At 33.8% G+C, this 40,978-nt stretch carries 30 protein-coding genes and 4 tRNA genes; 11 read left to right on the forward strand and 23 right to left on the reverse strand.

What is annotated here, in order from left to right; all coding sequences use genetic code 11:
• The first annotated feature begins 51 nt into the window (after nucleotides 1-51).
• The 6 genes from ACXAHM_RS11570 (at nucleotide 52) to ACXAHM_RS11595 (ending at nucleotide 13,996) form a co-directional block, all read left to right on the forward strand.
• Nucleotides 52-7,668 carry a S8 family serine peptidase gene (locus tag ACXAHM_RS11570; protein WP_474960599.1) on the forward strand — a complete coding sequence of 2,539 codons (7,617 nt, stop codon included), beginning with the start codon at nucleotides 52-54 and terminating at the stop codon, nucleotides 7,666-7,668.
• Between the two features lie 203 nt (nucleotides 7,669-7,871).
• Complete coding sequence (locus ACXAHM_RS11575) at nucleotides 7,872-10,679, forward strand: TonB-dependent receptor domain-containing protein (protein WP_474960600.1); 2,808 nt, start codon at nucleotides 7,872-7,874, stop codon at nucleotides 10,677-10,679.
• 28 nt (nucleotides 10,680-10,707) lie between these two features.
• Nucleotides 10,708-11,319 (forward strand): hypothetical protein, encoded by a 612-nt coding sequence (locus ACXAHM_RS11580; RefSeq protein ID WP_474960601.1) that lies wholly within the window; start codon nucleotides 10,708-10,710, stop codon nucleotides 11,317-11,319.
• Between the two features lie 112 nt (nucleotides 11,320-11,431).
• Complete coding sequence (locus tag ACXAHM_RS11585; RefSeq protein ID WP_474960602.1) at nucleotides 11,432-12,064, forward strand: DUF975 family protein; 633 nt, start codon at nucleotides 11,432-11,434, stop codon at nucleotides 12,062-12,064.
• Nucleotides 12,065-12,122: 58 nt separating this feature from the next.
• Nucleotides 12,123-12,956 (forward strand): hypothetical protein, encoded by an 834-nt coding sequence (locus ACXAHM_RS11590; protein ID WP_474960603.1) that lies wholly within the window; start codon nucleotides 12,123-12,125, stop codon nucleotides 12,954-12,956.
• Nucleotides 12,957-13,027: 71 nt separating this feature from the next.
• Nucleotides 13,028-13,996, forward strand: a complete 969-nt coding sequence (locus ACXAHM_RS11595; protein WP_474960604.1) for a DNA cytosine methyltransferase — start codon at nucleotides 13,028-13,030, stop codon at nucleotides 13,994-13,996.
• On the opposite strand, the gene ACXAHM_RS11600 is transcribed toward ACXAHM_RS11595, so the two are convergent.
• The 5 genes from ACXAHM_RS11600 to queA form a co-directional block, all read right to left on the reverse strand.
• Nucleotides 13,993-14,304: a hypothetical protein gene (locus ACXAHM_RS11600; protein ID WP_474960605.1), complete on the reverse strand. Its 312-nt coding sequence runs from the start codon at nucleotides 14,302-14,304 to the stop codon at nucleotides 13,993-13,995. The two genes, ACXAHM_RS11595 and ACXAHM_RS11600, sit on opposite strands and share 4 nt — an antisense overlap.
• Nucleotides 14,305-14,523: 219 nt before the next feature.
• Nucleotides 14,524-15,798, reverse strand: coding sequence for a dihydroorotase (locus ACXAHM_RS11605; protein ID WP_474960606.1), 1,275 nt, complete (start codon nucleotides 15,796-15,798; stop codon nucleotides 14,524-14,526).
• 236 nt (nucleotides 15,799-16,034) lie between these two features.
• Nucleotides 16,035-16,445, reverse strand: a complete 411-nt coding sequence (locus ACXAHM_RS11610) for an ATP-binding protein (protein WP_474960607.1) — start codon at nucleotides 16,443-16,445, stop codon at nucleotides 16,035-16,037.
• Nucleotides 16,438-16,794, reverse strand: a complete 357-nt coding sequence (locus tag ACXAHM_RS11615) for an STAS domain-containing protein (RefSeq protein ID WP_474960608.1) — start codon at nucleotides 16,792-16,794, stop codon at nucleotides 16,438-16,440. The genes ACXAHM_RS11610 and ACXAHM_RS11615 overlap by 8 nt, the downstream gene beginning before the upstream one ends.
• Nucleotides 16,795-16,937: 143 nt before the next feature.
• The gene (gene queA, locus ACXAHM_RS11620) at nucleotides 16,938-17,984 is read right to left on the reverse strand and encodes a tRNA preQ1(34) S-adenosylmethionine ribosyltransferase-isomerase QueA (protein ID WP_474960609.1); all 1,047 of its coding nucleotides are present in this window, start codon (nucleotides 17,982-17,984) and stop codon (nucleotides 16,938-16,940) included.
• Nucleotides 17,985-18,169: 185 nt separating this feature from the next.
• Between queA and ACXAHM_RS11625 the strand changes: the two genes are divergently transcribed.
• From ACXAHM_RS11625 to ACXAHM_RS11640, 4 genes are all read left to right on the forward strand, one after another.
• Entirely contained in the window at nucleotides 18,170-19,420 is a 1,251-nt protein-coding gene (locus ACXAHM_RS11625) for an ABC transporter permease (protein WP_474960610.1), read from the forward strand.
• A gap of 15 nt (nucleotides 19,421-19,435) precedes the next feature.
• A complete protein-coding gene (locus ACXAHM_RS11630) occupies nucleotides 19,436-20,845 on the forward strand; it encodes an ATP-dependent DNA helicase (protein WP_474960611.1) in 1,410 nt (469 codons plus the stop codon).
• 159 nt (nucleotides 20,846-21,004) lie between these two features.
• The gene (locus tag ACXAHM_RS11635; protein WP_474960612.1) at nucleotides 21,005-21,940 is read left to right on the forward strand and encodes a response regulator; all 936 of its coding nucleotides are present in this window, start codon (nucleotides 21,005-21,007) and stop codon (nucleotides 21,938-21,940) included.
• A gap of 24 nt (nucleotides 21,941-21,964) precedes the next feature.
• Complete coding sequence (locus ACXAHM_RS11640; protein WP_474960613.1) at nucleotides 21,965-25,315, forward strand: hybrid sensor histidine kinase/response regulator; 3,351 nt, start codon at nucleotides 21,965-21,967, stop codon at nucleotides 25,313-25,315.
• Between the two features lie 56 nt (nucleotides 25,316-25,371).
• On the opposite strand, the gene ACXAHM_RS11645 is transcribed toward ACXAHM_RS11640, so the two are convergent.
• The 6 genes from ACXAHM_RS11645 to ACXAHM_RS11670 form a co-directional block, all read right to left on the reverse strand.
• Nucleotides 25,372-26,013: a hypothetical protein gene (locus tag ACXAHM_RS11645; protein ID WP_474960614.1), complete on the reverse strand. Its 642-nt coding sequence runs from the start codon at nucleotides 26,011-26,013 to the stop codon at nucleotides 25,372-25,374.
• Nucleotides 25,995-26,483, reverse strand: coding sequence for an RNA polymerase sigma factor (locus tag ACXAHM_RS11650; protein ID WP_474960615.1), 489 nt, complete (start codon nucleotides 26,481-26,483; stop codon nucleotides 25,995-25,997). Before ACXAHM_RS11650 ends, ACXAHM_RS11645 begins: the two co-directional genes overlap by 19 nt.
• Nucleotides 26,474-26,884 (reverse strand): hypothetical protein, encoded by a 411-nt coding sequence (locus tag ACXAHM_RS11655; RefSeq protein WP_474960616.1) that lies wholly within the window; start codon nucleotides 26,882-26,884, stop codon nucleotides 26,474-26,476. Before ACXAHM_RS11655 ends, ACXAHM_RS11650 begins: the two co-directional genes overlap by 10 nt.
• 139 nt (nucleotides 26,885-27,023) lie before the next feature.
• Nucleotides 27,024-27,212, reverse strand: a complete 189-nt coding sequence (locus ACXAHM_RS11660) for a hypothetical protein (RefSeq protein ID WP_474960617.1) — start codon at nucleotides 27,210-27,212, stop codon at nucleotides 27,024-27,026.
• Between the two features lie 117 nt (nucleotides 27,213-27,329).
• Nucleotides 27,330-27,728: a cyclase family protein gene (locus tag ACXAHM_RS11665; RefSeq protein WP_474960618.1), complete on the reverse strand. Its 399-nt coding sequence runs from the start codon at nucleotides 27,726-27,728 to the stop codon at nucleotides 27,330-27,332.
• A gap of 173 nt (nucleotides 27,729-27,901) precedes the next feature.
• Entirely contained in the window at nucleotides 27,902-29,707 is a 1,806-nt protein-coding gene (locus tag ACXAHM_RS11670) for an acyl-CoA dehydrogenase family protein (protein WP_474960619.1), read from the reverse strand.
• A 418-nt stretch (nucleotides 29,708-30,125) separates the two neighbouring features.
• On the opposite strand from ACXAHM_RS11670, the gene ACXAHM_RS11675 reads away from it, so the two are divergent.
• A complete protein-coding gene (locus ACXAHM_RS11675; protein ID WP_474960620.1) occupies nucleotides 30,126-31,730 on the forward strand; it encodes a fumarate hydratase in 1,605 nt (534 codons plus the stop codon).
• A 223-nt stretch (nucleotides 31,731-31,953) separates the two neighbouring features.
• Here ACXAHM_RS11675 and ACXAHM_RS11680 read toward each other — a convergent pair whose 3' ends face one another.
• From ACXAHM_RS11680 to ACXAHM_RS11735, 12 genes are all read right to left on the reverse strand, one after another.
• Nucleotides 31,954-33,195 carry a carboxypeptidase-like regulatory domain-containing protein gene (locus ACXAHM_RS11680; protein ID WP_474960621.1) on the reverse strand — a complete coding sequence of 414 codons (1,242 nt, stop codon included), beginning with the start codon at nucleotides 33,193-33,195 and terminating at the stop codon, nucleotides 31,954-31,956.
• Nucleotides 33,196-33,284: 89 nt separating this feature from the next.
• A complete protein-coding gene (locus tag ACXAHM_RS11685; RefSeq protein ID WP_474960622.1) occupies nucleotides 33,285-33,971 on the reverse strand; it encodes a TIGR00266 family protein in 687 nt (228 codons plus the stop codon).
• Complete coding sequence (locus ACXAHM_RS11690; RefSeq protein WP_474960623.1) at nucleotides 33,971-34,675, reverse strand: TIGR00266 family protein; 705 nt, start codon at nucleotides 34,673-34,675, stop codon at nucleotides 33,971-33,973. The genes ACXAHM_RS11685 and ACXAHM_RS11690 overlap by 1 nt, the downstream gene beginning before the upstream one ends.
• Before the next feature lie 2 nt (nucleotides 34,676-34,677).
• Nucleotides 34,678-35,340, reverse strand: a complete 663-nt coding sequence (locus ACXAHM_RS11695; RefSeq protein ID WP_474960624.1) for a TIGR00266 family protein — start codon at nucleotides 35,338-35,340, stop codon at nucleotides 34,678-34,680.
• A 2-nt stretch (nucleotides 35,341-35,342) separates the two neighbouring features.
• Entirely contained in the window at nucleotides 35,343-36,488 is a 1,146-nt protein-coding gene (locus tag ACXAHM_RS11700; protein WP_474960625.1) for a M48 family metallopeptidase, read from the reverse strand.
• Between the two features lie 333 nt (nucleotides 36,489-36,821).
• Nucleotides 36,822-37,394: a nicotinate (nicotinamide) nucleotide adenylyltransferase gene (gene nadD, locus ACXAHM_RS11705; RefSeq protein WP_474960626.1), complete on the reverse strand. Its 573-nt coding sequence runs from the start codon at nucleotides 37,392-37,394 to the stop codon at nucleotides 36,822-36,824.
• Nucleotides 37,395-37,413: 19 nt separating this feature from the next.
• On the reverse strand, nucleotides 37,414-38,088 hold the full coding sequence (gene mnmC2 / locus ACXAHM_RS11710; protein ID WP_474960627.1) for a tRNA (5-methylaminomethyl-2-thiouridine)(34)-methyltransferase MnmC2: 675 nt from the start codon (nucleotides 38,086-38,088) through the stop codon (nucleotides 37,414-37,416).
• A gap of 103 nt (nucleotides 38,089-38,191) precedes the next feature.
• Entirely contained in the window at nucleotides 38,192-40,288 is a 2,097-nt protein-coding gene (locus ACXAHM_RS11715) for a peptidylprolyl isomerase (RefSeq protein ID WP_474960628.1), read from the reverse strand.
• 257 nt (nucleotides 40,289-40,545) lie between these two features.
• Nucleotides 40,546-40,618: transfer RNA gene (locus ACXAHM_RS11720), tRNA-Gly, on the reverse strand.
• 8 nt (nucleotides 40,619-40,626) lie between these two features.
• Nucleotides 40,627-40,710, reverse strand: a tRNA-Leu gene (locus ACXAHM_RS11725).
• 102 nt (nucleotides 40,711-40,812) lie between these two features.
• A tRNA-Gly gene (locus tag ACXAHM_RS11730) sits at nucleotides 40,813-40,885 on the reverse strand.
• Between the two features lie 7 nt (nucleotides 40,886-40,892).
• Nucleotides 40,893-40,976, reverse strand: a tRNA-Leu gene (locus tag ACXAHM_RS11735).
• Nucleotides 40,977-40,978 lie beyond the last annotated feature (2 nt).

Raw genomic sequence — 40,978 nt, forward strand, 5'->3', positions numbered from 1 at the left:
GCTTCTCCGAAAATTAGCTTCTACCAGTTCAATTTTTAAATAAACTTATTGATGAAAAAACTACATCTATGGGTTGTGTTATTTTTGGTATTTTTTAGTCATTTGACTGTACCAAAAATAAGTCATGCACAACAACTACCTCCTACATCTACTTTCAATGCTAAAGGGCAAGCAATTGGTAAAGTGAGGGTAAAATTTACCAAAGAAATGACTTCAACTTTGAGTTTAAGTCCAATGGGAACTTTCAGCACAGCCAAAATCGGAATAGCCGCTTTTGATGCTACTTCTCAACATTTTAATGCTCAAAATCTCAAACGATTATTTCCATTTGATCCCAGATTTGAACACAAATTGAGAAAACATGGACTTCATTTATGGTATGAAGTAGAATTTGATTCGAATTATGAACCTGAAAAAGTAATCCAAGCTTATGCTCAATTAGGCGAGGTTGAACTATCTGAACCAATTCTTGAAAAAAGTATTATTGGTGGAAAAGGAAAGGTGAAAATGCTTGACTTAGAGGATATCAAGGCATTGAATCAAGAAACTGCACCTACAAATGATCCATTACTAGGAAATCAATGGCATTATGAAAATGATGGCACAAATGGTTTCCTAAGTGAAGCAAGTATTCATCTTTATGAGGCTTGGAAAACTTCAAAAGGTGCAAGTAACATTATTGTTTCTGTACACGATGAAGGTATTGATATTACTCACGAAGATTTAAGAGATAATATGTGGGTTAATGAATCAGAATTAAATGGTACTGAAGGTGTCGATAATGATGGAAATGGTTATATCGGTGACGTTTACGGTTTCAATTTTAGTAACAACTCTGGTAATATTTCACCTGATGAACATGGTACTCATGTTGCTGGAACAATAGCTGCTGTCAACAACAATGGGATTGGAGTTGCTGGTGTTGCTGGTGGATCTGGAAATAATGATGGTGTAAAAATCATGTCATGTCAGATATTAGGAGGTGCTTATAATGGTACTGCACAATCGTTTGTTTATGCAGCAAATAATGGTGCTGTAATTTCTCAAAATAGCTGGGGATGGACCGCTCCAAATATATATGAACAAGCTGTTTTAGATGCAATTGATTACTTTATTGCTGAAGCAGGCGATTATGAAGGTAGCCCAATGAAAGGTGGTATTGTCATTTTCGCTTCTGGTAATTCTAGCAGTGACTCTCCATATTATCCAGGTTATTATGAAAATGTTGTTGCTGTTTCCTCTAATAATGCTCAATTAGGAAAAGCTTGGTATTCAAACTTTGGTGATTGGGTAGATATTACTGCACCTGGAGGTGACGTTTCCGTTTCTTCTTCATACGGAGTATTATCTACTTTACCGAATAACACGTACGGTTATCTTCAAGGCACATCGATGGCTTGTCCACATGTATCAGGAGTTGCTGCTTTAGTAATTGCTACAATGGGAGGAGAAGGATATACACCTGATGTTTTGAGAAATCAATTATTATTCTCTACCAATAACATCGATAACTCTTTAGGCGCTTTTAGTGGAAAAATGGGTAGTGGACTAATTGATGCAAGTTTAGCTGTCATCGAAAATCAAGGTGTTGCCCCTGCCATAGTTGATAACATTTCCAATACAGGAATCACTGATGCTTTTATTCGATTGGAATGGGCAAGCGTGATTGACGAGGATGATGGACAAGCTTCAAAATATGCACTTTATGTTTCTGAAGGTGATCAAGTAGACTTTTCTCAAGATCCAATTTTTGTTTCTTCTTCTGCAGGAGTAGGTGAAACAGTAAAATTTACTTTAGATAATCTAAAAGCTTCGACGAACTATGTTCTTTCAATTATTGCTTCTGATAGGTGGGGTAATAGTTCTGAAGCCTCTGAAGTATATGCATTTGCAACAAACAATGGACCTGAAATCATTTACCCAAAACCTGCAAATTCTTGGAGTTATGTAATCGATGAGACGTTAGATATTTCATTGGGTGAAACTTCAGTTGAGACAACACTAGAAATTGGAAATAATAATGAAGCGTTATTGGATTGGGATTTAGAAGTATTACAAAAGCGATTTTCTGTTAGAACTTGGTCATCAATCAATGTTGGAAATATTCAAAATATTGGAAAACATCTTATTGGAGCACCAATTACAACCAATGATGTAATTAAAGCAGAAACTCCAGAAGAGTTAGAGCCATTCGAAAATCAGTTACTTTCTTATAGTGTTTCTGAATATGCTTCAAATGTTATTGGAGAAACAGATCTTAAACTTTCCAATTCAACTGCAGTAGCTCATGTTGTAGAAGATGTGAATGGTTTTCATTTTACTAAAGCAGCGGTTTGGTTAAATGAATTAACAGTAGGAAAAGCAACTATTGAAGTTTATCAAGGAAGTAACTTATCAACAGCAGAAAAAGTACTTTCAAAAGAAATTGAAGATACTTCTAGTGGTATCAAAACAATCAATTTTACAGAAGATGAAGTGAGATTTTTCCCTACCGGTTCTGTATTATGGGTTGTTACACATGTCCCAGCAGGAAATTTATACCCAATAGGGATCAATAGAGCAACAGAAAACCCTAACAAAGGCTATCAATGGATGAGTTTTGATCATGGTAAATCATGGGAGTTTTTAGAAGTTGCACTAGGTGATGCTACTAAAGCATTTTGTGTTGATATTATTGGGGATGAAGAACACCAAGGAGATCATATAACAATTACTCCAACTGAAGGTGAAATCAATGGTATTAACACAACTACTTTAGCGTTTTCTGCAGATGTCTCTCAAATTAAAAATGGATATGTTCGATCGAATATTGTCGTTCACTCTAATGATCCTTTAACTCCTGAAGCAAGAATTCCTGTGGAAATCAATGTAATAGGTCATCAACCTAATGTTGTTGTTCCAGGTATTGTTGATTTTGGAAGTGTTCAAATTGGAAGAGAAAAAGCAATTGAAATTAGCATTGACAATTATGGATATGGTGTATTCAAAGGAGGTTTAAATTTCACTATGAATGGGACTGAATTTGCTATTGAAAATAAACCATACCGTGTAGACCCAAGGTCTTCCGAAACCGCTACGATTGTCTACAAACCAACTGTTGGAGGAAATATTAATGATATTCTAACAATTACTGACAGAAATGGAGTTGAAGTTCAAGTACATTTATTTGGTAATGGTGAAGAACCTGCAAAAATTGCTGTGTCACCAGCTGAACAAACACATGCTATAACCTTAGGTGAAAAAACAACAGGAAGTGTGACTATCACTAATGAAGGTAACTATCCATTAGAATATGTAATCCCTAAATATAGCGAAAGCATTCCTGAGGGTTCTCATAAATATGGTTACTCTTGGTCTATTGGTGTAGATGAAACAGCATGGGAAGAAATTGATGGAATGGAAGATGTACAGGACTTTACTGAACAGTTCAAAGCCAATCCTTTCTTAGATTTTGTAGAAGTTGATTTGGGCTTCAATTTCCCATTCTATGATACTTTAGTGAATAAAATGTATGTTTCTCATATTGGTTTAATTGCTTTAGATACAAAAGACCCTGTAAATGGATCATTTGGTCAGTTATTAGGAAGAAGTTTTACTTCAAATGGATATATCGCCTTTTTATACGAGTATTTTGATTTCGGTATTGATTCAAAAATCCTTTACAAAACATTTAATGACCATGTAGTTGTTGAATATGTAAAAATGAAATCAAAAGTAGAAAATGGAAGAAGTGGTGATCCTATGACTTTCCAAGTCGCTTTGTACTATGATGGAAATATTGAAATGAGATATTTAGATTTATCTCGTTCTAATAGAGATTCAACAAATCCATTTATAGGGTTAGAAAGTCCAGATAAACAAGATGGTTTTTATATCTATGAATTTAGAGTAATGCCAGAAAAATTATTTGTAAATGACTATCAAAATGTTGTAATCAAAGTAAATTATCCTGGTTCAAATATCATTTCTAACTTATCATCAACAGAAGGTGTAGTTGGTATAGGTCAGTCTCAAGAAATTTCATTTGATATAGCAACAGAAGGACTTGTTGAAGGACAAAATACGCAACATATTGCCATCATAAACAATGATCCTTTACAACCAAGTATTCCATTTACTGTAAATGCTAATATTATTGATGGAGGTGAATCAATCGTTACGACTTCTGATAAAGATATCCATTTGGGTAGAGTAGTAAGGACTGATGTTGGGAAGCATAAAATTGCTTTTATCAATGAAGGTTCTGCTATTGTAAATATTGTTTCTTGTGACATTGCAGGAGGTGTTGATTCACCATTTTCGGTTGATAAATCAACGTTTACATTAAACCCCAGACTTGGAAATTTTGTCACACTTTCATTCCATGCTGAAACAATAGGTAAATACAATGAAACGATCACTTTTACAGATGATATGGGTATTGAATATGTATTTACAGTATCTGCTGAAGTTGCTCCAATGCCAAATATTACCGTAGATAATACGCCAAAGGTATTCAACCTAAATGTTGGTGATCAAGCATCATTCTCATTACCTATCAGCAATGTAGCAGGAGATACAGCATTAAGAGTCGCTCCACAAATGAGTAATTGGTTAAGTATTGATGAAGAGATGAGTCCATTGAGTACTATCCCTGACTTTACTTATGCTTGGAAAGACAATTATAATGTTTTAGAAGGTGCTGCCGATCCTAATGCTCCATCTTACAATTGGATTGATATTACAAAGACAGGGACATTCTTGAATGTTCGTGACACCGAATTATACTGGTATGAATTAGATCTTCCATTTGAGTTTGATTATTGGAATCTTCCTTACAGCAAACTTTGGGTCGGTTATACAGGTATTATTACTTTCACAGAGCCTGATGCATTTGCGACACCTTTCAGTTTAGAAATTCCTAATGCAGAAGAAAAACCACACAACTTTGTTGCACCTCTTTGGGGTCTAGTTGGTGAAGATATTTATGATGAAGACCCTCGCAAAGGTATCTGGTATTATGAGGATGAAGATAAGTTTGTCATTACTTACGAAAGATGGATCCACAATTGGGGTTCTCAAGGTGGTTATGTATCTGCACAAACAATTTTCCAAAAAGATGGAAGCATTAAAATGCAGTATAAAACAGAAAACCAAGCAGGTGTTGATCATTTTAGTAAGTGGTTCTCTCTAGGGTTAGAAAATATTGATGGTACTCAAGGTGTAAATAATAACTTCTATAGAAAATACATCACAGATGGTTTAGCAGTTGAATATTCTCCATCGAAAGCATATACAGTAGCAATTGATGATATGAAAGAATTTACTGTAACTGTAGATGCAACTCACTTAGTAGAGGGAACTTACAATCATGACTTAGTATTAAGAAATCACATGCCGGGTATGGAAGATGTAACAATTCCTATTACTGTAAATGTTACTGGTAAATCCGACATAGCATGGAGTACTGATGTTATTGATTTCGGTAATATTATTTATGACCCAATGATGGGTGATTTAGTAGCAGAAGTAACTATAAACAATAATGGTACTGCTCCATATGCATTACAAGAAGATAAATTACAATATAGTGATGGTTTTGGTGACCCAAGAAGTGGAATGGGACCTTTCTTCTGGTGTTTATTAGAAGAAGATTCTGATTTTGGATTTCCTGCCCAACATAACTGGAATGCTCCAAGTCTAATATTTTCTAAATGGTGGGGAACTGAAGATTATCAATACTTACCTGTTCAAGTAGATATAAACGGAGATATTCCTGTACGTTTAGCGGTTTCTCCATCAGGAGTTGGAGTAATAGAAAAAACAGTAACTATCATTGATAATGATGGAAGTGAGCACATTCTTACTTTCAAAGCAAATATCATTGATCCTCCTGTATTTAAAAGTGATAATCAATCAGAATATCATGTCGTAGCCAATACACTTGATTACACTGAAACGCATACTTTCACGATTGATAATATTGAAGGTGCTTCAGACCTTGATTACTCTATCAATTTAAATTTTGAGAGAAATATTGAAAACGTCAGTACTTCTCAAACTCCTTTCTCTATGGGTGTTCCTGCTGGTTTAGGTTCGGTACCTGTTCCATTTGGAATACAATCGAATACTATCAAAGAGGAAGATTATCATGCTACCATCAGTTATGATACTGAAACAGAAGCAGCAAGATCAATTGGATATGGAGGTCCTTCTTTAACAACAATGACAGCTTTTAAAGCTCCTGAAGGTGGGTTTGAATTATCAAATGTAGCAACATGGTTATCTCCTCAAGGAAATATTAGTAATGGAGAAATTAAAATTCAGATTCTTTCTGGAACAATTGAAAATCCTTTTATTCTAGGTAGTCAAACGGTTCAAGTTGATTTTGATGCATTGACAGCTACAGGTCAGATGGTATTATTCGATCTTGATGAATCAATTACTTTCTTTGATCAAGAAAATATATTCATTCAGATTACATACCCTGATGGTTTATCTTATCCTCAAGGCGTAGTCAACTTTGATGATCGAATCGCAAATGCTTTCTTTATTCCAAATGGAAATGCTTGGTATGATATTACTCAAGAAGGTAACTTCGCTAAAACTGGATTTATGGTAAGAGCTCTTGCTAAAGATCCAATCAGTGGTAAATGGTTATCAATCAATACACAAGGTGGAACTTTAGCAGCTGGAGAAGCTAAAATTGTTGAAGCTATTTTTGATGCTAGTCATACAAGAGGTGATCATACTGTAACAGCTCACATGACCATCTCTTCTAATGATCCTAATCAGGAAGAAAATGTAAACATTGATCTTTCTATGGCGATCAACCAAGCTCCAATTTTCAATAATTTTGTTAGTGAAATTTCAGTCAATGAAGCAGACATTGTTACACTAGAAATGGAAATTACAGACCCTGAAAATCATGCATTGAATGTAGAATTGTCAGGTATTGAAGCGATCGGTTCTGGAGTTTATGAAAGTGGTAAATTGTCTATTTCTTTAGCTCCAGCTTATGAAACTTCAGGTGAATATACATTAAATATTGTAGCTACTGATGAACATGGTTTAACGACTTCAAAGGATGTTTCTGTTAAGGTAAATCATACAAACAGAGCTCCTGAAGGTACTGTCGAAATGGATACATTAGAAATTATGCTTGGTGATGTAGCTTACATTGATCCAACTACTATTTTCTCTGATCCTGATAATGATGAACTTGTCTACTCAGTTGCTGCTTCTGATAATGGAGTAATTCTAGCAGGTGTTGCTAATGATCAATATGCCGTTTCTTCATTAACAGAAGGTATTTCCGAAATAGCATTAATGGCTACTGACCCATCAGAAGCATCTACTATTGTGGTATTACCAGTGAAAGTTTCTGTTGAAAATGATGATACAGTCACAGCGATTGATAATACTCAAAATATTTCTTCTTTATCAAATTACCCTAACCCTGTGGAGGATAAGACGTCAATTTCTTTTGAGTTAAATACTTCTGGACATGTTTCCATTAAAATATATGCTATTAATGGAATAATGTTAGATGAAATTGAAGCAGGATTAATGAGTGCAGGAAAATTTGATATAAAATATAATGCGTCCACATTACAAAGTGGAGTGTATGTATATGTTTTACATTTGAATGGAAAACCTCAGCAATTTAATCGATTAATTAAAAAGTAAATCTTCAATATACAGTATGTAAAGGTGGTAGTTCTAATTTAGGACTATCACCTTTTTTCTTTAAAATTCCCTTTGTTGAAAAAAAAGCTCCGTTCGTTGAATTAATCTTTAAATATTAAAGTATCCTTCTTTCTTTGTATTTGTAAAGCAACTATTTCTGTTTTTATACATTAATAGACACACTTATTCTTCCATCCATTGAAATGAAACCTCTATTTACTTTATTATTTATTTTAATATCAATTTCTGCATTCTCTCAGTCCATTATCATACAAGGAAATGTCAAAGGGAAAGAAACAAACGAACCTTTGGTAAATGCCTTGATTACAGTATCTAACACTGAACACAAGTACCAAGTACTTTCTAATCTTGATGGAAAATATAAAATCACCCTAAAAGAAGTAGGAACGTATAAAGTAGAGGTTATGTATCTCGGTTATCATAATTATTCTGCCAATATAGATATCTCTGAGAAAGGCAATAATGCTTTAAATTTCACTTTAGAGTCCATGTTTACTGAACTCGCTGAGGTGGAAGTGAAAGGTGATGTTCCAATTGTCATTAAAGAGGATACAATACAATTTTCTTCAAGTGAATATAAAACACATGAAGATGCTACAGCAGAAGAATTAGTCACAAAGATTCCTGGTGTTGACAAAGACAATAATGGTAATATCACTGCTGAAGGAGAGGAAGTCAAAAAGATTTTAGTAGACGGAAAAGAGTTTTTTGGGGATGATCCTAAAAGTGCTTTAAATAATCTTCCTGCTGATATGATTGATTATGTTCAAATCATTGATCAGAAAAGTGATCAAGCTGAATTAACTGGATTTGATGATGGTCAAAGAAGTAAAGCCATCAATTTTGTTACAAAAAAAGATGCTAAATATGCTTATTTTGGAAAAGCAGAAGCTGGTTATGGCACTGACAACCGATACAGTGCAGGAGGTAATATCAATATTTTTAAAGGAGACCAACGTATTTCATTTACTGGCTTAAGCAATAATGTCAATCAACAAGGCTTTATGTCGGATAATCTTTCTTCCGGACCAAGTAGAAGAGGTAGAGGCGGAAGAAGAGGAGGTCGTGGCGGTGGACCCACTAACAATATGACAGCACAATCCAATGGAATCAACACTTCTCATTTGTTAGGAACAAATTATATTGATAAATGGGGTGAAAAAGTTGATGTTTCGGGCAGTTATACCTACAAAATCGTCAACAATGAAACAGATGAAGCTTCTACTACAGAATATTTTGTTTCAGAAAGTACAAATCAAATTGTTGACGAGATTCTTGATCTTGGTTCTCATAAGGAAAATCATAATTTTAATTTCAGATTAGATTATGAAGTTAGCCCTAAAACTTCTATTCGAATTCGTCCTTCCATTAAATTTGAGAATGGGAATAGCGAAAACGAAAGTTATTCATCTACGGGTCTTCAAGATGGAACACAATTGAATAATTCTTCCATGAGCGAATTCAATACAAATAGTTCAGCTGATATCAACAATAGTTTCTTATTACGTCATAAATTAAATGACAAAGGAAGAACATTCACATTGGATTGGAGAGTATATTATCATAATGATGATACTAATCAAGACGTTTTTAATTCTATCAATTACTTTGAAACAGGTCGAACAGAAAATGACTCAACAGCACAAAGAATCATTGGAGATACTGAAAAATTTAGAACCTCTGCGAATTTGATTTTCACTGAAAAATTAGCCAAAAACCTTCAGTTAAAATTAAATTATTTTCAAAGCTGGGAACAACAAGATATTGATCGAAAAACTTATGACATTTTAAGTGATTTTAATGAAAATGATCTCATAGAAGATTTATCCAATACCTTTACTTCTCAGCAAAATATCTACAGACCTGAAGCTGGTCTATTATTCAAAAAAGACAAAATCAATATTAATGCTTCTCTTCAATATCAATATTCAACATTACACAATGAAAGTGTTTATCCTCAAGCAGAAGTAACAGATACAGATTTCGGAAATTGGCTTCCATCATTTTCATTGAACTATATGATTTCTAGAACACAGCGTTTACGATTTTCTTACCAGAAAAATATCTCATTACCTTCCGTAAGTAATCTTCAATCTGTAGTTGATTATAGTGATCCATTAAATGTATCATCAGGAAACCCGTACTTGGAAGGAGAAGAAAGTCATGTACTTCGATTTAATTATAAGAACTTCAATTTTGCGAGAAAACAGCTCTTTTTCATCAATGTTTCAGCACAACAAACAGATAATAAAATCACACAATACTCTTATATCGCAGAGAAAGATACAGTTATTAATAATGTGCCTTTAAAACAAGGTTCATCTTATACATACCCTATCAATTTGGATGGCTATCAGAATGCAAGAGCTATCATGGTTTTCTCTAAACCGATCAATCCTATCAAAACAAACATTACCTCTATTACCATGGGGAATTATACAAGAAATGTTGGTATCACAAATAATATCACTTCTTATACTTTTGATAGTTCATTGGGACAAGGCATTAAGTTGGCTAGCAATATCAGTAGAAGAGTCGATTTCAATATTTCTAGTATGTGGACTTATCACTGGATAAATAATGATCAGAATGAATCATTGAATGGTAATTATCTCCATAATAATATTCGTGCAGGAATCAATGTTGAACCTGTTAATCGTCTTATTTTGAGTACTTCATTTACCGGAAATATTTATACTGGTGATGATGATCTTATTCAAGATAATATCTACAAATGGAATGCGGCGATCGCTTACAAATTATTCAAAAAACGCCAAGGAGAGTTTCGCTTTTCTGTTTCAGATATCCTAAATCAAAATAGTAGTATCAAAAGAACAGTAACCGAGAGTTACATTCAAACTAGTACTTATAACGTCTTGCCGCGTTACTTTATGGTCTCATTTATTTATCGTCCAAAAGGTAAAACGAATCAAAAAGGAAGAGAAGGTAGAGGGCCAGGAATGGGGAGAGGTGGTTTTAAACCATTTTAATAGAACTAAAATTTTAAATAATAACAATATGAAAAAAAGTATTTCAACCTTACTAATTGTTTTATTGAGTATCACAGTATATGCTCAAAGAGATTTTTCAAATTTTACTCCTAAGAAGTTGCCAGATGTTGTAGCTGAAGACTTAAAGTTAGAAGGAGACACACAAAAGAAATTGAATAAAAGCTTTGTTCGCTTACAAGAAGATATCATTAATACGATGGTTTCTGCAAGAGAAAGTGGTAACGTTGATCGAAATGCCATCAAAAATGAAATGGAATCGCTACGTACAGAACATCTTGAACAAGCAAAAACGATGTTAGATGATGAAACCTATCAAAAATATGCTGAGTTTGTAATGATGGATAGAAGAAAACGTCAAGCTTATGTGATGGAGCTTAAATTGAAATTAACACCTGATCAGAAGGAAAAATATGATGCCATTTTAGCTTCATCAGATGCGACAATTGAAAAGTTAAGAGAGCAACATAAAGGTGATCGTGAGGCAATGAGAGAAGCAATTATGCCTATTAAAAAACAAGAAATGATGATGCTTTCTCAAGTACTGACGGAACAACAAATGGAAATATTAAAATCTTCTAGACAAGGAAAAGGAGGAAAGAAAAGAAGAAATGAACAATAATTTACATCCATAAAATTCATTTATATATTTCATGAACTGATAGTGGTCATACTGCTATCAGTTTTTTTATATATTGTGATAAATATGATTACTCAAAAAATTACAAATAGATATGATTGAAAATAAACAACTCATGTACGATGCTAGAGCACGCCTTGATGGAAGATGGGGTGATGCTATTATTGTACTTTTAATACCTACTCTAATTTCTCTTTTCTTTGGTACAGGGTCCTACTTGTTTCCTGAATATTCAATGGGTACATCCATAGTTTCTTTCATTATTTCAGGTCCTTTAGCCTACGGTGTTGCTCTTTATACTTTAAATTTTTCAAGAGGTGAAAAAGCTTCTATCAATGATATAGTAAATGCACTCAAAGATGGTCAGACATTAATGAGATCCATATTATTATCCTTATTGAGTGCTCTGTATGTTATTCTGTGGTCGTTATTATTGATTATTCCAGGGATAATTGCAGGTTTATCTTATTCAATGGCCTTTTTCATAATTGTAGAAGATGATGAAATTGGAATTGATGATGCCATTACCTTAAGTAAAGAAATGATGAAAGGTTACAAATGGAAGTTATTTTGTTTGTTTTGTCGTTTTATAGGATGGTATATCGTTTGTCTACTTACAGCAGGCATTGGCTTTTTAATTTTGAATCCATACATTCGAATTTCAATGGCCAACTTCTATGATGATGTCAAAAGAGACTTTGAATTGAGAGGAGATTATATTTTATAAAAAATGATAGGCTAATGTATTTTAAAGATAGATTAGCCTTTTTTAATTCAATAGGCAAATGAAAGCAATTGCATATCTCTTCTTATTTTTTCTTTCCTTTTCGGCATTTTCTCAAAATAGTCTATATCTAAATAAAGAGAATAAAGCTGTTCTTTTTCTATTTCCTGGCTTTGGTGAAACTTTAGAAAGAATGGAAAACAATTTTCAAATTTCCGAAAAAGCCAATGCAAAATCTATATCAATTGTTTATCTCAATTTCAATCATCATTTATTCTTAACCGATTCTGAAAAAGAAAAATTAGGGAAGGAAATTAAAATAATCATTGATAATCATTTCAAAGACATTCCAATTTACTTAGGAGGTTTTTCAAGTGGAGGAAATATGGCGATGATAATGGGAGATTATCTATTCACTCAAAAAAAGCAAAAAGTACAAGGATGTTTTGTCATAGATTCTCCTCTCGATCTAACTCATTTACATCAAACAAGTCAAAAAAATATAGCTCGTAATGTTTCTGCTGTTTCTGTCAATGAAGCAAAATATATTAGTTCAATCCTGACAGATGATATCCTTCATCAATACAACAACTTTAATATTGAAGAAGGAAAAATCAACCTTTCTCATGATTTTATTCGTCAAAATAGATTTCTATTCTTTAGTGAATATGCACCTGACTGGTGGAAAAAAAATCGTGGAAATGAATGGAATGAAACCAATTATTATGCTTTAGAAAAACTTTACCAACTATTGAAAAGCATAACTTCTATTGAATTTATTTCAACTAAAAATAAAGGGAAAAGAAGTGATGGGACAAGACATCCACACTCATGGAGTATTGTCGACCAATCTTTATTAATGGATTGGATTTTAAAAGAAGAATTGCCTCATTAGAAAAATTCAACTTTTATAAATCACTCTTATCTATTAATATCGCACCTCAAAGGTATTTCTTATTTTAAAAAATGAAATTAGAGGGTTTAAAGTTCATAGATTTATTTTCAGGCATTGGTGGGTTTCACCAAGCATTATCAAGCTTTGGTGCACAATGCGTTTTTGCCTCAGAATGGGATAAGTTTGCCGCCCAAACTTATGAGGAAAACTATGGATTAAAACCTGAAGGAGATATCACACAAATTCAAGAATCTTCTATTCCAACTCACGACATTTTGTGTGCCGGGTTTCCTTGCCAAGCTTTTTCAGTTTCTGGAAAACAAAAAGGTTTTGAAGATGCTCGTGGTACTTTGTTTTTTGATATTGCTAGAATTGTAAAATACCATCAACCTCGATTTTTATTCCTAGAAAATGTAAAAAACTTTGAGAAGCATGATGGCGGAAATACCATTAATGTTGTTTTAAAAACGCTAGATGAACTAGGATACAATGTTAAGTATAAAGTATTAAATGCGTCAGACTTTGGTCTTCCTCAAAATAGAAAAAGAATTTATTTTGTTTGTTTAAGGAAAGATCTAAATATTGAAAGCTTTCAATTCCCAACTCCAGAAAAAGTTTTTGTTTCATTATTAAATTTCTTGGAGAAAAAACCTGATGCAAAGATTGTAGAGCGACCAGATATTGATTTTTATAAAAAGTATGTTCCTAAAAAAGACCTCGATGGTAATGTTATTTTACCTAATCGTCCAATACAAATTGGTCGTGTTAATAAAGGAGGGCAAGGCGAACGTATTTATGATCCTATTGGGCATGCTATCACACTTTCTGCTTACGGTGGTGGAGTCGGAGACAAAACAGGTTTATATAAAGTGGGTAAAAAAGTAAGAAAACTATCTCCTAGAGAATGTGCTAGAATCCAAGGTTTTGATGATGATTTCAAGATTATTTCAGCTAGAAATCAAGCCTATAAACAGTTTGGTAATAGTGTCGCAATAAATGTGTTGAAAGGAATCTTATCTCAACTTGAAAATACTATTTAGCTTTTACCTTTAAGATGCTTAAAAAACTCATCTGACATATTTTTACTGATCTCATCATACTCTGCAATTGTCAGCGGTTCTATACTTTTTATTAATCTTATAGTACTCGAACTTCTAAAGTAACGTATATCGATCAAGGTATCTTCAAATTGAAAAGTAGAGTAATTCCAATCATACAAATCATACTGTTGATCTATTATAGCACCGTAATGAGCAATGCTATCCACCACTTTAAAATACTTGGCATGTGCATCATTATACGTTTTGAAGTGAGCTTCTTCTAGGTAAAACTCTTTCCCTTGAATCATTAAGTGTTTTTGCCAAGATAATTTTCCGTATTCTATCCATCTTTTTTCTCTTTTGAGAAAGAAAAATACTATCAGAGTAAAACTTATCAATATTAGTAATAATACTTGCCACATATAATTGATAGACCTAGAGATTAAACTTTAAGATAATAAAAAACACCATCAAAAATATCTAATATGATACTTCTAATGGTGTTTATATATTTCTTGACTAAAAAACTAAGCCTTCACCAATTGCCCTTTATTGACAATCGCAATTGCTTTACCTTTTAATTCCTTTCCTATAAATGGAGAATTATTTGATTTCGATTGAATATCACTTTCTGAGAATGTCCAAGTTGCTTCAGGATCAAATACTGTAAGTACTGCTTTTTCACCTTCTTTTATACTTCCTTGCTCTACCTTTAAAATTTGGCGAGGGCTAGTCGTTAATTTTTCGATGATTGTATCCACTTCTATTTCTTTTGGTAAATTAGAGATGATAGAAGCAAAAGCTGTTTCTAAACCTATGATACCATTATCTGCTAAATCAAACTCTAAACGTTTAGATTCAGTATCTTGAGGAGTGTGAGAAGAAACAATCGCATCAATAGTTCCGTCTTTAATACCTTCCCACAGTGCATCAATATCTTTTTGAGACCTGAAAGGAGGGTTAACTTTTAGATTAGTATCAAAAGAGGAAAGATCTTCATCTGTAAATGCTACTTGGTGAGCTGCAATATCACAAGTGACGTTTAAGCCATCTGCTTTTGCTTTGCGAATAATCTCAACAGACTCTGGAGTAGAAATATTTGCAAAGTGAATTCTACCTTCTGTGTAAGACAGTAAAGAAACATTTTTTTGGATTGCTAACCATTCTGCTACATTTGGAATACCTCTTGTTCCCATTAAAGTAGAAGGAATACCTTCATTCATATGACCATCATTATCCAAAGTCTTTTCATTGGCTTTTTCCACTATTAGACCATCAAATAATTGCATATACATTAAGGCTCTTTTGATTACACCTAAATGCCAAGAAGATTTAACTCCATCTGTAAAAGCTACTGCACCTGTATCGTACATATCCTTTACTTCATTCATTTCTTCTCCTTTACAGTCTTTTGTCAAAGCACCCATTGGATGGATTTGAACGGGAGAAAAAGTACTCATTTGCTTAACAAAATGAATGCTTTCCTTTGATTGGATAACAGGGTTGGTATTTGGAAGAGTGGCAATATCAGTAAAACCACCAAAAGCTGCTGCTCGTCCTAATGAAGCAATATCTTCTTTGAATTCTTCACCCGGCTCATTTAGCGTAGCTCTCATATCAAACCAGCCTAATGAAACATATAACTTTTCATTTCCTTCGATTACCTCTGCACTTGGAGCATCGATTGCTTCTTTAGAAATTTTTTGGATTAGACCATCTTGGATTAAGATGTTGACAATTTGTTTGTGATATGTCGAGGAAGGGTCGGATACTCTTACCTTACTGAGCAGAATTTCTTTCATTACCATGTGACTCAAAAAGATCTTAGATTAATTTTTGGTCACACCAAAGTCAGAAAGATATTTGGAGTAACCGAACAAATGTAAGGTCTAAAAATTATTTTTAGAACACTTTTTTGCAACAATTTCTTAAGAGTGGGTTGACAACATCAATTTCAATTAAAAAATTATTGAATTTATTAATAAAAAGGCATAAAAAAAGAGATACTTAAGAGTATCTCTTCTATAAAAAAATGCTTTCAAATGTGTTTTACCAGTCGGCAAACTTGATGTTTTCCAACTTGAACCACTTGAACAGCATCCATAATATTTTTAACTAATCTCAAGCCCATACCACCTTTACGATGTTCTTTAATTACATCAGTAATGCTTGGAGATTGATAAGTTTTTATGTCAAAAGCTTCTCCGTTGTCTTTAATTTCAATAACTACATCTTTCGTATCGATTGTAGTTTCAACGGAAACTTCAATTTCTTTATTTGGGTCACAGCTATTAGAATGAATCATTCTATTAGCACAAACTTCATCCACGGCAACGATTATCATATCACGTTCAGATTGAGGCACACTGTAGCTATCCAAGGCCGAGAGTAAAAACTCACGGATTACATGGAGATTAGCTGTTTCACAGTTGACTTTCTTTCTAAACATCACTGTCCTTTGTAATTTGGATGGCTTCTTCTTTATTGGTCGCCAGATTTAAAAATTGATCTACGCCTAAAATTTCAAAAACGCTTTTAATATTTTCTGCCACATCGTATAGAACCATAGTGATCGAATCGGCTTCAATATCGTCAAGGCGAGAAGTAAAAACGCCTATACCAGCAGATGAAATGTAAGTTAACCCTACACAATTGATCAATAACTTTTTATCCCCTCTATCGATTACTTCTTGTAGCTTTGTATCAAGCTCAACAGAAGATGAGGCATCTAGCTCTCCGATTACATCAATACAAGTAAAGTCACTTTCTTGTACAACATTAACGTCTACTTTAGTCATTACGTATACGGTTTAACATCATTAAGGTTTCCCTTATTTTGATTTTTTTTTACATTTTTTACCAAACCATGTAATATAAGGTTACAGAACGTGAAATTCTGTAACCTTATAACATGTTTTCTTGAAGAGAAGTTTACGTTGAATTATAAAATCAACATTGCATCTCCGTAGCTCAAGAAACGGTATTTTTCTTTGATTGCTTCCTCGTAAGCTTGCATTACTAAATCATAACCACCAAATGCAGTAGCCATCATTAATAAAGTTGACTTTGGTTTATGGAAACCAGTCACTAATGAGTTTACGATTTTGAAGTCGTATGGAGGGAAGATAAACTTATCAGTCCATCCTTCATTTCCTTTTAATGTATTTGATGCAGAAACTGAAGTTTCTAACGAACGAAGTACTGTAGTACCGATCGCACAAACATTTTTCTTATTTTCTAATGCTTTATTGACAATAGAAACAGTTTCATCACCTACTCTGTAGTGTTCTGAATCCATTTTATGTTTTGTCAAATCTTCAACATCTACGTCTCTGAAAGCACCTAAACCAACATGTAATGTGATTGGCGTCATTTCTACGCTCTTGATCTCAAATCTTTTTGCAATTTGAGGAGTGAAGTGAAGACCAGCAGAAGGAGCTGCAACAGCACCTTTTTGAGTAGCAAAGATTGTTTGGTAACGCTCTCTATCGGCAGGTTCTGCCTCGCGTCCTAAGTCTCTTGGGATTGGTGTCTCACCCAATTCTTCGATAGTTTTGTAGAATTCCTCATCTTCTCCATCTACTAAGAAACGGATCGTTCTACCTCTTGAAGTTGTGTTATCAATTACTTCCGCAACTAAACTACCATCTCCAAAGTATAGTTTATTACCTACACGAATTTTACGAGCAGGGTCCACTAATACATCCCATAAATGAGATTCTTTATTGAGTTCACGAAGAAGGAAAACTTCGATTTTAGCACCTGTTTTTTCTTTGTTACCATAAAGGCGAGCAGGAAAAACTTTTGTGTCGTTCATTACCAACACATCACCGTCATCAAAATATTCCACGATATCTTTGAACTTTCTGTGTTCAATTTCACCAGTTTTACGATGTAAAACCATCAAACGTGCATCATCACGGTTTTCCTCAGGATACTGAGCGATTAGATCTTGTGGTAGATCAAATTGGAATTGGGATAGCTTCATGGAATGAAATTACGTATTTTTTCTTTCTGTAAATATCAATATTCGCTTAACTTTACACAATACGTACAAAATACGTACCTTGAAAATCAAGACGGTAAATTTAACAAATAAAGATCAGATAATTTCCTAACATTCTTTTAGATAGCGTTTTTATCATCTTTTTTCTACTATTTTTTCTAATATATATGCTTTTTATTAAACTTTTATTCGAAAGTTTCCGATTTGCGGTCCATGCATTAAAAGAAAATATCTTAAGAACAGTACTTTCTCTTCTTGGTGTGACTGTCGGAATCTTCGCCATTATCGCAATTTTTACTCTCGTGGATGCCTTAAACAATGGTATTCAAAACAGCCTTTCTTCTTTCGGAAATAATATTATTTATATCGGGAAATGGCCTTTCGCTTTTGGAGACGGTGATTACCCTTGGTGGAAATATTATCGTCGACCTAACCCAGATAGAAGTGAATTGAAATTTATTCAAGAAAATGCTAAATGGGTGAAATCTATCGCCATTTATGAATCTAAGGGAGGTAATACCATCAACTTTGGAAGTAATACTTTTGAAGATGGAAAAATTATCGGGGGTTCTTATGAGTACAACAAAGTCAATTCAATGCCAATTGGAGAGGGACGTTATTTTACTCAAGGTGAAATGAACGCCGGTGCTCAAAAAGTCTTGATTGGTGCTGAAGTTGCCAAACAACTATTTCCTAGAGGAGATGGATTAGGTAAAATCGTTAAAGCCAAAGGAGCTAAGTTTCAAGTAATTGGAATTTTTGAAAAACAAGGCGAAAGTTTCATTCCAACTCCAAGTGTTGATGATGTAATTTTTATTCCTTACAATTCTTTCACTAAAATTTACGCCTCAAAAGGGAGATGGATTAGTACAAACCTTATTGCCAAAGGATTTGATAAAGATGAAGATCTAGGTGAAATGCTTGCAGAAGTAAGAGGCTTATTAAGAATCAAAAGAGGTTTAAAACCTAAAGAGGAAGATAATTTTGCCTTGAACAGAACAGATGCTATCGTAGAGTTTGTAGAAGGAATTACATTTACCATGAAAATAGCCGGTGGTATTATTGGACTATTCTCCATCTTAGTGGGTGGATTTAGTATTGCTAATATTATGTTCGTTTCTGTTAAAGAAAGAACATCTCAAATTGGTATTCAAAAAGCATTAGGAGCTAAAAACTATTTCATTTTACTCCAATTCTTATGTGAATCTATGTTTTTGAGCTTCTTTGGAGGAATAGGAGGATTATTTTTAGTTTCTCTTCTTTCCTTGCTTTCTACCGAAACTTTTGTGATTGCTCTTAACTTTGCCAACTTACTTATTGGCCTAGGAATCTCTGCTGTTATTGGTATTATTTCTGGAATTGCTCCAGCAGTATCAGCTTCTAAAATGGATCCTGTAGAAGCCATGAGAGCGGCATAAATTATCACTAAAGATATGATCACACCTTCTGAAAGAATAAGTGCTTCTTTTCCTTTTGAACCTACTGATGGTCAAAAGAAATTATTCGACCTATTGGATCAATTTGTCCTTGATAAAGACATCAAGAGAAGCACTTTTCTTTTAAAAGGATATGCCGGTACGGGTAAAACTTCCGTATTAACCGCTTTCTCAAACATCCTTCGTTTTTACTCTTATAAACCAATGATGCTTGCTCCTACGGGTAGAGCAGCAAAAGTGATGTCCTCTTATGCCAAAAGAAAGGCTTATACAGTACATCGAATTATTTATAAACAAACGGAAGATAAAGATACTGGCCTGCTCAGATTTGAAAGGCAAAAAAATAAAGCACAAAATACTGTGTATATTATTGATGAAGCATCAATGATTGATGATCAACCACATACCGCGGGTGAAGGTCTTTTAAAGTCTATCATTGATTATGTTTTTGAAGATCCTAAATCAAACAATAAACTCTTTCTGATTGGTGATTCTGCTCAATTGCCTCCAGTAAAACAAGAAGTCAGTCCTGCCTTAGATGCTCTATATTTACAAAACGTTTTTAGGTTAAATATCATCAATCATGAACTAACAGAAGTAGTCAGACAAGCATCTACTTCAGGCATTTTGTATAATGCCACTTTAGTCAGAAATTGTCTAGCAACTAATCAGGATATCAAGTTTAATACTTCTTCTTTTAAAGATATTTATAAGATGGGATCTGACCGATTAGAGGATGGTTTATTGTATGGATATGATAAGTATGGAGTGGAAAATACCGTTATTATCACAAGGTCAAACCGTGCGGCTACCCAATATAATCAGTATATAAGACGGCAAATTCATTTCCGAGAAGAGGAATTAGATGCTGGCGATTATTTAATGGTCGTTAGAAATAATTATTTCTGGCTAGATGAAGATTCCCCTGCCGGATTTTTAGCAAACGGTGAATTTATTGAAGTAGCAGGTGTAGGAAATATTGAAGAAAAATATGGTTTACGCTTCTGTGACATTCGTTTTAGATTACTTGATTATGAAAATCATCCTACTGTTGAAGCAAAAATTATTTTAGATACACTGCATTCCTTTACTCCTCAACTAGAAAGAGAAGAATCAAGAAGTCTCTATAATCAAGTTGTAGAAGAATACGCTGATATAGAAAATGCTAGAGTACGTTTAAAAAGAATTAAAGAGGATGAATACCTCAATGCTCTTCAAGTAAAATTTGCTTACGCATTGACATGTCATAAAGCACAAGGTGGACAATGGGATGCTATTTTTGTGGACATTGGTTTTTTAAGAGATGATATGTTAGATACTGATTTCTTAAGATGGCAATACACAGCAATTACTAGAGCCAAATCAGAATTATTTTTAATGAATTACCCTGATCGTTTTTTTGAGTAAAAAACAATTAAAATATTAAAGATCTAGACTGTTAATATTTACAGTTATTCAGATTTATCCTTAAATTTGCTTTCATGTTTTCTATAACATTGAAAGCTATTTTTTTATTTAACCTACAGCTGAGCTAATCAGCCAATCCTACATTAACAATCTATCAACATGACTGACAATAAATTTTGCATCTTAATTGTAGATGATGCTCCTGAAAATATTGATATACTTAGAGGCCTTTTAGGTAAAGAATATAAATTAAAAGTAGCCTTAAACGGTAAAAGAGCTATCGAATTGGCCAAATCTTCACCTCAACCTGATCTTATTCTTTTGGATGTTGTCATGCCTGAAATGGATGGGTATGAAGCTTGTCAAATTCTTAAAAATGACCCTGAAACAGAAGGGATAAGTATCGTTTTCTTAACGTCTAAAACTAGTACTGAAGATGAGCAAAAAGGATTTGCTTTAGGTGCTTCCGATTATATTAGAAAGCCTTTTGATCCAGACACAGTAATGTCGCGTATCAAAACGAGAGTTCGTATTGTTTCTCAAGAAAAAGAATTAAGGGAGCAAATTGAAAAACTAAAAAACCAATCAACACCAACCGCTTCAGGTCTTTCTGAAACGGAATTACAATCACTGGTCAATCAAGGTGAAAGTGAAATTTTAGAATTCAAATCCACGTTACGATTCAATTTATATACAAATAAAAATGAATCTAGAATTGAGAATCAATGCCTAAAAAGTGTAGCTGCTTTGCTTAATGGTAAAGGAGGATATCTTCTAGTAGGAGTTGATGATGATGGTAATGCTTTAGGAATGAAAAAGGATGGCTTCAAAAATGAAGACAAACTACTTTTGCACTGGCATAATTTATTAAGAGAATATCTTGGTGCCGACCTTGCGGGTGCTGTCAATACGAATGTTATCGATCTTCAAGGAGAAAGAGTAATGGTCATACATTGTGAACCGTCACCTCGTCCAGTATTCTTTTCAAGAGATTCTGATGAAGCATTTTATGTGCGTATGGGGAATTCAAGTCAAGCATTAAAACCAAGTGAAATGCTTTCTTATGTAGATTCTCGTTATGGTACTGCCCGTTAATTTTGACTTTAATAATCCTACATCATGACTACTTCAAAAGTACTGGATCCTAGATATAAAAATAAACGGGAGACCACATTTTTCATTATCGCTTCCTTACTGACTGCTATTGCTTTTTCATTTTTCGGATGGGAGTTATACCAATCTTACCGAGATTCTGAAAGAGAAAATAGAATCATTTGGAAAGTTTCTGCACTTCAAAAACAAATCATCTACTTTGATGAAGTACTAAGTACATCCACTAAACTCGCTGCTTTAACAGGAGAAAGAAAGTGGGAAGACAAGTACAGAGTGTATGAAGAAAAATTAGATGATGCGATCAAAGAAGCTCTTGTTTTAGAAGATGCAAAAGAGATTCGTAATCTATTAAAATCTACTAGTTCTGCTAACGAACGTTTGATTGAAATTGAAAACGAAGTCTTTCAATTGATTGCTCATGGTCACAAAGAGCAGGCTCTAGTACTTTTAGAAGGGGAAGAATATGCGGAGAATAAGGTAATTTATGCTGCTTCAATGGAAGAATTCTCTGAACTTTTAGATCGTCAAATCAAAATCATTTTCAACAATAAAGAAAAGCGTATCCGTATTGATCTTACGGGAGTGATTCTTTCAATTGTTGGAGCCATTGTCGGATGGATTTTGGTTTTTAGAATGAATAGAAGACTACATAGAAACCTTTACAGAAACAATACAAAACTTCAAGACAATCTTCAGGAACTTGAAGAATTAAATAAAAATCTCGATGAAATTGTTGAAAGCAGAACACAAGAACTTACCATTTTCAGGCGTTTTGCAGAGTCTTCTTCAAATGGCTTAATCATGGCTGATATTCATGATCAATCGATCATTTATGTCAATGAAGCCTTAAAAGATTTATTGGAAGAAGATCAACTCGACGCAATTTATGATAAGCCACTTCATAGTTACTATACGGAAGATTCTATTCAAAAAATTGAAAGGACAGTCATACCTGAAGTACGAAAAAATGGTTCTTGGACGGGTGAATTAAAATTAAAAACAGCCAACAACAAATACCTCTCTACTTTTGAAAATTATTTCTTAATAAAAAATGAAGTAGGAGAGCCGGTATATATTGCGGATGTTATTTTCGATATCTCTGATAGAAGAGCAGCTGAAGACGAATTAAAAGCAGCGAAAAATATCGCAGAAGAAGCAGCAAGTGCCAAAAGTATGTTCTTAGCCAATATGAGTCATGAGATTCGCACTCCGATGAACGCAATCATGGGACTGACCAACTTGGTATTAGATACTTCTCTTGATCCAAAACAAAAGGATTATCTAAAGAAAATACAGCTTTCATCTCAATCATTATTAGGTATTGTCAATGACGTACTCGATTTCTCTAAAATTGAAGCGGGTAAAGTAGATATCGAAAGCATCCATTATAATTTAAATGAAGATGTTCTTGAAAATATATCCACTGTAGTCGGTTTAAAAGCAAAAGAAAGAGGTATTGATCTTCAATTTGAAATTGCTTCTGAATTACCGAAGGTACTTAGAGGAGACCCATTGCGTTTAGGACAGATTATTTTAAATCTATTGAACAATGCTATAAAGTTTACCAAAAAAGGGAGCGTTACATTAAGGGCTTTTATCCAAGAAAAAGGGATCAATGGAGATCTTTTACGTATTGAAGTAACAGATACTGGTATTGGATTGACAGATGATCAAAAGCAACATTTATTTGAATCTTTTAATCAAGCAGATGCCTCTACTACGAGGAAATATGGAGGTACAGGACTTGGTTTAGCTATTTCCAAAAAACTTTCTGAATTAATGGGAGGTGAAATTGGAGTTGAATCTACCTATGGTATTGGATCGACTTTCTGGTTTACAGTAAGATGTGAAAGAGTGGATCCAACTACTTTGACATCCGCAAAAAATCCTCATCATATCAAGAGTTTAATCGGAAGTAAAGTATTAATTGTAGATGATCATCACGAGTCTTGCCTCATTCTAAACAAACACCTTGAAAGCTTTGGTTGTGAAGTGACAATTAAGAATAGTGGGGAAGAAGCTTTGACTTTGGTGGAAGAAACTAAAACGACTTTTGACTTTATTTTGATGGATTGGCGTATGCCAGGTATTGATGGTGTAGAAACAACAAAACGTATTCGACAGTTATCAAAAATCCATGCAACGACTGATATTCTAATGGTCACCGCTTATGATAAAGAAGAATTAGATCAGAAAATAGAAAAAGATCAAGTCTCTGGCATTATCACTAAGCCAATTGAAGAGCAAGAATTACTTGATACTTTACTTTCTAGATTTGGTTTTGCTGCTTCATCTGAATACAAAGGCACGCAAGAATTTCCTAAAAAAGTAGTAGGTGCGAAAGTTTTATTAGTAGAAGACAATGAAATTAATCAATTGATTGCTTCAGAAGTTCTTGCTAAAAATGGGGTATATATCGATGTAGTCAACAATGGAAAAGAAGGTGTTGATGCTGTGATTAAAGCTTACGAAGAAGGAGATCCTTATGAAGGTGTCCTAATGGATATTCAAATGCCAGTAATGGATGGTTACCAAGCTACAATCGAACTTCGTAAAGACCCTCGATTTAATGGGTTGCCTATAATCGCAATGACTGCCAACGCAATGTCTCAAGATAAAGATAGAGCAAGAGAAGCAGGCATGAATGATCACATCGCAAAACCTATCGAAAATGATCAGTTGTTTGCCATTATTGGACGTTGGATTGTTGCAAAAAATCCTGATAAACATACTCCTCCTTCTCCACAAGGTACTATTGAACTACCTAAACAAGAAGGTTTATTTATCGAAGGAATTGATACTGTCTCAGCCATTAAAAGATGTGGTGGAAATGAAGATTTGTTTATTAGTGTTCTCCAAAAATTTGCCGAAAAGCAAAAGAATGCCGGTAATCGATTAAGTACTTTAGAGCAACAACAAAACTTTAAATTATTACAAGAAGAAGCACATGCCATAAAAGGTGTGGCTGCTAATTTGGGTATTTCCAATGTTTCTACTCATGCAGAAGTAGTAGAACATGCATTAAAATATGAGAAAGGCTATACAAAAGTTTTATTGGACAACTTAATTCAAGAATTTAATAAAAGTTTAATGATTATCGATGCCTTCCTTCAAGGATATCATGGTGTTTCGGATGAAAATACTCCTCAAGAAATTATCGAAGATCTTACACCTTTCATTGATGAATTAAAAGAGCTTCTAGAAGCTGGTGACCCTGAAGCCGCTGAAGTCGTTAAGAAAATATTACCTTCTATTTCTGATAATGATACATTAGAACAACTCAAGGAAATTGAACAAAAAGTCAATCAATATGAGTTTGAAGAAGGATTATTTATTCTTAGTGTGACAGAGATCTAGATTGTTCTTTACATAGAAAAGCTCTAATTCTTTTACATTGAATTAGAGCTTTTTTTCTATTCTTCTAAATCCTTTATCATTTGCTTTATCCCATTCAACTCTGTTCCATAAATTTTATTGACCCAAAAGTCTGTAAATTTTGGAAAGAATTTCCGGAACATAAAAAAGGCTACAGTTAAGAATATAATTGATAGAACGACAACTTTTAAAGTTCTTTCATTTAACACCAATAATTCTGAAATATTAGAACCTCCTTCTTCCATACCAATTGACAGCCCTAAAGTATAACTGATAATCAATGTAACAGGAGTGATATAATAAATAATAAAACGTAACTGTTGCTTGTAACTCTTAATAATGTAAGCATGTACATTTTTTAGATATTCTAATGTATTTAAAGTATCAAATTCTTTTATTTTTCGAAGCCTAATCAGGTAATCAATAAAGTAAGGAACGAATGGAAAAACAAAAAATGCAATGATGCCCCAACGTCCAGTATAGACCCCAACAGGTATACTAATAGCAACAATTATTATCCACGTTGCTATCCACTCGATTTTCGTTTTGTTAATAATATTCTGAATTAAATTCATTGATTCTTTTTTATGAGATTTAGCTGTTTTTTCTACTGATTTTAATGATGGTGTAGTTTGATGCCCCTCAGTCCACACCTCTTTGATTAAGTCAAACTCTTCCATAACATATTCTCTTTTAGCTGTTTTTTGATTCGATTAATTTTTGCACCAACATTACTTTGTGTTATACCCATGACGTTGGCAATTTCATCATAAGAATGTTCTTCTAAATAAAGTAATATGATTCCTCGATCCACTTCCTTTAGTAATCGAATAGCTCTATATAATTCTTCCAAACGTTCTTCTTTTTCTGAAAAGGGAGGGAGCTGATCAATTTTCTCATTGATTTCAACAGTATCTAGCTTTTTCTTTTCTTTTTTCACAATTGAAAGACAATTATTCAACGTTACTCTATATACCCATGTGGATAACTTCGATTGATGTTGATAACTTTCTCTTGAACGCCAAAGTTGTAAACATACTTCTTGGAAATAGTCTTCAAACTCTTCTTGAGAATGAGCATAAGCACGGCAAATTTTATAGATAATTGCCTTATTGCTTTCGATATACTCTTCATAAAATTCTATAGACATCCGTTAGATTGTTTATTCGTATATACTGTACTAAGGTAAGACATAAAAGCATTCAACTTGCATTCAATGACGCTGTCAAAGTTCTTTCTTTCCATTTTTAAAGGAGAAATAAGTGTCTCATAAGCTGTGATTCTTAAACGATCTTGATTTTCTTCTCTTTCAAGACGAATGTAGCATTGTGCTGACATTAACCCTTCAAAAGAGGAAGCGAGGATAACATTACTTCCAATCATGAGCAAGTGAATCTCATTTTCTTGATTCTTGATATGCTTCATTCCATATTTTTTACTGACCTCTTGGATCAAAGTAAAAAATTCTGACTGTGTTCCTGAAAAAGGAAATGTTCTACTTGCTTTACTGTCGTGAAATAATAATGAAAAAGCTTCTGATAAGAGACTCATAATAGTTATGTTTTTAATTAATGTATATCGGGTTAGTAGCCACTTTTTCGAGTTTCTTACAAATGCCTTAATTTTTTTCAAAAAAAATACCCAAGTTCTAATTTTTAAAACTTGGGTATTTACAAAAATCTATAAATAATTATTCTTCCATCATTGCTACAACTCTTGCAGGAGCAGCCGATACACCAACAATTTTTAATGGAAAAACAGCAATTTTAAAACCTGAATAAGGCAAAGCATCCCAAAAAACATCATTACTCCCTGTTTTTTTGGCTTGTTCAATTTGATAAGGCAGTGGTAAATCCCATCCCCATGAATCAATGCCCATTACTTTTATGTCTTGATCAATCAAAAAGTACGGTTGCTTCAGCACTCATTCCAGTTCCTACTTTATGAAAATCTTCAGTTCCATTAAATTTATCTCTGCCTGTTTTGATTAAAACAATCATTTCTTCTTATAAGGATAATTATCCTTTTTTAAAAAACGAACTAAGTCTTCTTTCATAATAGGATCAACATCTTCTTTGTGTTTCATATCTATCACAAGACCTTCACCATAACACCAATCTAAGGGAACTTGATCAATCGTTTTTGCTTTTTTCTCTGCCACAGTAGGAGAGTAGTGCCAAGGTGCATCGATATGAGTAGTGGAATGAACTCCCATTTTTTCAATGATATCATCTGCCCAGCCATCAAATCCTTTAGGGAATAATTTAAAGGGAAGACCTAAAAATCGTATCAGCCATTTTGCTTTACTGTGGGGTTTATGTTTGATTTTTACTCGCATAAACCAAGGGTCTTTTTTATTGAACTGTATTGGTTTTGAAAGATCAATTATCTTCATAGCTCATTTATTAGTTTAAGTTTTTGAATTTCATTTTTACTCAATTTAAATTAAATTTTAGAAGCAAAAAAAGCCAACCCGAATCAGGTTGGCTTTTTCTTTTCATGTAACCAAGTATTTAATCGTCCTATTTAATCTTGCCGTCACTCGATAGGCAAGACAAATATTTTATATTAAATGACGAAGAAAGGATACGCTTCCTTCTCAATTAATGTATCTGCTAACTCTCTACGTAACACGTGAATGTTTTCTAAATCATATTTAGTGAAACGTTTCAAGCCCATCAACATCACTTTTTGCTCATCACCTTTAGCGATACCAGCAATTGCTTCTCTACCAGAAGTTGCTACTGATTCTGCAGCCTCACGGATAAACACTTTAGAGATATTGATTTGTTCTTTGCAAGCTTCCTCACCTTTATCTTCTACCATTTTCTCAGTACGTAGAATTGCTGATTCTGCTGCATAAATTTGAATCAACATATCAGCAACATTCATAAGGATTTCTTGCTGATCATTGATTTTAGCTTCAAATACTTGAACTGCTCTACCAGCAACCATTAAAGCTGCCTTTTTCAAGCGTTTCAAGATATCTTTTTCTATGTTGAATAGGACAGAAGCATCGATAGTTTCGAATGAAGGAACTGAAGTAAGCTCTTTAGCAACGTCCATTGCTGGTGACACAATATCTAATTCACCTTTCATAGCACGCTTGATCATCATGCCTACTAACAACATACGGTTGATTTCGTTTGTACCTTCATAAATTCTTGAGATACGAGCATCACGGTAAGCTCTTTCCATTGGAGCATCCGCTGAGAATCCCATACCACCATAAACTTGAACACCTTCGTCTACTACGAAATCTAAAGTTTCTGAACCGAATACTTTAAGGATAGCACATTCAATAGCGAATTGCTCAACACCTTTTAATTTTGCTTTTGCTTCATCCATACCACTTGCTAAAAGCTCATCAGTATGGTCTTCAATATTTTGACCAGCTCTATAACACATTGACTCTATCACATAAGTCTTTGTTGCCATCTGCGCTAATTTTTGCTTGATTGCACCAAAGTTTGAAATAGGTTGTTTGAACTGCTTACGTTCTTTTGAATATTTGATCGCATGGTTAATTACCGCACGACAACCTCCTAACACACCTGCACCCAATTTAGCTCTACCGATATTTAAGATATTTACGGCGATTTTAAAACCGTTTTCTCTTTCAGAAAGCATATTCTCAGCAGGAACCTTACAGTCATTGAAGAATACTTGACGAGTAGAAGACCCTTTGATCCCTAGTTTTTCTTCTTCTTCGTTCATTGTAATACCACCGAACGATTTTTCTACGATAAATGCTGTGTGATTTTTATCGTCTCCGATTTTAGCGAAAACAATAAATACATCTGCAAAACCAGCATTAGAGATCCACATTTTTTGTCCTGTTAATAGGTAATGCTTTCCATCTTCTGTTGGTACTGCTTTCGTTTTACCAGAGTTTGCATCCGAACCTGCATCTGGCTCAGTAAGTGCATAAGCTGCTGCCCATTCACCTGTAGCTAATTTTGGTAAGTACTTTTCTTTTTGAGCTTCAGTACCGTAGTACAAAATTGGAAGTGTACCAATACCAGTATGTGCTCCATAAGTTGTTGAGAATGAACCTGCTTCGCCAAAAATATCTGCAATTAACATAGAAGTGTTAAAGCTCATGCCTAAACCTCCCATCTCTTCAGGTACTGAGATACCTAATAGACCTAAGTCACCTGCTTTCGCAAATATTTGTTCTACTAATTCCCAATTGTGACCATCGATTTCTTTTGCATTAGGTGTAATTTCTTGATCGATAAAGTCTTTTGTGGCTTGAGCCATCATTACCTGTTCTTCTGAAAATTCTTCTGGTGTGAAGATTTCATTCGCCTCTGTTTCGCGGATTAAAAATTCTCCGCCCTTAATTGCTTTTTGATTGGTTACAGTATTCATTGTTCTGTAAGTTATGTGTTGTTTTTTGGATATAAATAAACGTCGGGTGTTTATTTATGTGTTGTCTATTGGATGTATAATTTCTTAAGAAAAGCCACTTAATAGATTGTATTACGAAAGTGACTCTTCATTTATAAATGTATGCAAGCATAACACTTATTTTCAAATATATGAAAATTATTATGCAAGCATAACAAAAAAGCAAAAAAATGTTCATTTAACGCTTAATTTTTATAAAAAAGCCTTTTATAAGACTATAATTGAGGAGAAACCATTCATTTTTTACGAGAATCATTAAAATCTATTTACGATTTATGACTAATCTCACTTATGTATTGACGAATGCATTGTATTTTTGCAGAGTTAATATTTGCATAAGCAGTTTGACACCTAACAGTAAATAAAAATAGAACAGACAATGAGCGATTTTTTTTATCAGAAACCTTTCCCGATAAAGGATGATACCACAAAGTATAGATTATTAACCAAAGATTATGTTTCTACAATTGAAGTAGATGGACGTAAATTTTTAAAAGTAGATCCTAAAGGGTTAGAATTACTTTCTCAAGAAGCCATGGCGGATGTATCTTTTTACCTTCGTACAGCTCACTTAGAAAAAGTAGCCAAAATCTTAGATGATCCAGAAGCTTCTGATAATGATCGTTTCGTTGCTCGTACATTATTACAAAATGCAGCTGTAGCAGCAGAGGGACAATTACCATCTTGTCAAGATACAGGTACTGCTATTGTGGTTGGTAAAAAAGGAGAAGGTGTTATTACCGGAGCCAATGATGCTGAGGCATTATCACGTGGTATTTATGAAACGTATAAAAATAGAAACCTACGTTACTCTCAAGTTGTTCCATTAACAATGACTGAAGAGAAAAATACAGGTACAAACCTTCCTGCACAAATCGACATCTACTCTGAACAAGGTAACTCTTACGAGTTCTTATTCATGGCAAAAGGTGGTGGATCTGCAAACAAAACTTTCTTATATCAACAAACAAAAGCATTATTAAACGAAGAAAGTTTAACTGCTTTTGTAAAAGAAAAATTAAAGTCAATTGGTACAGCAGCTTGTCCTCCTTATCACTTAGCATTTGTAGTAGGTGGTACTTCAGCAGAGGCTAATATGGCAACTGTTAAGAAAGCATCAGCAGGATATTATGATCACTTACCTACAGAAGGTAACATGGGTGGTCAGGCATTCCGTGATGTTGAGTGGGAAGAAAAAATTCAAAAAATATGTCAAGAGAGCTTGATTGGTGCTCAATTCGGTGGTAAATATTTCACGCACGATGTGAAAGTAGTTCGTTTACCTCGTCACGCCGCTTCTTGTCCAGTAGGTATTGGTGTTTCTTGTTCAGCTGACCGTAATATCAAAGCGAAAATCAACGAAGATGGTATTTGGTTAGAAGAATTAGAAAGAAATCCTCGTCGTTTGATCCCTACAGAAGAGTCTCAAATGGATAATCCTGTGGATATCGACTTGAACCGTCCGATGGAAGAGGTTTTAGCAGAATTATCAAAATATCCAATCAAAACGCGTTTGAACTTAAAAGGTACATTGATTGTAGCTCGTGACATTGCTCATGCTCGTATCAAGGAAATGCTTGATAATGGTGAGGAGATGCCTGAGTACTTCAAAAACCACCCAATCTATTATGCAGGTCCTGCGAAAACTCCAGAAGGAATGCCTTCAGGATCATTTGGACCAACAACAGCAGGTAGAATGGATCCTTATGTAGGACCTTTCCAAGCAAAACGTGGTTCAATGATCATGTTAGCAAAAGGTAACCGTTCACAACAAGTAACAGATGCTTGTAATGAACATGGTGGATTCTACTTAGGATCAATCGGTGGTCCTGCTGCAATTCTTGCAAAAGAAAATATCAAATCTGTGGAATTGGTTGACTTTGAAGATTTAGGAATGGAAGCGGTTCGTAAAATCGAAATCGAAAACTTCCCAGCCTTCATCATTGTTGATGACAAAGGAAATGACTTCTTCGCAGAATTATAATTCTGTGCTGACAGTTACATAGATTTCAAAAATATAAATCCCTTACAGTTTGTGCTGTAAGGGATTTTTTTATTTAGGGAGCAAAAATTATATCACCAACATAGTTCCCAAATTTATATCCGTATTGAATTATTTTGAGAGTTGCTAGTACTATAAACATGCCCGTAGCTATTTGTCCTTCTTTAGAACCTAAACTTTTACCATTTCATAGTTAATTTTTTGTTTATAATTCACTTTCAATATAAGTCAATGTTGAGTTTATCATCCATTTAAAACGTTTACTATCTTTCCATTCTCCTAAAATTGAACGTTTTGTCAAACCTTTCTTTTTCCCTGTCATTCCAATATATGGTACTTCAAGATTTGCATCAACCCACTGAAATGCCACGTAAAAGCTTTTTTCAGTGATGATATATTGATTTTTTAGATCAACTTTTAACCATCCTTTTTCTAAATCAGAGTTAATGATTATTTGCTCTTTCAAAATTGAATTACCAGGTAAGTTTAACTTTTCATCTTTCTCATAAATGTTAGCTAGGAGCGTAAACTGTTTCCTTTCTCGATTATTGACATATACCCCTACTTCCTTGATCCATACTTTTCTAGTATTAATAAATTCTTGAGCAATCTCTGTACCTTCTTTACCTCCAACGACAAAACCAGATGTATTTGTTTTTCCTTTATCTCCTACAATTTTAGTCTTAAGATTTAAACCTTTTTCTTTGATTGTTACTTCCTCGAGAATTGTCTCTTTACTTTTCAGTTGAATTATTTTATTTTGTTTTAAATCTTTAAGAGGAAGTTTTTGTTCTTTATATGATATATGTCTTACTGTTATTTCAAGATTATTTTGATTTGTTGGTAAATCCATCTTAAAATTACCTTCCACTGATGAAACAGTACCATATTCTGAATTTTCTATACCTATAGTAACAAAAGGAATACCTTCACCTTTACTATTGATAATTCTTCCCTCTAATTTATTGAGTATCTTTTTTCCAATTTTAATATTTCTTATGGGCGACTTTGTAATAGTAGTTTCATTCGTTCTATAACCAATTCCTATTAATTCAATAGGGGTCTTTCGATAAGACTTTACAAGTTCACTTACCTTTTTTCTTAATGCTAACTCTGAATTATACTCAACTCCAGATAAATCTATGCAATCCGCAATATACATCCCTTTTAAATGAGAAATTTCTTCAGTATACATCTCTATACTTTTTATAGCTAAAGATGTATTCCCATTAATTAGATGATATAATAAAAGACTGTCTTTACAACTAAACTCAAAATACCAAGAATCTATCTCTTGATTATTTTTTTGACTTCCTTCGAAAGAATTGACTATAATTTTGTCTCGTATTTCATCATAGTTTACATTTTTAGCTTTTTGAGCGAAAGAAATATTTGAGCTAAATGTTATAAATAATACCAGTAATAAATGAGTTTTATTTGAGATCATATTTAGTTTTAAAGAATATTTAGTAGTAGTTAGTTTTATATGGGACAAGAAGATAGCCTTTCAAAGTTTGAAAGGCTATCAATCATTTATTAATTATTATTCTTAACAGGCCTGTAAGGATGAACCCAACTCAAGAAAGGACTAATTTTCCTTGTCTGAATCCATACTTTTCCTGATCCAGAAAATTTACATACAAGACCTTCTCCTGAGAAGAAAAGTGATTTATAACCACCAACTTTAGAAACTTTGTATTCTAAACCTTCTGTAAATGCCACAATATGTCCTGTATCTACTACATATCCATCCGTAACATCTACCTCTATAATTCCTCCGTAAGAGTTAAAAAATAAGTCTCCAACTCCAGAACATTTAATTAAAAATAAGTTCTCTCCAGAGAAGAAACCTTTCATAAGTCCTTGAAATTTCGTTTCGATTTCAATACCCATTGAAGAAGCGACATAAGCTGAATTTTGAAGATATATCGTTTCATTTTCTAAGTAAACGTGATCAACATCTCCTGGTGCATTTGGTGCAATTTGGATTTGTCCGGGACCATGTTCTGCTTCAAATTCATTGATAAATAGAGATTCACCAGTTAAAAACCTTCCTAAACCTCCTTTAAATTTAGTATGCATCTTAATATTTGTATCCATGGTCGCCATGGCTGATGCTTCTACTTTTATTTTTTCTCCTGCTGGAATATCAACAGTAATAAATCCGTAATCTGGTTTACAATCAAACGTAAAGTTTAATCCTTTTTTGTCTACCGCTTCCATTAGCTTCTTGGTTTTAATTTTGGTCCTAATAAACTACCGAATGATGATGGGTTATGAGATTGTACCCATATTGTTCCTTTTCCACTAAACTTACAAACAAGTCCTTCGCCACCTAAGAATGAACTTACCCAGCTTTTTCCTGCTTTTGTAATTTTGAAATTTAATGACTCATCAAAAGCCACAATATGTCCGGTATCTACGATGTAATCACCATTTATTTCAATTGGATAAATGGCACCAAATGAATTCACGATTACAGTTCCATTACCATTAAGGTTTAACCAAAATAAACCTTCTCCTGAAAAAGCACTTTTCATTCCTTGCCAGTTAAAATCGACTTCTATATCTGGCGAAGATGCAACATAACTTCCTCCTTGAACAATAATACCTTCTCCACTTAATTCATGAGCCATCATATCACCGGCAAGTGTAGTACCTAACCAAACTGTACCACTGCCATTCACTGATGTGTAATGATTCATGAAAAAGCTTTCTCCAGATAATAACCTTTTCAGTGCTTTTCCTATTCCTCCAGAATTCTTTTTATGTGTCGAAGTAGTCATTTGGATATTAGGACTCATAGCGATCATAGCTCCAGCTTCTGCTGTGAAATGCTCGCCTTCTTGTAGTTCTATTTTTACTGCTGAAGAGCCAGGTCTCATGACTATTTCAGCATTTAAGTGATTCTTGATAATTCCTTCCATTGCTAAAATATATTTTTATTCACCCATGATGATAATCCTGACATACTTCTTGTCTGAATGATTACCTTACCTTTTCCTTCGACTCTTGTGACCAATCCTTCACCTCCAAATAGAGATGAAAATATCCCTCCAGATAATTGAGGTTTTAATTTCATATCTGGTTCATAGGCTACCAAGTGGCTTGTATCTACAATATATTCTCCATTTATTTCTTTTTCGAGTAAACCACCGAATGCTCCAAAAATTATTTGTCCGTGACCTGAAACCATAAGTTTAAAAAGGCCTTCACCACCAATCCATGATCCAAATCCAGCATATTTCACTCCTAGATTTACACCCGGAGTAGAGGCAATATATGCTCCTCCTTGTAAACAATAGCTTTCTCCATTCAGCTCTTTTACTTGCATATCACCAGGAGTAGCCTGCGTAATAGTTAGTTCTAAAGTTTTGGATGTGTTGTTTGTGTAGTGATTAATAAAAAATGATTCGCCTCCAAAAAGCTTTTTGACAATTGCTTTTAGAAAGCCTCCATTTAATTTCGCATCTACATCTAATTCAGCAGACATACTAGACATTGCATCTGACTCCGCGATAAATGTTTCCCCAGGCTCCAATTTTATATGAGCATGGGCAAATACAGGTTTGCCTTTAATTTCTAAGTCCATGGTTATTGATTTATTTCAATTAAAACAGCTGATTTAAAATCGGCATAGTCCGATAAATAGTCAGCATATTCTCGAGTAGTTTGTTTTTCTAATTTATCCTCTAAATAATTAATTCTTTTTTGCGTATCGGGGTGTGTTGATACAAAAGCAATTAAACTATCTATTTTCGAAGGTTCATTTTCTTCTTCTAATTTTTTAAAGAAAGTAATCATTCCTTCAGGGTTCATTTTTGCATCATTGAGGTATTCCCAGCCTTGTATATCTGCTTCTTCTTCGTAACCTCTAGAATAAGATAACGATTGTAATTCTACTGCACTTTCAGAAAGTGTTGCTGCAACAGCTGAAGCATCTCCAAAAAATAATGATACAACGGAGAACAACCCTACTTTATTAATCATTCCTCTTACATGATGACGTAAGGTAACATGTGAAATTTCATGGGCTAAAACTCCTGAAACTTCATCCCAAGAATTTGATTTTTTTATTAATCCAGAATTAATCACTACTTTTCCTCCCGGAAGAGCAAAAGCATTTACTGTAGGATCTTCGGCAATGAAATATTCAATTCTGAACCCTTCTGCAGTAGCCTGTTTTGTTAGTGGCTCCATTTCTTTTGAAAGAACATTTACCAACGAATCATTCTCTAATACTTTATACTCTTCTTCAACTAATGAAAAAAGTTGATCACCCATTTCTTGTTCCCATTCTACAGGAATTGAGTTTGCAGTTGAAGTAACAATATTTTCTTTAAATAAATAAAGGGTAACAACAGTAAGAATACATATACTCACAATTGCCAAAACTCCTCTATAAAGACCATTGATTTTACTTTTTGTTGATGAAATTGCTTCTTTAAATTGAGATGTACTCAACAATTCTTCATCTTTCAAAATAGATTTATCTTTTGTATAAATAGAAATTTCTTTCTCTCCTTCCTGCTTAAAGAATACAAATTGATCTGATGCTCCTCCTGCTTCTAAAATTAATTTTGAAAAAGGAATAGTATAAACAACTTCATCTACTTCAATCAATACTACTTTATTGTAAATATATAATTTACCCGCACCTCTTCCTGTTGGTAAGTCCGGATGGATTAATATTCCTTGATAGGATTGTTTAGGAAGTTTATAATCTGTTTGAATAGGCATTATTGCGATTTAAAAATAAACAAAAAATGTTTGCTCTGATTAGTTAGTACATCTATAAATCTCGTGTAAAATCACCAATTTAACAAAGTGTTTTATCTATTTTATGAAATAAAAATGTAGGTTTTCCATTAAAATATATTATACGAAATTGTTTATAGTTCAAATATATATACCTACTTAAAGTCATTACACCATATTTAGTTGATCTTCAAAAAAAATAACTTTCTACCTTTTTATTCCATTGGTCTAAAATTAGAACCTAACTTTTTCAGTGATTTAATGAACGATTAAAAAAAGGCTTAGTAGATTTTCAAACTCTACTAAGCCTTTTCTTTATTTATAAAAACCTTTACTCTGAATTAAGGTTCTAACACCTTCTGGCACTAAGTAACGGAAGTCTTTTTCATTTTTAATACTATTTCTGATATGTGTAGCAGAAATATCTACCATCGGAGCCTCAATCAGTTTCACATTCTTATGTTCTTTCAAATCTGAAGGTTTTGCATGAGGTCTTGGATAAACCAATAAACCATAATCTTCAAGGATAATTTCATGGTTTTTCCACTTTCTAAAACCCGCTAGATTATCTTCTCCTACAATGACTTTAAAAGAGTGTTTAGGATGTCTTTCTTGTAAATAAACAAGAGTATCCACTGTATAGCTTGGCTTAGGCATTCTAAATTCAATATCAGATGCTCTAAACTTATAGTTATCTTGGATAGCAGCATTTACCATATCCAAGCGATCAAATTCATGTAATAGTGTATTTCTTTTTTTAAAAGGATTTTGAGGAGAAACGACAAACCATACTTCATCGACTTCACCACTTTGCACCATTGCATTCGCTAAAATTAAATGTCCTATATGGATAGGATTAAAAGAACCGAAAAATAAACCTGTTTTCATTATTCTATTATTACACCAATTACTTCTTCCAACCTCTCAACATCTCTCTTTTACCTGGAGGTCCTGGATATCTTTCTACATCATAACCAACACTCACCAAATCTCTTCTCAATTGTCCTTTTGCACAATATGTCACAAATAAACCTCCTTGTTTATTGACTTCAAAACATTTCTCCAAATTCTCAACATACCAAACCTCAGGTTGCTTATTTGGAGCAAATGCATCAAAGAAAATAACATCAAATGTCTTTCCTTCTGCATTGAAATCTTGAAGAGTCATTTTCTTTTTCACTAAAGTGAAGTTAGGGAGAATTTTTACTTCTCCCTCCCAATTGGATTGATGAATTTCCTTAAAATAGATTGTTAAATTATCATCTAATAAACCTGTATAATTTAATCCTGCTATTAGTTCCTGGCTTAATGGAAAAGGTTCTAAAGTAATCATATAAAAATCATGATCAGGGTTTTTCAAAGCTTGTTCAATCATTAAAATAACATTCAAGCCCGTTCCCATACCTACCTCTAGGATGGAAGTATTTTCTTTTCCTTCTCTGATATCTTCCCATCCAGACTTGATAAATACATATCTTGATTCTGTCAAGGCACCATGATTAGAATGATACGTTTCATTTAATTCTTCATTAAATAGAGAACTCGAACCATCACTTGTTTCTATGATTTTAATCTTTCCCATTTTTTCTTCCTCTTTATCTTTTCTCGAAAGTAAAAAAAACTTCCTATAAACAAAAAGAGACCACCCTTTTGAGGTAGTCTCTTTGATATATCTTAACGAGTTCCTAGAAGAACTTGTAACGCTCATCTTTAACATCAGAAAGTGTTTTCACAGCTTCTAAGATGTTGTAGTTAGCAGATCTGTTGTATCTACCTTCAACTTGTTTTTGGTAGATAGAGTAATCAGCAGTTTCTAAAGCTTTTTCAGCTTTTCTAACTTTCACGATTACTACACTGTTTTCATCAACGATTGGTGCAGAAGTTTGACCTTCTTTAAGACCAAATGCAGTACCAATAGTTTTTGGAGCAATTCCAATACCTTGGATAGATACGTCGTTTAATGAAAGATCAGTAGCGATATCTGCTTTAGCACCGTTACCATAAGCTTTTCTGATTTCTTCAATAGAACCAGATGCTTTTGATAATTTAGCTAAGATAATTTCAGCTTTCTTTGCTTTTTTCGCTTCAACGATTACTTCGTTTTTCACATCAGCAAAATCAGCGATACCTTCTTCACGTGCATCAATAAGAGTAGCAACAACAAAACGATCATCTAAGTCAAATACTTCTGATACATCATTGATGTCTGCATCATTGTAAGCCCAGCGGATGATTTGTCTAACTTGATTACCTCTTAAGCTATTGATAAATGAAGCTGAAGGAGCAATAGTTAATGCTTGCTCGATGAAGATTTTTTGCTCTTCTGCTAATTTTTCGAAATCAGATCTTCCACCTTTTGCTGAAGAAGCAAATACTGAAGCCTTACGGTAAGCTTCGTTGATCGTTGCATCAGAAGCAGAAAGTTTCTTTTCTACGATCGCCAAGTCGTATTTTGTTTTCGTCTTAGTAGCAGTTACATTGATAATATGGTATCCGAAGTCAGTTTTGATTACTCTGTTGATTAAACCAGTTTTTCTTGCTGAGAATACTGCTTTATCAAAAGCAGGAACCATACGACCTTCAGTGAACCACTGTAAATCTCCACCTCTTGATTTAGTAGTAGGAGCAGCGTCACCTAATTTCTTTGCTAAAGTAGCGAAGTCTTCACCACCTTGAATTTTCTTTAAAGTAGCATAAGCTTCTTTTTTTGCAGCAGCATCATCTTTATCATTTTTGAATAAGATGTGAGATGCTCTTGCTGAATAAATAGTATCTTCTGAAGTACCTAATACTTTGTAGTCTCTGAAAGCACTAGCAGCGAAGTAAGGACCATAAACTTTACCTTGCTCTAAGTTATCAGCGTCTAATACCGTAGGAAGACCTGTCATGTTTACAGACATGAAGTTTGTTGCTCCTTCAGAGTTAGCTTCTACGAAAGCTGAGTCATTGCTAGTTCTTTCGAATGCTCTAGCTAAGTCAGACATATCAGCTTCTAAATTCTTTTTATCCACATCTGATGGCTTCACTAAGAAACTTACAAATTCGATACCTCTGTTAGCATCTCTTTTGAATTCATCTTTGTGAGCACTATAGTATGCTTTTGCATCAGCGTCAGATACGTTTGCAACTGAATCAGGAACTGAGTAGAAAGGAACATTTACGAAAGCGATCTCCACTTTGTCATTTTGCTTCTCATACTCTTTCTTTCCTTCTAAATCAGTAGCAAAGTAAGTTCTTGAAATCAAGTTTTCATATTTGATACGCTCACGAGAAGTTCTGATTTGCTGCTCGAAGCTTAAGAATTGTTGATATTGAGGAGAATTAGGACCTTGTTGCTTTAAAGAAGAAAGGTACATTTTGATGTTCTCTCTGCTTACCTGTCCAGTAGAATCTCTAAAGTATTGACCGAATTCAGGAGCAATGTTGTTTCCAGAGATTAGATCGTCTAATTCTTCATTTGTGATAGTGATACCAAGTTCTTCCATTTGGTTGCCATAAGCAACGCGGTAGATTAATTCATTCCAAGCCATTTGACGAACACCATTCATTTGTTGCTCATTCGGAGGAGTTGGGTAATTTGCTTTTATCGCGTCGATAATTTCACCAAATTGACTGTATTCAATTTTTTGTCCATCGATTTCACCAACAATTTGCTTGTTGTCTCCTAATAATCTTGAGTTAGGTGACATTAAGTCGCCTCCCACCATAAATAAAATCAGACCTATTGCGATTGCTCCAACCGCAACACCAGATTTCTCTCTGATCTTTGTAATTAATGCCATGTTAAACTAAAAAATAATGCTTTATATATGAATCTGTTCGTATTATATATCTTAATGTTTCTAGGTTGTTACTGTCAAATATTCTTTTGCAATCATTAACTAATTTGTCAGTTCAACTAAAGTCACTTTGTGATATTAAAAACATGCAAATGTAAGAAGTTTCATCGATAGCAGCACAAATAAATCCAAAAAATTGTATGAATAACACCAAAAAAGATATAAAAAAAAGCCTAACAGTATTACTGTTAGGCTTTTAGAGCGAAAAACGGGGTTCGAACCCGCGACCTCAACCTTGGCAAGGTTGCGCTCTACCAGCTGAGCTATTTTCGCATACTTAGTACCAGGAGTGGGAATCGAACCCACACGAGGTTGCCCTCACAAGATTTTAAGTCTTGCGCGTCTACCAGTTCCGCCATCCCGGCTCATCTACCACAAGGATAAATGAAAAGTATTTTCTTGTTTTTATTGAAAGGAAGTCAAGTCTTCCTTATTTCCTTAGCTATCCAAAATAACTTGGCACTTAGAGCGAAAAACGGGGTTCGAACCCGCGACCTCAACCTTGGCAAGGTTGCGCTCTACCAGCTGAGCTATTTTCGCAGCTTAGTACCAGGAGTGGGAATCGAACCCACACGAGGTTGCCCTCACAAGATTTTAAGTCTTGCGCGTCTACCAGTTCCGCCATCCCGGCTC

The organism is Flammeovirga sp. AWQ4_249, assembly GCF_056161045.1.

Excerpts from the sequence above, each read along its gene's own strand:
- ACXAHM_RS11680 (WP_474960621.1), bottom strand. The coding sequence starts at position 33,195 with ATGATCTCAAATAAAACTCATTTATTACTGGTATTATTTATAACATTT.
- ACXAHM_RS11700 (WP_474960625.1), bottom strand. The coding sequence starts at position 36,488 with ATGCCTATTCAAACAGATTATAAACTTCCTAAACAATCCTATCAAGGA.
- ACXAHM_RS11625 (WP_474960610.1), top strand. The coding sequence starts at position 18,170 with ATGCTTTTTATTAAACTTTTATTCGAAAGTTTCCGATTTGCGGTCCAT.
- ACXAHM_RS11630 (WP_474960611.1), top strand. The coding sequence starts at position 19,436 with ATGATCACACCTTCTGAAAGAATAAGTGCTTCTTTTCCTTTTGAACCT.
- queA (WP_474960609.1), bottom strand. The coding sequence starts at position 17,984 with ATGAAGCTATCCCAATTCCAATTTGATCTACCACAAGATCTAATCGCT.
- ACXAHM_RS11600 (WP_474960605.1), bottom strand. The coding sequence starts at position 14,304 with ATGATTCAAGGGAAAGAGTTTTACCTAGAAGAAGCTCACTTCAAAACG.
- ACXAHM_RS11585 (WP_474960602.1), top strand. The coding sequence starts at position 11,432 with ATGATTGAAAATAAACAACTCATGTACGATGCTAGAGCACGCCTTGAT.
- ACXAHM_RS11580 (WP_474960601.1), top strand. The coding sequence starts at position 10,708 with ATGAAAAAAAGTATTTCAACCTTACTAATTGTTTTATTGAGTATCACA.
- ACXAHM_RS11670 (WP_474960619.1), bottom strand. The coding sequence starts at position 29,707 with ATGAATACTGTAACCAATCAAAAAGCAATTAAGGGCGGAGAATTTTTA.
- ACXAHM_RS11645 (WP_474960614.1), bottom strand. The coding sequence starts at position 26,013 with ATGGAAGAGTTTGACTTAATCAAAGAGGTGTGGACTGAGGGGCATCAA.
- ACXAHM_RS11610 (WP_474960607.1), bottom strand. The coding sequence starts at position 16,445 with ATGTTTAGAAAGAAAGTCAACTGTGAAACAGCTAATCTCCATGTAATC.
- ACXAHM_RS11570 (WP_474960599.1), top strand. The coding sequence starts at position 52 with ATGAAAAAACTACATCTATGGGTTGTGTTATTTTTGGTATTTTTTAGT.
- ACXAHM_RS11675 (WP_474960620.1), top strand. The coding sequence starts at position 30,126 with ATGAGCGATTTTTTTTATCAGAAACCTTTCCCGATAAAGGATGATACC.
- nadD (WP_474960626.1), bottom strand. The coding sequence starts at position 37,394 with ATGAAAACAGGTTTATTTTTCGGTTCTTTTAATCCTATCCATATAGGA.
- mnmC2 (WP_474960627.1), bottom strand. The coding sequence starts at position 38,088 with ATGGGAAAGATTAAAATCATAGAAACAAGTGATGGTTCGAGTTCTCTA.
- ACXAHM_RS11595 (WP_474960604.1), top strand. The coding sequence starts at position 13,028 with ATGAAATTAGAGGGTTTAAAGTTCATAGATTTATTTTCAGGCATTGGT.
- ACXAHM_RS11650 (WP_474960615.1), bottom strand. The coding sequence starts at position 26,483 with ATGTCTATAGAATTTTATGAAGAGTATATCGAAAGCAATAAGGCAATT.
- ACXAHM_RS11665 (WP_474960618.1), bottom strand. The coding sequence starts at position 27,728 with ATGAAGATAATTGATCTTTCAAAACCAATACAGTTCAATAAAAAAGAC.
- ACXAHM_RS11695 (WP_474960624.1), bottom strand. The coding sequence starts at position 35,340 with ATGGACTTAGAAATTAAAGGCAAACCTGTATTTGCCCATGCTCATATA.
- ACXAHM_RS11635 (WP_474960612.1), top strand. The coding sequence starts at position 21,005 with ATGACTGACAATAAATTTTGCATCTTAATTGTAGATGATGCTCCTGAA.
- ACXAHM_RS11605 (WP_474960606.1), bottom strand. The coding sequence starts at position 15,798 with ATGAAAGAAATTCTGCTCAGTAAGGTAAGAGTATCCGACCCTTCCTCG.
- ACXAHM_RS11575 (WP_474960600.1), top strand. The coding sequence starts at position 7,872 with ATGAAACCTCTATTTACTTTATTATTTATTTTAATATCAATTTCTGCA.
- ACXAHM_RS11690 (WP_474960623.1), bottom strand. The coding sequence starts at position 34,675 with ATGGAAGGAATTATCAAGAATCACTTAAATGCTGAAATAGTCATGAGA.
- ACXAHM_RS11655 (WP_474960616.1), bottom strand. The coding sequence starts at position 26,884 with ATGAGTCTCTTATCAGAAGCTTTTTCATTATTATTTCACGACAGTAAA.
- ACXAHM_RS11615 (WP_474960608.1), bottom strand. The coding sequence starts at position 16,794 with ATGACTAAAGTAGACGTTAATGTTGTACAAGAAAGTGACTTTACTTGT.
- ACXAHM_RS11660 (WP_474960617.1), bottom strand. The coding sequence starts at position 27,212 with ATGGGCATTGATTCATGGGGATGGGATTTACCACTGCCTTATCAAATT.
- ACXAHM_RS11685 (WP_474960622.1), bottom strand. The coding sequence starts at position 33,971 with ATGGAAGCGGTAGACAAAAAAGGATTAAACTTTACGTTTGATTGTAAA.
- ACXAHM_RS11640 (WP_474960613.1), top strand. The coding sequence starts at position 21,965 with ATGACTACTTCAAAAGTACTGGATCCTAGATATAAAAATAAACGGGAG.
- ACXAHM_RS11715 (WP_474960628.1), bottom strand. The coding sequence starts at position 40,288 with ATGGCATTAATTACAAAGATCAGAGAGAAATCTGGTGTTGCGGTTGGA.
- ACXAHM_RS11590 (WP_474960603.1), top strand. The coding sequence starts at position 12,123 with ATGAAAGCAATTGCATATCTCTTCTTATTTTTTCTTTCCTTTTCGGCA.